Source organism: Mesorhizobium sp. EU05-FHT14A09 (assembly GCF_058790995.1).
The window spans coordinates 1-55,378 of record NZ_JBYTDF010000017.1; the positions used below are offsets into that span (position 1 = coordinate 1).

The window sequence follows — 55,378 nt, forward strand, 5'->3', positions numbered from 1 at the left end:
AGCGTCTCGGCGACGAAGCGGCCGCCAAAAATGCCGAACATGCCCTGCTCGTCGGGACCAGTGCGGAAGGAATTGGGCAACGCCGGCTTGTTCATGAGGGGTTCCAGCAGCAACGACCGGCAACAGGCCGGTTTCTCGATTATCGCTTAATCCTTTCCAGCCCGAAATGTAAACCACCGACGGCCTTTTGGGGTCGTGTCGGCACGGTTCGGCGCTACCCCAAGACGTTTCCCAAAAACGGAAATGCGGGGCGCGCTGACTTTTCCAGCCAGAATCCGCACCGTTTTGTCGGAAGCGCGCGACGTCAATCGTCCTACCGGCGTCAACGCAACGGAAAGGCACCAAAACATGCGCAAGATCATCGCCGCATTGCAGGTTTCCCTCGACGGTTTCATCGAAGGCCCGCAGGGCGAACTGGACTGGATCACGAGCTGGGAAGACGAATTCGAAGTGACGCCGCAGATCGATGCCTGCATTCTCGGCGGCGGCATGTATCCCGGCTATGAACACTACTGGACCTCGATCATCGCCGATCCGGATGGGGTGATCGAACTGGCGGGACGGCCGGCCACGCAAGGAGAACGGGACTATGCAAGGTTCGCGGCGGGTACTCCGCATTTCGTGGTCTCGCGCACCCTCAAGGCCATCCGATGGGATGTCGCGCACATCGTCGGAGACCTGGCCGAGATCGCGAAACTGAAAGACCGCCCTGGCAAGAACATGCACCTGGTCGGCGGTGCCGCCCTGGTGTCGAACATGATCGACGCCGGTCTGGTCGATGAGCTGCGGCTGGTGGTGATCCCCGTCATCCTGGGCGGCGGAAAAGCCCTGTTCAAGGATGTGCGGCACCGTCATGCGCTGGCGCTGGAGGCCGCCGACCGGCTGAAATCCGGCAATGTGCGGCTGACCTACAAGGTCCTGCGCAACTGAGGTTGCGTAAAAACAGGGAGTGAAAGCTTTTCCGGGTTCCCGTGAAAAACGGAAACGCTGCGGAGCGCCGTCTTGAGATCAGGCGGCGCTTCTCGTCTGCGCGGATCTTACCGCCTCGAAGAACGCGGCGATCAGCCCGACATCCTTGACCCCCGGTGCGCTTTCGACACCGGACGAAATGTCGAGGCCGGGCGGATTGGCGATCGCCAGTGCTTCGCCGACATTGCCGGTGTTGAGCCCGCCCGACAGCATGTAGTCGAGACCGGCGTCCAGACCGGTCAGGATACGCCAGTCAAAGGAAACGCCGTTGCCGCCGGGCAGCTCCGAGCCCTTGGGTGGCTTGGCATCGAACAGGAAACGGTCGGCGACACCGCGATAGGGCGCAATCGCGGCGAGATCGCCAGCTTCGCGCAGCGACAGCGCCTTCATGACCGGCAGGCCGTAGCGGGCTTTCACCGCGGCGACACGTTCGGAGCTTTCGGAGCCGTGCAGCTGCAGCATGTCCGGGGCCATGACCGCCACGATCTCGTCCAGGAAGGCATCATCGGCATCGACCGTGACGGCAACGGCCTTGGCCTTGCCCCGGGCCGCCTGGCGCAGGCGTCCGGCTTCGGCAGGCGTTGTGTTGCGCGGGCTCTTGGCGAAGAAGATGAAGCCGATGTGGCTGGCGCCGTTGTCGAGCGCCGCCGCCACGGCGTCGTCGGTCTTGAGACCGCAGATCTTGATATCGCGTGTGTTCATCTCGCGTGCCATAGGGCGGCCAAGTGCCACGAAAAGGCGGCAAAGTCGAGGAAAAGCGATGATTGCCGAAATGCTGAAAGCGGTTACCCTGTCGGCAAACGGGAGCAGCATCGCCATGGCCGAGAACACCGTCGCGGAACTGAAGGAAAAGCTGGCCCAGGCACGCGACGTGATCGCGCATCTGATCGACAAGGCCGCCTACAACGGTGCGGAGGCGCACCGCGCACTCGACTATTTCGGCGGCGATGCCTTCGACAGGACATTCCTGCCCTGGCCGCGCCAGGAGGACGAGGGACTCAGACCCGACGAACTCAACGCCGCCAATGATGACTGAGTCTCTCCGCGCCTAACGTTCGTTTTCGGTCGCGGTTGTCGCGGCGCCGATCTTCACGAAGATCCGCTCCAGCGTGGCGAGATCATCGGCGTCGAGCACGGTGATTTCGCGGGGTGGCCTGCGGAATTCAGCCAGCAGCTCGTCGCGCGTTTTACGGCCCTTGGCCGTGAGCATCACCAGCTTGACGCGGCGATCCTGAGGCGATGCCTTGCGCTCGACCAGCCCGGCCTTCTCCAGCCGGTCGACGACCCATGTCGTGTTGGAAGGATCGCTTTTCCATTGCCGTGCCAGTTCGCCGATCGGCCGGCCAGACGAAGCATCCAGGCTGGAAAGCGCCCTTGCGTCGTTGGGGGTCAGGCCGCGCCGGCGCAGGCTTTCCGTGCGTTCCGGCGCCGAACGCATGAAGAAGTCGAACATCAGCCGCCAGACCAGGGCGGCGCTTTCATCGGAGGCGGTCGTCATTGCGTCGCTGCTAAATATTTGACTCTTACCATATTGGTACTACTGTAAATAAATCGAGAGGTCAAATCCGAGGCAGAGATGAGTGAATTGAAAAGGCCCTTCGCGGGCAAGGTCGCGCTTGTGGCCGGTGCCAGCAAGGGCATCGGTGCGGCGACCGCGGAAGCTTTCGCCGCCGCAGGGGCGGCGGTCGTATTGATCGCCCGTTCCGGCGATCTGGTCGAGGCGCGGGCGCGGGAGATCCGGGCCAGTGGCGGCAAGGCCGTCGCCATCCGGGCCGATGTCGGCGACGATGAGCAGATGGCGCGTGCGGTCGAGCAGACCGTCGCCGAATTCGGCAGGCTTGACGTGGCCTTCAACAACGCCACCGACGGCCCACGGCCAGCGCCGCTCGCCGAACTCGACCTGGAAGGGTTCGGGCGCGGCATCCACACCAACATCGCCGGCACGTTCATCGGCATGCGGCACGAGATCGCCGCGATGCTGAAGGGCGGCGGCGGCGCCATCGTCAACATGGCGTCCGTCGCCGGTGTCAACGGTACCTCGGGCCTGGCGGGTTATGTCGCCGGCAAGGCCGGTATCATCGGCCTCACCAAGGCGGCAGCGCTCGACTATGCCGACCGTGGCATCCGCATCAATGTCGTCGCGCCAGGCCCGATCCTGACGCATCATCTCGAGGCGGCAGGGCCGGAGGCGCAGCGTCAGGCCGGGCTTGCCACGCCGATGCGCCGCATCGGGCGCGTCGAGGAAGTCGCCAGCGCTGTACTGTGGCTTTGCTCAGAGGAGGCCGGTTTCATCACCGGCGCGGTGCTGCCGATCGATGGCGGCCAGACCGCCGGCAACAAGATCGCGATGAACTATCGCCAGGGCGAACCGATGCGGGCTGCGCCGTAGCGAAACTGTTGCGCGGCCGGCGCGGGCAGGGTCGATCAGGCCCGGCCGGCGTCCGTCGTGTCGACCAGCCATTCGCGGAACGCGGACATGGCCGGGGTCTCTTCGCGCGATTTCAGCCGCGTCAGCCAATAGCTGCCGGTGTGCACGACAATGTCGAAAGGCTGCACGATCCGTCCAATCGCGATGTCATGGCTGAACATGGCCACCGGAACGAGCGCGACGCCAACGCCGCGTGCCGCCGCCTCGACCAGCGTCAGCGAGGAATCGAACATCCAGCCGCGCAGGCCGGGGGCGTCCAGCCCGGCAGCCTTGAACCACAGTTTCCATTCGTCCATCCGGTAGGAGCGCAGCAGTTCGGCATGGGCCAGATCGGCCGGCATGGCGAGACCGGGCTGCAGCGCCGGCGCGCAGACCGGCGAGAGCGGGGCTTCCATCAGGTGAAAGGCTTCGGTGCCGTGCCAGGCGCCGTCGCCGAAGCGGATGAAGAAGTCCAGCCCGTCGAGCAGGATGTCGGAGCGGTTGTTGTTCGTCTTCAGGCGCAGGTCGAGATGCGGATGCTGTGCCTTGAACGCATTGAGCCGCGGCAGCAGCCAGCCGATCGCGAAGGTTCCGACCACGCCGACCGTCAGGATCTCGCGGTAGTTGCCTTCCTCGAACTGGCTCAAGGTGGCGCTCATGCGCCTGAAGGCATCGGTAAGCACCGGCAGCAGCGCATGGCCCTCGTCGGTCATGGTCAGCCCACGCGGCAGCCGCTTGAACAGCGTCACTCCCAGCGCGTCCTCCAGCGCCTTGATCTGGTGGCTGATCGCCGTCTGTGTCACGCGCAGTTCGAGGCCGGCGCGGGTGAAGCTGCAATGGCGCGCCGACGCTTCGAAGGCGCGCAGGGCATTGAGCGGCAGTTGCGACACTTCCATGAGTTATGACCAAGTTTTGTTCATGCCTGAGCTTAGAATTGATCGTTTGCCTGGGGCAAGGGGCAACGCCATAGTCGTTCCCGAGAGTCGCGATTGGGAGTTGGCCGCAGATCACTGAGATCGTCGGCGTTCGTTTCTCTCCTTCAATCAACGCTGATATGGAACACGCGAATGACGATGTCTCTTTCGCGCCGGCAGGCTCTTGCCGGCAGTCTTCTGGCCATCCCGACCTTGGCGGCTTTCAGGTCGGTCGCTTATGCCGAACGCGGCGGCGAGGCTGAAAACAAACTCGCCGAACTGGAGCGCAAGCATCCCGGCCGTTTCTGCGTGACGATCCTCGACCTCGGCAGCGGTAAACGCATCCAGCACCGGGCTGACGAGCGCATCCTCATGTGCAGCACTTTCAAGGCGCTGCTGGCCGCGCTGGTTCTGGCACACGTCGACAAGGGGGAGGCCAAGCTGGACGAGCGCATCGCCTTCACCAGCAAAGACCTCGTTGCGGTTCACTCGCCGGTGACCAAGCCGCATGCCGACGGGCCGGGCATGACGATTGCCGAACTGTGCGACGCGACAGTCACGATCAGCGACAACACCGCCGCCAATCTACTGCTCGCCCGCTTCGGCGGTCCGGCAGCGCTAACGGCTTTCTGCCGCCGCATCGGCGACGACGTCACGCGGCTCGACAGGACCGAACCCGAGCTCAACCTCCACGACGGCCCCGATGACCAGCGCGATACCACCACGGCGGCGGCGATGACGGAAACCCTGCGCAAGCTGCTGTTCACCGATGTCCTGTCAGCCGCGTCGCGTCATCAGCTGGCGGCGTGGCTGATCACCAACAAGACAGGTGACAGGCGGGTGCGCGCCGGCCTCCCGGCGGACTGGCTTGTCGGCGACAAGACCGGCACCAATGGCGACGAACAGGGCAATGCCAATGACATCGCGGTGATCTGGCCTCCGGATCGCGCCCCGCTGATCGTGACGGTCTATTGCGAGATCCCGAAGATATCGTCGAAGGAACGCGATGCCGTCATCGCCGAGATCGGCCGCATCGCAGCGCAGGTTTGACATGACCGGCCTACCGAAAGGTTCAAAGACCATGACCAGACTTCTGAAAATCGGAACCGTTGCGGCCGCGCTCCTGCAGGCCGGCGCCCACGCCCAGGCCGCCGACGGCAAGGAACTTGAGCAACTGGTGAACAAGACCGTGCGCCCGCTGATGAAGGAAAACGACCTGCCCGGCGTGGCCGTGGCCATCACCGTCAACGGCAGGCAGTTCTTCTTCGGCTACGGCGTCGCCTCCAGGGAGAGCGGGCAGAAGGTCACCGAGAAGACCATCTTCGAAGTCGGTTCGGTGTCGAAGACCTTCGCCGCGACGCTGGCTGCCTACGCGGCCGAAAGCGGTACGTTTTCCTTGTCCGAAAAGGCGAGCGCCTATCTGCCGGTGCTTTCCGGCAGCGCCCTCGACAAGATCGATGTCCTCGACCTCGGCACCTACACCGCCGGCGGGCTGCCGCTGCAAGTTCCCGATTACGTGACCAACCAGGACGGCATGATCGCCTATTTCCGGGCCTGGAAACCGGAGTTCGCCGCGGGCACGCACCGGCGCTATTCCAACCCCAGCATCGGCCTGTTCGGCTATCTCGCGGGGGAAAGCATGGGTAAGTCCTTCGACGCGCTGATGGAAGGAACGATCCTGCCGGAGCTCGGCCTGTCCAGCACCTTCATCCACGTGCCCAAGGAGCGCATGGACGACTATGCCTATGGCTACAGCAAAGCCGGTAAGCCGATCCGCGTGTCGCCCGGCGTCCTGGATTCCGAAGCCTATGGCATCAAGACCACCGCGCCCGACCTGATCCGCTTCGTCCAGGCCAACATCGACGGCAAGGTGTCGGACGAGAAGCTGCGCCGCGCCATCGCCGCCACCCATGTCGGCTACTACAAGATAGGCGAAATGACCCAGGGGCTGGGCTGGGAGAGCTATTCCTACCCGACCAGCCTCGACACGCTGCTGGCCGGCAATTCGGCGGACATGGCGTTCAAGCCGCAGAAGGCGGAGAAACTCGAGCCGCCGGTTCCGGCGGGAGCCGAGGCCTGGCTCAACAAGACCGGTTCGACCAACGGCTTCGGCACCTACGCCGCGTTCATTCCGGCCAGGAAGCTTGGCATCGTCATTCTGGCCAACAGGAGCTATCCGATCCCGGCCCGAATCAAGGCGGCATATCGCATCCTGTCCGGCATCGAGAAATTGTCCGGACTTTAAAAAGTCCATCCGACGCCCGGAGAGGCATCCCCGCAGGAGCCCCAGCATGATCAAGATGAGTGTCTACTATCCGGCCAATGGTGGCTCGAAGTTCGATCACGACTATTACCGCACCACTCACATGCCACTGATCAAGCAACGGCTCGGCGATGTCTGCCTGCGCTACGAGATCGAGAAGGGCATTGTGGGTCGCGAACCCGGAAGTGCGCCGGAGTTCGTCGCGGCGTGCCACGTCTACTCGCCGAGCCTGGAGATTTTCCAGCAGACGTTCGGCCCCCACCGCGCGGAAGTCGCCGCGGATGTCGCCAACTATACGGACATCGCGCCGATCGTGCAGTTCAGCGAAATCGTTGCAGACTAAGCGGCAGGCAAGGCGCCACCCTCGATCGCGCGCCGTAACGACTTGCCATCGAACCGGCCGGGCCTTGCCTGGCCGGTTCTGTCTTCGCCGTCTGGACCATGCCATGGAGTTGCTTCCGACGAGGGCCGGGGCCATCTGTGCGGAACAATGGCAATGAAGACCGACGGCGAGGAAGACTTAAGGCGATGATCGGCGACCTCACCATCAGGGCGCTTGAGACCAGCGATCTGGACCGGATCGCCGCGACGGACGGCGGACCGGCCTGGAATGCCGATCCCGGGCTTTGGCAGGGCTATCTTGCCGATGCCGATCGAGACCGCCGCGTCGTGCTGCTCGCCTTCCAGGGCCGGCATGTTGTCGGTTACGGCACGCTGCTGTGGCGGTCGGACTATCCGCCTTTCAGTGAAGCCGGCATTCCGGAAATCAACAATCTGGTCGTTGCCCAGGCCGCGCGCGGTGGGGGTATCGCCACGGCGATGATCGGCCGCTTCGAGCAACTCGCCGCTGCAAAAGGCAAGCCGGTGATCGGCCTGGGTGTCGGTCTCTATGCCGATTATGGCGCTGCCCAGCGCCTCTATGTCAGGCTGGGTTATCTTCCCGACGGGCGCGGCATCACCTATGGCGAGAAGCCGGTGGTTCCCGACCAGTCGGTGCGCGTCGACGACGATCTGATCCTCTGGCTGATGAAATCGCTGTGAGCGGACCGCGCGACATCATGCCTGATCCGATCGCCGGCTCGCCAACGTCCGCCGAGATCGCGGCGGCGCTGAAGCTGCCGCCATCGCCGAAGGTCGTTTCGACGGGCCAGAACAATCTCGTACTCGATTTCGGCGAGACGATCGTGCGGCTGCCATATTATCCATCCGGCGTTCGCGAGCTGACGCGAGAGGCCGATGTGCTGGCTGCGTTGCGCCCGCATTTGCCGCGGCTTCTGCCCATCCTGGAACTGCGTGACGTCGGCGGTCACGTCGTCTCCATGCACCGCAAACTGCCGGGCGAGCCGATCACCGATCCCGGCGTGCTGCCGCGCGAGGGCCAGAATACCTTTGCGCTCGATCTCGCCGCCTTTCTGGCGGCATTGCATGCGCTGCCGGTCTCGCTCCTGCCCGGCGCCGAGGCCGTCGATCCGCTGGCCGAATGGCATGATCTGCTGCGGCAATGCGAACGGCACGCCTTCCCGCTTCTGCCTGCGGATGTCGCTGCCGACCTCAGGCAACGGTTCGGTGCCTTCCTGGCGGATCCCGGCATGTCGGCGCGAACGATCATCCACGGCGATTTCGGCGCCGGCAACATCCTCGCCCATAATGGCCGGCTCTCGGGCGTCATCGATTTCGCAGGCTGTGGCATCGGCGATCCGGCCTATGATTCCGCGAGCCTCGCCGCCGGCTTTGGCGACAGTTTCCTCGCTCTGGTCGAACGGCACACGCCGATATCCGCGCCGACGCGCGCGCGGATGGCCTTCTATCGCTGCACGTTCCCGCTGCTGGATCTGCTGTTCGGTGTCGAACAGGGCGATGACGAGGCACTGCAGGCCGGACTGCGCAGCTTGACCGGCCAGGCAGACCAGCGAATTTAGCGCATCGCCACGCATCGCCACGCATCGACCTGCTTCGATCGACGGATTGCCGACAGCAGTTGCTACTCGAACGCGATCGCCTGCAGCGCGCCGCCATTCTTTTTCAGCCAGGCTTTGCAGCGCTCGGTGTCGGGGCAGAGCTCCTCGCACAGCTTCCAGAATTTCGGGCCGTGGTTCATCTCCTTCAGATGCGCCACCTCATGCGCCACCAGGTAATTGATCACCGGTGGCGGCGCCATCATGATGCGCCAGGAGAAGGAGAGGTTGCCGTCGGCGGTGCAGGAGCCCCAGCGGCTCGACGTATCCTTGAAGCGGATGCTTTTCGCCTTGCGGCCGATCGCATTGGTGTGGCGCTGCACCAGCGCTTCGATGTCGCGCTTGGCTTCGCGTTTCAGGAAGTCGGCGACACGCCGCGGCAGGTGCAGCCGATCGCCATGGATGGTGAGCGTCGGCCCGCTCGCATCGGCGCCGACCACGACGGTGCCGCGCTTGCCGGGCTCGTGCAGGACGAGATGCGGCACGCCGCGCACCGGAACCTTGATGCCCGGTCGCACCTGTGGCCGGTCCGGAACCTTGGCCAGCCTCTGCTCGAGCCAGCCCTGATGACGGCTGAGGAATCTTTCGACTTCGCCCTGGCGCAGGCCCGGCGGCACGGTGATGCGCAGGCCTTGTCCGCCGGCATCGATCCGGAGGGTCAGGCGCCGCGCGCGCTCGTTCTCGACGATCCTGAGCGGCAGCGTGCGGCCAGCCACATGATGCTCGCGCTCCTCGACGGGAGCGGGTCTCGGCTTGGTCAGGTTGCGGAAGAAGGCGAAGGACATAAGAGGAACATAAGCGATTCGGGGAAATCTGTAGCGGTCTTCGCAGCGATGTGATCGCTGCAGGGGCAACAGAAACCCCACAAGACAACGGCGCCGCTTTTCAGACGGCGCCGCTGGAACTCATGCTGATCGCATCGATCAGTCGTCGAGCAGGGTCGTGCCCTTGCCCTTGGCTGGCTTGGCAGGGGCCGGCTTGATGGTGGCCGGCGCGGTCGGCCTGTTGCGCTCGGCCATGAAGCGATCGAACTCTTCCTGGTCCTTGGCGCGGCGCAGTTCGCGGGCATAGTCGTCGAATTCGGCCAGCGTCTCATCGAGCTTGCGGCGCTCTTCGGCGAGGCGCTCCAGTTCCTTGTCGCGCCAGTCGTCGAAGGCGACATTGCCGGTGCGGGCGGAGGCATGACCCCAGCGATGCGCCTTGTCGGCGCCACGGCGGCAGCCGGCAAAGATGCCATCGGTGGCCTTGTTGACGTCGCGCTTGAAGCCGTCGAGCCGGTCGCCCCAGATGATGTAGGCAAGCATGGCGAGGCCCAGTGGCCAGAACACCACGAAGCCAAGAACCATCAGCGCGATGGTTGCCGGCGTCCAGGCCGGGCGGATCAATGCAGTCGTGTTCATTTCTCCCGTTCCTTTGGTTAAGCATTTGCAGCCAAGTGACATCACTTGGCGTCGCACAATGCGGCGAAACCCAAAACCTGGAGCGTTTCCGCGTTTCCGTGAAGAACGGAAACGCTCCATAGGCAGCCAAGCACGGCTGCTGCCAATCGAGGTGGGAAGAATCGGCGCCTTCTTCAAGACGAAACGGTCGCCAACCGGGCAACCGCCTGTAAAGCCTAGCGATTTTTTGCGTGATCGAGCAGAACCACGATCATTCCCGCGACCAGGCCCCAGAAGGCGGCGCCGACGCCGAACAGGGTCAGGCCTGATGCCGTGACCGCAAAAGCCGTTGTCGCGGCCATGCGTTCATGCTCGTCCTTGAGCGAGATCGTCAATGCATTGGTGAAGGGCCCCAGCAAGGCGAGGCCGGCGACCAGCACGATCAGGCTTTGCGGCAGGACAGCAAAGATCGCCACCAGCGAGGCGCCGAAGATCGCGAAGACGACATAGGCGAGCGCATAGAACGGCCCGGTCTTCCAGCGCTCGGCCGGGTCCGGGTGAACGTCCGGCCCGGTGCAGATGGCGGCCGAGATCGCAGCCAGGTTGGAGGTCGAGGCGCCGAACGGCGCGAGCAGGAAGGACACCAGCCCGGTGAAACTGATCAATGGGCCGGGTTCTGGATTGTAGCCCGCCGCCCGCAGCACGGCGAGGCCGGACAGGTTCTGCGAGGCCATGGTGACGAGATAGAGCGGCAGCGCCAGCCCGATCGCCGCCTTGGCGGTGAAGACGGGTGCAATCAGCGTCAGCGTTGAAAGTTCCGGCGCCGGCAGGCTGCCGACCCGGCCGGTGAGGAAAGCGGCAAGTCCGCCGCCAACCAGCACCGCAAGCACCGACAGCGCCGGGTTCCACAACCGGATCAGGAAGAAGGCCGCGATCAGCGGCAGCACCAGCCATGGATCGACGGGAATGGTCCTGACCGCATTGAGCGCGAAGGTGACGAGGATGCCGGCCAGCATGCCCGACGCCACCGAGGCCGGGATTTTCGAGATCAGCTGGGTCAACGGCTTGATCAGGCCGGTCAGCACCAGCAGTGCGCCTGCGATCAGGAAGGCGCCGACGGCCTCGCCGATCGAAAAGCCGCTCGATGCCGCAATCAGCGCCGCCCCCGGTGTCGACCATGCGCTGATGATCGGCATCCTGGTGCGCCAGGACAGCCACGCCGTTTCCACGGCCATGGAGATGCACAGCGCGGTGACCCAGCTTGCCGTCTGCAATTGCGTGGCGCCGACGGCATTGGCGGCGGCGATGATAATGGCGAGCGTTCCGCCGAAGCCGACGATCGCTGCGACGAAGGCGGATATCGGGATGGAGAGGCGCATCAGCCGGCCCGCTCGACGAGAGCTTCGACCGCCCGTTGCAGCAATTCCAGATCCTGCGGGCGCGACAGCCGGTGATCGCCCTCCGGCACCAGCGACAGCGTGACGTCGTCGGAGGGCAGATGGCTGACCAGCTTCAGCGCGTGGCTATGCGGTACATCCGGATCGGCAAGGCCCTGGATGACGTGGACCGGGCAATGCGTGTCGATCGGGCCCGTCATGACGAGGTTGTCGCGGCCATCCTCGATCAGCGCGCGCGTATAGATATAGGGCTGGTCCGAATATTCGGACGGCTCGGCGAAGAAGCCGTTTTCGGTGAGGTCGCGACGTTGCGCGTCGGTCAGCGTCGGCTCGATCAGATCCGCGGTGAAATCCGGTGCCGGCGCCAGCAGCACCAGCCCGGCGACGCGGTCGTCGCCGGGCTTGCGCAGTTCCTGCACCATGCGCAGCGCGATCCAAGCCCCCATCGACGAGCCGACCAGGATCTGCTTGCCCCTGGCATGGTGGCGAAACACCGCGAGGCTTTGCGCGAGCCAGGTCGAGATCGTGCCGTCATTGAAGTCGCCGCCGGACTCGCCGTGGCCGGAATAATCATGCCGCAGGAAGGCATGGCCGTTCCTGCCGGCCCAATCGGCAAGTGTCTCGGCCTTGGTACCCAGCATGTCGGATTTGTAGCCGCCGAGCCAGACCACGCCCGGTGCCTTGCCGGACTGATGGCGGACGGCGATGGCGATCCCGTTGACGGCGAGAAAGTCTGGAGCGGTCGGCTGCATGGCGCGGTTCCTGGCGCATCGGGTCTCGAAACGCGATACGCGGCATCAAAGGGTAGAGCGTCGAATACTTGTGCGCGCCGCTCTGAGGTTGCGCTTCTTGGCATGGCTGGGACGCAGCGAAAAGGGCGCTGTTCAGTTCTTTGCTTGGTTCAGAAAGCAACAGTGGGACTAATTTGCCCGAACAGGTGATTTGTTGTCGCGCCTGTGCTATTGACTCGCGCCGCGCGGTCACCACATTGACGCGCCACAGCAAATTCGAACTGAAATCCAGAACGCCAACGGCTCGAGGAGACCACGACAATTCGCAGACCTTTCAAAGCAGCGGCGCCCACGAAGGATGGCCCGCGCGCAAACCGGGATATCCGCGTCCCCCGCGTCCAGCTTATCGACGCAGAAGGCAAGAACCGCGGTGACGTTTCCATCAACGAAGCATTGCAGCTGGCAGAGGAAGCCGGGCTGGATCTGGTCGAGATCTCGCCCAACGCCGTCCCGCCGGTTACGAAGATCCTCGACCTCGGCAAGCTGAAATACGCCAACCAGAAAAAGGCAGCCGAAGCTCGCAAGAACCAGCGCGTCATCGAGATCAAGGAGATCAAGATGCGCCCCAACATCGACAGCCACGACTACGACGTGAAGATGCGCGCCGTGCGCCGCTTCTTCGAGGAAGGCGACAAGGTCAAGCTGACGCTGCGTTTCCGTGGCCGCGAAATGGCGCATATGGAACTCGGCATGCAGCTCCTCAACAAGGTGCGCGAGGAAGTCGCCACCATCGCCAAGGTTGAGGCGGAGCCGAAGCTCGAAGGCCGCCAGATGATGATGGTGCTGGCGCCGCGTTGATCGTCGCCAAGCCAGGCCTGTTCCTGACAAAGGCGCTCCGTGACAAGCGGGGCGCCTTTTTCCTGCCTTAACCAGAGCATTTCCGGCGAAACAGAAACGCCTGCAATGCTCTACCTCTTAGTTTTGACGCAATTCCGGACGCAAAACTGCTACGCACTTTTTGCTGGAATTGCTCTCGGTGATTTGTCGCCTTTGTTGCGGCGTTCTGCGGACTTCTGAACATGAACGACAAAATTGCCGAGACCGATGCCCGGCGCGCGCTTGGCACGTATCAGTCTCTTCGGCGTCTGGTCCTGGCCATCCTCGTCGTGGCGATGTTTGCGGCCCTCTTGTTCGGGGAGGCGGTCTATCCGCCGGAAAGCTTCATCCACGAAACCGTCGAGATGGCCGGTGTGCTGATGATCTTCCTCGGCATCATCGGACGCCTGTGGTCGACGCTTTATATCGGCGGGCGCAAGTCGCATGAGGTCGTCACCGGCGGACCCTATTCGATCACCCGCAACCCGCTCTATGTCTTCTCGACGCTGGCCGCCGCCGGCGTCGGCGCGCAAATGGGCTCGCTTGTCGCCACGGCCGGTTTTGCCCTGCTCTGTGCCGGCGCGTTCCACATCGTCATCCTGCGCGAAGAGCGCTTCCTCAAGGACGAGCTCGGTGCTCCCTACAAGGCCTATCTCGCCCGCGTGCCGCGCTTCATTCCCCGGCTTTCGCTCTACCAGGAAGGCGACACCGGCTCCTTCCGTCCGCGCCTCCTGCTCAACACGTTGCTCGATGGGTTGGTCTTCCTGATCGCCATGCCGATCTTCGAGCTGATCGAAAACGCGCAGGCTTCAGGCGCACTGCCGGTGCTTTTCCGGCTGCCCTGACCGCCGCGATTTTTCCGCAAACCGGCCCGACAAAATCCGCAAACCGACCTGACAAATACGCCGCCGCAGTTCTGCGGTCGGGACCCTTGCCATGTCGACTCCGCAATCATCCGAGGCGCTCGAAGCATTGGGGCGCTATCAGCGGCGACGGCGCGGCAGTCTGGCCATCCTGGTCGCCGTCTTTTTCGGGCTCATCATCTTCAGCGGCTCGCTGCATGACGAGCTTACGCATGAACGCATCGAATCGACCGGCCTCGCTTTGATCCTGGTCGGCATCGGCGGGCGGCTCTGGTCGATCCTCTATATCGGTGGCCGCAAATCCGCCGAGCTGATCTCGACCGGTCCATATTCGGTGATGCGCAACCCGCTGTATTTCTTCTCCACGATCGCCGTCACCGGCATCGGCGCCCAGACCGGCAGCCTTGTCGTGACGGCTGCTTCCATGCTGCTCAGTGCGGCCGCGTTCCATATCGTTGCCTTGCGCGAGGAGCGCTACCTCAAGTCCGCTCTCGGCGCGCCTTATGAAGACTATTTGCAGCGCGTTCCGCGGTTTCTTCCCAAACCCTGTCTGTTCAGGGACCAGGCCGAGGTGACGTTCACGCCGCGCATCTTCAATCTCACCTTGCGCGACGGGCTGATGTTCCTGCTGGCCATTCCCTTTTTCGAACTCATCGAAGAGGGCCAGGAGAAGGGGCTGGTGCCGATCCTGTTCTCGTTATACTGACCGCGGACATGCAGGCAGGGATTGCGCGGCCGGCATCTTTGCAGTATAGGGCCGCGTTCCAGAAAAACCGCCCGGCAGGGCATGCCGTGGCGGTTTCATTTGCTTTCCAGGCTTTGGTCGGCCCGGAAACAACAACAAGAAGGCCTCAAGCCTTCGCATAGGAGTAGCAAAATGCCCAAGATGAAGACCAAGTCCGCCGCCAAAAAGCGGTTCAAGATCACTGCGACCGGTAAGGTCCTGTCGGCTGCGGCCGGCAAGCGTCACGGCATGATCAAGCGCAGCAACAAGTTCATTCGCGATGCCCGCGGCACGATGGTTCTTGCTGAACCGGATGGCAAGAAGGTCATCAAGAATTTCCTGCCGAACGGCCTCTGAGCCCGGCTGCGTCCCAATTTAAGGAGATCATGACATGGCACGTGTAAAGAGAGGCGTTACCTCCCACGCCAAGCACAAGAAGGTCCTGAAAGCCGCCAAGGGTTTCTACGGCCGTCGCAAGAACACCATCCGCATCGCCAAGCAGGCGGTCGAGAAGTCGCTGCAGTACGCCTATCGCGACCGCAAGGCGCGCAAGCGTAACTTCCGCGCGCTCTGGGTGCAGCGCATCAACGCCGCTGTCCGCGAGCACGGCCTGACCTACGGCCGCTTCATCGACGGCCTCAACAAGGCTGGCATCGAGATCGACCGCAAGGTCCTGTCCGACATGGCTATCCACGAGCCGCAGGCTTTCGCCGTGCTCGTCGGCAAGGCCAAGGTCGCGCTCGAATACCTGAAGAACACCACCCCGAATGCTTTTGAAAGCGCTGTCGCCTAAGCCAGCGTCTTCCCAAGCTTTTCGAAATCTGATTTGGGAAACCCGCGCTGGCTCGGCCGGCGCGGGTTTTTCTTATGCCGCGCTCCAAAGCAACCTAATGGCTATCAGGCAGACCGCTGCCCCGTAGTCCCGATCGAAAGAGTTTTATCGTGAACGCCAACGCTGGAAATCTCGAAGTCCTGGAGAGCGCGCTGCTTGCCGACATCGCAGCCTCTGCCGACGAGCAGGCAATCGAGGCCGTGCGCATCGCCGCTCTCGGCAAAAAGGGCTCCGTCTCGGAGTTGCTGAAGACGCTGGGCGCGATGACCGCCGAGGCGCGCCAGGTCCAGGGCCCGGCGATCAACGGGCTGAAGAACCGCGTCACCGAGGCGCTGGCTGCCCGCAAGGCCGAACTGAAGAACGCCGCCGTTGCCGCCCGCCTCGTCGCCGAGACGGTCGATGTCACGCTGCCGGTGCGCCAGTCGCCGGCGGAACGTGGCCGCATCCATCCGATCAGCCAGGTCATCGACGAAATCGCCGCCATCTTCGGCGACATGGGCTTCGCGATCGCCGAAGGCCCGGACATCGAGACCGACCATTACAACTTCACCGCGTTGAATTTCCCCGTCGGCCATCCGGCTCGCGAGATGCACGACACGTTTTTCCTGCAGGCGGGGGAGGGCAACGAGGCCAGGCTGCTGCGCACCCACACCTCCCCGGTTCAGATCCGCACTATGGAAGTGCAGAAGCCGCCGATCCGCATCGTCATCCCGGGCAAGACCTACCGCATGGATTCGGACGCGACCCATACGCCGATGTTCCACCAGCTCGAAGGGCTGGTCATCGACCGTACGGCCAACGTCGCCAACATGCGCTGGGTGCTGGAAGAGTTCTGCAAGGCCTTCTTCGAGGTGCCGAGCCTGAAGATGCGCTTCCGTCCGTCCTTCTTCCCGTTCACGGAACCGAGCCTGGAAGTCGACATCCAATGTGACCGTTCGCGGCCGGGCGAAGTGCGCTTCGGTGAAGGCAACGACTGGATGGAGATCCTCGGCTGCGGCATGGTGCATCCCAATGTGCTGCGCGCCGGCGGGCTGGATCCGGACGAATACCAGGGCTTCGCCTGGGGCATGGGCATCGACCGCATCGCCATGCTGAAATACGGCATGCCGGACCTGCGTGCCTTCTTCGACGCCGATGTGCGCTGGCTGTCGCATTACGGTTTCCGCCCGCTCGACATGCCGACGCTGTTCGGCGGCCTCAGCACCTGATGATACAGACGGTTGACGACACACCGCTCGGCCGCTTCCAGATCGACTGGGGCATTGCCGAGCCGACGATCGAACTGGGAAACATCGTTTCGCGGAACGAGGAGCCGCGTGCGTTGACCTTTGGCGATCCGCTCTATCCGACCCAGACCCAGACCCTTGGTGTCTACCGAAATGAAGCGAGTGGCGCGTTGCTGCTTGCCGCCGAGATCACCGCCGGTGTCTGGGCGCTTGGACGGCAGATCAAGGACCCCGCGGTGACCTTTGCCTTCGGCGACAGTCCGGAACTGCAGGACGAACTGCTGGCGCTGGTGCTTGCAGGCCGCAAGACCGCGACCTGCGGTGCGCTGCGTGACTTCGGCGATCACGAGCCGGTGCCGGTGGTCGGACGGCGCGATGTCGTGCTTGATGGTTTGGGTCGTCGCGCCGCGGTCATCGAGACGGTTTCGGTGGAGATGAAGCGCTTCGACGAGGTCGATGCCGCCTTTGCCCGCGACGAGGGCGAAGGCGACCTGTCCTACGACTACTGGCGAGAGGCGCACGAAGCCTATTTCGGCCGCAATGGCGGCTATTCGCCCGATATGATTTTGGCTTGCGAGCGGTTCCGGCTGGTGGAAGTGCTCGACCGCAACAATACGAAACGAGTGAACCCATGAAATTCACCCTCTCCTGGCTCAAGGATCATCTGGAAACCGATGCCACGTTGGACGAAATCGTCGAGCGGCTGACCTCGATCGGCCTCGAGGTCGAATCGGTCGACGACAAGGCGGCGCTGAAGCCTTTCGTCATCGCCAAGGTGCTGACGGCCGGCAAGCATCCGGACGCCGACAAACTGCAGGTGCTGAGCGTCGACATTGGCTCCGGCGCCCCGGTACAGGTCGTCTGCGGTGCGCCGAACGCACGCGCCGGCCTGGTCGGCGCTTTCGCCGCGCCCGGCACTTACGTTCCCGGCATCGACGTGACCCTGTCCGTCGGCAAGATCCGCGGTGTCGAAAGCCATGGCATGATGTGTTCCGAGCGCGAGCTCGAACTGTCGGACGAGCACAACGGCATCATCGATCTGCCGCAGGACGCCCCGGTGGGCACATCCTTCGCCGCCTATGCCCATCTCGACGATCCGGTGATCGAGATCAACCTGACGCCGAACCATCCGGAAGCCACCGGTGTCTACGGCATCGCGCGCGATCTCGCCGCGTCCGGCCTCGGCAAGCTGAAGACCGCGCCGGTCGAGCCGGTTGCCGGCAAGGGCGCCACCCCGGTCAAGGTCAGGATCGATGCGCCGGATCTGTGCCGCGTCTTCGCGCTCAGGCTGGTACGCAACGTCAAGAATGGCCCGTCGCCGAGATGGCTGCAACAGCGGCTGCTGGCGATCGGTCTGCGACCGATCAATGCCCTGGTCGACATGACCAACTACATCACCTTCGATCGCGGCCGCCCGCTGCACGTCTTCGACGCTGCCAAGGTCGCGGGCGACCTGGTCGTCCGTCGCGGCAAGGAAGGCGAAAGCGTGCTGGCGCTCGACGGCCGCACCTATGCGGTGACGCCGGACATGTGTGTCATCGCCGACGACAATGGCATTGAATCCATCGCCGGCGTCATGGGTGGCGAACATTCGGGCTGTGACGAGAACACCACCGACGTGTTGATCGAGGCGGCCGTCTGGGAGCCGCTGACCGTGGCGCGCACCGGCCGTACGCTCGGCATCATCACCGATGCCCGCTACCGCAACGAGCGCGGCATCGACCCGGCCTTCAACACGCCGGGCATCGAGCTTGCCACGCGCATGGTGCTGGATCTCTGCGGTGGCGAGTCGGCCGAGATCGAAGTGTCGGGCGAGACCGGTTTCACGCCGAAGGTCGTTTCGTTCCCTGTGTCGGAGGTCAAGCGCCTGACCGGCATCGACGTGCCTAAGGCCGAAAGCCTCGAGATCCTGACCCGGCTCGGTTTTGTCGTGAAGGGTGATGGCGATGTCGTCGAGGTCGCGGTGCCGTCCTGGCGCCCGGATGTCGATGGCAAGGCCGACCTCGTCGAGGAGGTGATGCGCATCCATGGCGTCGACGAGATCCGGCCGCAGCCGCTGTCCAGCCATGGCGTCGTCAACGGCAAGATCCTGACCACATTGCAGATCCGCACCCGTGCCGCCAAGCGTGCGCTGGCCGTGCGCGGCATGATGGAAGCGGTGACCTGGTCGTTCATCCCGGCCAAACATGCCGAGCTGTTCGGCGGTGGCCAGAAGCATCTGAAGCTGGCGAACCCGATCGCTGCCGACATGTCCGACATGCGGCCGTCGCTGCTGCCCGGCCTCGTTGCGGCGGCACAGCGCAACGCCGATCGCGGTTTCGGCGATGTCGCGCTGTTCGAGGTCTCCGGCACTTATGAGGGCGATACGCCTGAAACGCAGCGTCGTGTCGCTGCAGGCGTGCGCCGCGGCACCGCCAGGCTCGACGGTTCCGGCCGCCACTGGGCCGGCAATGCCCAGAGCGTTGGGGTGTTCGATGCCAAGGCCGACGCCATCGCGGTGCTGGAAGCCTGTGGCGCGCCGGTCGACCGGCTGCAGATCGAGACGGGTGCGCCGTCCTGGTACCATCCGGGTCGCTCCGGCGTCATCAAGCTTGGTCCCAAGGTGGTGCTCGGCCATTTCGGCGAATTCCACCCGACGGCATTGGAAGTGCTCGATGCTTCCGGTCCGCTCTGCGGTTTCGAAGTGTTCGTCGATGCCATTCCCGAGCCGAAGGCCAAGCCGACCCGCACCAAGCCGAAGCTGGAACTCTCGGCCTTCCAGGCCGTGAAGCGTGACTTCGCCTTCGTCGTCGACAAGGCGGTGGAAGCCGGCACACTGACGCGCGCTGCTCTGGCGGCCGACAAGAAGCTGATCACCGGCGTTTCCGTCTTCGACGTGTTCGAAGGCGCAGCGCTCGGTGCCGGCAAGAAGTCGATAGCCATCGAGATCGCGATCCAGCCGGTGGAAAAGACGCTGACCGACGAGGATTTCGAAGCGCTGGCCAAGCGTGTGGTCGAAAACGTCGCCAAGCAGACCGGCGGCGTGCTGCGAACATAATACCTGTGGCCTGGATGTTGACTCATCCAGGGCGCCTCAATCGCCGGGGCGGCCCTTCCGGGTCACATGACCGTCTGTATGGGAGATAACAACGATGCCGGCGATCCGTACCACACGACTTCCCGCCGGCGTCGATGTTCCGGTGCTCGGCCAAGGCACCTGGTACATGGGCGAGGACCGGCGTCGCACCGCTGACGAAGTGACGGCGCTGCGGCTTGGGCTCGATCTCGGCATGTCGCTGATCGACACCGCTGAGATGTACGCTTCAGGTGGCGCCGAGGAGGTGGTGCGCGACGCCATCGCCGGCCGCCGCGATGAGGTCTTCCTGGTCTCCAAGGTGTTGCCGTCGAATGCTTCGCGCCAGCGCACGATCGCGGCCTGCGAGGCCAGCCTGAAGCGGTTGGGTACCGACCATATCGATCTTTATCTGCTGCATTGGCGCGGTGGCGTATCGCTGGCCGAGACGGTTGAGGCCTTCGAGGCGCTGCAAGCTGCCGGCAAGATCGGCCATTGGGGCGTCAGCAATTTCGATCTCGACGACATGCAGGAACTGGCGCGCGTTTCCGGTGCCGTCCAGACCAACCAGGTGCTCTACAATCTGGACAGCCGCGGCGTAGAGTTCGATCTTTTGCCGGCTTCGCAGGGTGCGACCGTTCCTATCATGGCCTACTCGCCGATAGGGCAGGGCGGTTTCGCGGGCGACGACAGGCTTGCTGCGATCGCCGGCCGCCACGGTGTCAGCACCACGCAGGTGGCATTGGCCTGGGTGCTGCGCCACACGGATGTGATCGCCATTCCGAAGGCGGTGAAGCCGGAGCATGTCCGCGCCAATCGCGCGGCTGCCGATCTCGTGCTGACAGAAGCGGATCTCGCCGAACTCGATGCAGCCTTCCCGCCGCCACGCCGCAAGGTGCCGCTGGAGATGATCTGAGATTAGAAACCCGAGCCAGCTGCGGGGGTGGTGCTTGGGTGCGTCCTTCGAGGCTCGCCCGCCTGGGTTTTGCTATCTTCCAATGTCTTGCGGGCTCGCACCTCAGGATGAGGACCGTCAGACCGCTTCGGGAGAACTCCGGGCGTCTCGGAACCTGGGCCCAGTTGTACAGCGGTCCTCATCCTGAGGTGCGAGCCTGCACGCCAGTGGAAAACAGGCGCGATCATAGTCGGGCGAGCCTCGAAGGACGTACCGAAAACCTGAAAATGGCGCCCTCGCTTCTGCCTTTTCCATGTGCCGGCTCTTGCAAAGCAGCTGGCCATTTCCCACATTCCGTGCGCGGACCGGGCCCCTCTGACGTCTATGCAAGACGTGATGTCGGACCGCTGAATTGGGCCCGCTTGCATATTCACCGGAGCGGGTTGTGGAGAAGGACCCGATGATCTCTGGCAAGACACGTTCATTCGCATTGTTGGCAACGCTTCTGATGGCGTTCACGCTGGTGTCGACCGATTTCGCCGACGCACGGCGCGGCGGCAGCTTCGGCAGCCGCGGCACACGCACCTTCCAGTCGGCGCCGCCAACGCGCACCGCGCCGAACCCGACCGCCCCGGTCGAGCGTTCGATGACACCGAACACCGGACCGACAGCGACAACGCGGCAGCAGCAGCCTGGCATGGCGCAGCAGCAGCGCCCCGGTCTGTTCAGCGGTCTCGGTGGTGGCCTGATGCGCGGCATCCTGATCGGCGGCCTGCTCGGCGTGCTGTTCGGCTATGGCTTCGGTGGCATGGCGGGCGCGCTCGGTTTCATCGTGCAACTGCTGCTGGTCGGCCTTGTCGTGATGCTGGCGCTGCGCTTCTTCCGCTCGCGCCAGGCGCCGGCAACTGCGACCGCCGGCGGACCAGCCGCCAGCAACGGCCCCAGCGAGATGTTTGGACGCATGGCCAATCGTGACGCTGCCGAGGACGAGCGTCCTGCCGGCAATGGCCGCGCCGGTTCGTTCGGCATCCCTGGCTTCGGAACGCAGTCGGCGCCGGCCTCGCAGGATTTCGAACTGGAAAAAGGCGACCTCGACCGGTTCGAGCGCATGCTGGACGAAGTGCAGACCGCTTTCGCCAAGGAAGACCATGCCGGCCTGCGCCGCCTGTCGACGCCCGAAATGGTGTCCTACTTCTCGGAGGAACTGGCCGAGAATGCCCAGAACGGCCTTCGCAACGATGTTGCCGACGTGCATCTGGTGCAGGCCGACATCGCCGAAGCCTGGCGTGAGGACAATCAGGACTACGCCACGGCTGCCTTCCGCTACGAGTCGGTCGACGTGATGCGCGACCGCAAGACCGGCAAGGTCGTCGAGGGCGACGAAAAGCTCACCGAGACGACCGAGCTGTGGACCTTCACCCGTCCGCGCGGCGGCGACTGGAAGCTGTCGGCGATCCAGGAAGCGTCTGCCTGAGTTGACAAAAGGCCCGCGAAATTCGTGGGCCTTTTCATTTGCGGCCTTTTCATTTCTGGGGCGCGTTGCCCGAACTGGCGAATCGCCGTCATCTCGCTTCATGAACCATCTGCGCCATTCCGGCCTGCCCGTTGCCGAACAGGCGATTGCCTTGAAGACGATCCTGCGCGCCGACCCGATCGTCCGGGAAGCGCTCGCGCTGGCGCGTGATCTCGGCCTGCAGGACTGGATGGTCGTTTCGGGCGCCATCTACAACAGCGTCTGGAACAGCCTGACCGACAAGCCGGCCGGCCACGGTATCAAGGACATCGACCTTTTCTATTGTGACGGTTCCGACCTTTCCTACGCGGCCGAGGATGTCGTCATCCGGCGCGCGGCTTTGCATTTCGAACGGCTGCCGCTGCCGGTGGAAGTGCGCAACCAGGCGCGGGTGCATCTCTGGTATCCCGACCGTTTCGGCCGCACTTGCCCGGCCTATGGTTCCAGCGCCGAGGCGCTCGGCTATTTCGCCTCGCGCACGCATGCGGTCGGCGTGCGGCTGACATCGGTGGACGACCTCGAGATCGTCGCGCCCTTCGGGCTCGACGACATCTTTTCTTTTCGCATCACCCCGAACAGGGTGATGGACAATCGCGAGACCCATGAGGCCAAAGGTGCACGCGCCATGCGGCTGTGGCCGCAGATCACGCTCGAACCTTGGTGAACGGCTAAAAGGCACACGATGCGTATTCTTCTCATTTTTGGCGCCCTCGTCGTTGGAACGATCGCCGGCATTTACCTGTTCGGGATGATCTGGCGAACCACCGCTCCTGAGGGAGCAGTGGCGATGATCGTTGGAGGCGCTACGCCGGTTGGCCTCGGGGCTTGGGCATTTCTCGGCACAAAGGGAGCTGACGGACAGCGGCCAAGCCTCAGCAATGTGCGAACCTGGTTCACTCTTCTGGGGATCGTCGCGGCCGCAGCCGGGCTCTTTGTGCTGTTGATCGTAGCTCTTTTCCTGGTCGTTCAGCGCGGCTAGCGGGATATCAAATCGCGGTTAGGCCGCGACGCCGGTGCCCGTTCTGCAAGGTTGGCGTTTGGCGAAATCCTCGGCGGGAGCGCCCCTCTCCCCGTTTACGGGGAGAGGATGCCGGCAGGCAGGTGAGGGGCGGCACGAACAGTCGACATTCTCCAAGCAAGTGTTGCTTGGATCGGAAGGCATCTTCATTCGTCGGCGTTGCCCCTCATCGCCCTGCCGGGCACTTCTCCCCGTAAATGGGGAGAAGGAGGCTGCCCGCAACGATGGTGCTTGTCCTGCAAAGTTGGCGACACCGAAGCACTTGTGTGCGCACGCTGGCCCACAGAGGGAGAAGAGAGAACGCGCCGATCATTGCTGAAACAGCGCGAGGTTGAGCCAGCGCGACATGCGTCAGCCGTTGACCAGCGCCAGCGCTTCTTCCGTGTAACGCTTGCCGACGACCTTGTCGGGCGACAGCGCATTGCCGATTTCGACGACTTCCGCTGCGGTCAGTGCAATCGCCGCCGCGCCTGCATTCTGCTCCAGGTGATGGATCTTGCGGGCGCCTGGGATCGGCACGATGAAGTCGCCCTGATGCAGCACCCAGGCCAGCGCCAACTGGGCCGCAGTCACGCCTTTTTCCTTGGCGAAGCGTTCCAGAGTGGCCACGGCCCTGGCATTGGCGTCGAGTGCTTCCGGCTGGAAGCGCGGCAAGGTATGGCGCCAGTCATCCGCACCAAGCTGCTCCGGTTTGTTGATCGTTCCGGTCAGCAGGCCGCGTCCGAGCGGGCTGTAGGGCACGAAGCCGATACCGAGTTCGCGGCAGACGTCGAAGATCTCTTCTTCCGGATCGCGGCTCCACAGCGAGTATTCGCTCTGCACAGCGGCAATCGGATGCACGGCGTGGGCGCGTCGCAGCGTCGTGGCACTCACTTCCGAAAGGCCGAGCGCACGCACCTTGCCTTCCTTGACCAACTCCGCCATCGCGCCGACCGTGTCTTCGATCGCCACGCTGGGGTCGACGCGATGCTGGTAATAGAGATCGATGACGTCGATACCCAGCCGGCGCAGCGATGCTTCGGCGACGGCTTTGACGTGTTCGGGCCGGCTGTCGACGCCGATCATGCGTTCCGCGCCGCTGCCCTGTTCGGAAATCTTGAAGCCGAACTTGGTGGCGATCGTCACACGGTCGCGCACCGGCTTCAGCGCCTTGCCGACGAGGATCTCATTGTCGAAAGGCCCATAGACTTCCGCCGTATCGAAGAAGTCGACGCCGATATCGACGGCATGGTGGAGCGTGCGGATCGCCTCGGCTTCCTCCTGGCCGCCATAGGCAAAGCTCATGCCCATGCAGCCAAGGCCGACGGGAAAGACAGTGAGTTCGTTTCCGAGTTTGCGCTTTTGCATCGCGGTTCTCCTTGATTGCGATGCGAGAGAGATAGCGCCTTGCCTTATGTTCGATAATCGCCTCATAATTGCACGGGATATTCTAAAAGTTAGAACAATGGATCGAAGTCATCTTGCCCAGCTTGCGGTGCTGGCCGCCGTGGCGGACAGGGGCAGTTTCCGTGGCGCCGCGCGAGATCTGGCGATCGCGCCGTCAGCGGTCAGCCACGCCGTGTCCAGCCTGGAGGCCCGTCTCGGCGTGCGGCTGCTGGCGCGCAGCACGCGCTCGGTCGCGCCGACCGAGGAGGGAGCCCGGTTGCTCGAACGGCTGCGGCCGGCACTCTCGGAGATCGACCTGGCTCTGGAAGCGGCGATCGAGGCGAGGGATCGACCCGCCGGCAATCTGCGGCTCACCGTGCCGCGCACCGCGCTGAACCTGGTGCTGGCGCCGAAGCTCGGAGCCTTCGCAAAGGCCTATCCCGAGATCGTGCTCGACATCGTCATCGAGGACCGTTTCACCGATGTGGTCGAGGGCGGCTTCGATGCCGGCGTGCGGCTTGGTGAAAGCCTGCAGCAGGACATGGTTGCCGTACGCATCGGTCCGCGGATCCGCAGCGCCGTAGTCGGTGCGCCGTCCTATTTCGCCAGGATGCCGAAGCCGAAACATCCCCGCGACCTCGTCGGCCATCGCTGCATCCGCTTCCGCTTCTCGAGCGGCGTGCTCTATCGCTGGGAGTTCGAGAAGGACGGCGAGGAGATCGAACTGCCGGTGCAAGGGCCGCTGATCCTCGGTGTCGACAGCGCCATCATCCGCGCGGCCATCGATGGTGCGGGGCTGGCGTTCGTCTTCGAGGAATATGCCCAGCAGGCGCTGGCGACCGGCAGTCTCGTACGGGTGCTGGAAGACTGGTGTCCGCCCTTCGACGGGTTCTACATCTACTATCCGAGCCGGCGTCAGATGCGGCCGGCACTGCGCGCCTTCGTCGATTTCTTCCGCTGGCGTGACCGGGATGATTGACCGCGTTGCGGTCGTTCATCCGTCATGGTGCTTCTGATCAGGAATACACGGGCCCGCTACGGCTGGATCTCGATCCTGCTGCACTGGTCCGTTGCCCTGCTGTTCGCCGGCCAGATCGCGCTTGGCCTTGCCATGGTTCGCGTGACCAGCCAGCGCACGGCCTTTGAACTCATCCAACTGCACAAGTCATTCGGCTTCCTGCTGCTTGGTCTTGTCGTGCTGCGGCTCGGCTGGCGGCTCGCCAACGTCACGCCGCGACTTCCCGCCGGAACCGGACTGCTGGAAAGGCGGGCGGCGCCGGCCGCACATCTTGCGCTCTATGCGCTGCAACTCCTCCTGCCGCTCACCGGCTGGGCGCTGGTGTCGGCTTCCGTTCTCGAAATTCCCAGCATGCCGTTCGATCTGTTCGTAATGCCCAACCTGCCCGTTGCCGTCTCGGACACGGATGAGACCTGGTGGCGGGCGACACATGCCTATCTGGCCTACGCAGCCATCGTGCCGGTCGCGGTGCATGTGCTGGCCGCGTTGCGACATCACTTTAGCCTGGGAGACAACGTGCTTGCCCGCATGATCTCGCCTTCACACCAGTGTGATGACAAGGAATCGGAATAGGCGCTTTCCGCCGCGCGTTGATCACCCGAGAGCCGCAGTCAGCCAGGAAGCTCCGATGTCGTCACGCCTCGCCCTTTTCGCGCTCGCCGCGATGGCCATCGCGGGCCCCACGGCTCACGCAGCGACCTCGCTCTCGGCGGCGGGTGGCCGCTATACGATCGATCAGGTCGGTTCCAGCATCCGCTTTTCCATCGGCAAGGCCGGTGGCGGCAGTCTTGATGGCGCTTTCTCCCGATTCACCGGCAATATCCGTGTCGACAATGCCGATGCCGACCGCTCCGAAGTCAACATCACCATCATGCCGGCCAGTGTCGGAACCGGTCAGAGGCGGATCGACGCCTTCCTGCGTTCGGACGCCGTCTTCGATGCCGACAACGACCCGGAGATCCGCTTCCGCTCGACCAGCGTGCGGCGAACCGGCGAGACCACGGCAACGATCGCGGGCAATCTCACCGCGCGTGGCAAGACGTCGCCGGAGAAATTCCAGGCCGAGCTCAAATCCTTCGCCGGCGGCACGATCACCTTCAGGGTCACGGGCAAGGTGCTGCGTTCGCGCTACGGCATGGACGTCGGCACACCGATCTACTCCAACGTCGTTGAATTCGACATGACGCTCTCAGCACAGCGCAGCTAGAGCATGATCGCGAAAATTGAGCGGAACACCGATTCAAGCCAATCGCGTTCCGCTCCAGAAAGCTGCCGCAACGGCACTGGTTTTTCAGCGCGTTTCGCGCAAGTCTCGCCAGCACAGAATCTTGCGAGGAATGCTGGATGTTTCGTTGGGGTGTGTTGTCGACGGCCAAGATCGGGCGCGAGCAGGTTCTGCCGGCCATCGCCGATTCCAGCAATGGCGTGCTGACCGCCGTCGCCAGCCGTGATGTTGGCAAGGCCAGGGCCTTGGCCGACCGTTTCGGCGCGCCGCACGCGTTCGGTTCCTATGAGGAGTTGCTGGCATCGCCGCATGTCGACGGCGTCTACATCCCGGTGCCGACGTCGCAGCATGTCGAATGGGCAGCCAAGGCGATCGAGGCGAAAAAACACGTGCTGGTCGAGAAGCCGCTGGCACTCGACGCCAAGGACATCGCGCCGCTGATTGCGCTGCGCGACCGCCACAAGGTGCTGGTCTGCGAAGCTTTCATGGTCGTCTACCATCCGCAATGGATCAAGGTCCGCCAACTGATTGCCGACGGCGCCATCGGCCGGCTGCGCCATGTCGAAGGGTGCTTCACCTACTACAATGTCGATCCCGGCAACATGCGCAACCAGCTCGATCTCGGCGGTGGCGCCCTGCCGGACATCGGCGTCTATCCGGTCGTCTCCACGCGCTTCGCGGCTGACCGGGAGCCGGTGCGGGTGCAGGCGACGGTGGAGCGTGACAAGACTTTCGGCACCGATGTCTATTCATCGGTTCGCGCCGATTTCGGCGATTTCGAATTGTCCTTCTATGTCTCGACGCAGATGGCCGGGCGCCAGTCGATGGTGTTCCATGGCGACAAGGGATTCATCGAAGTAGCCTCCCCCTTCAATGCCGGCGTCTACGATCACAACCGCATCGAACTGCACAACCAGAACCATGCCGAGACGCAGATTTTCCGCTTCCCGGGCGCGCAGCAATACAAGCTGCAGGCCGAAGCCTTCGTGCGCGCCGCGCAAGGTGGCGACGATCGCGTCTTCACGCTGGAGGAATCGGTGCTGAATCAGAAGGTCATCGATACGATCTTCCGCGCCGGTGACAAGGACGGCTGGGAGACGGTCTGACAGCGTCGGCCCTGGCGGGAGGAACAAGCCGGGATCGACGACGCCAAAGGGAGGGAACATTGGCTTGCGATGCGGATGTCATCATCGTTGGTGCTGGTCTTGCGGGACTGGTCGCCGCGGCCGAACTGGCGGAAGCGGGCAGGAAAGTCCTCATTCTTGACCAGGAGCCGGAGCAGTCGCTCGGCGGCCAGGCGTTCTGGTCGTTCGGGGGCCTGTTCCTGGTCGACTCGCCCGAGCAGCGGCGCATGCGCATCCGCGACTCCCACGACCTTGCCCTGGAGGACTGGCTGGGCACCGCGGCTTTCGACCGTCCGGAGGACCACTGGCCACGCGAATGGGCGAAGGCCTATGTCGGTTTCGCGGCGGGTGAAAAGCGCGCCTGGCTTGCCGAGCGCGGTATCAAGTTCTTCCCGGTCGTCGGCTGGGCAGAGCGCGGCGGCGGCAATGCCGTCGGCCACGGCAATTCGGTGCCGCGTTTCCACGTCACCTGGGGCACAGGCCCAGGCGTGATCGAGCCCTTTGTGTTGCGGGTGCGCGAAGCGGCGAAGCGCGGGCTGGTCACCTTCAAGTTCCGGCACCGCGTCAGCGAACTGACGAGGAGCGGCTCGGCGGTCGACGGTGTGCGCGGCGAACTGCTGGAAGAAAGCAGCGTCGAGCGCGGCGCCAAGAGTTCGCGCATGGTAACGGGCGGCTTCACCTTCAAGGCGCAGGCGGTCATCGTCGCCTCCGGCGGCATCGGCGCCAATCACGAACTGGTGCGCCAGAACTGGCCGGCGCGCCTCGGCACGGCGCCGAAACGGATGATCACCGGCGTGCCGGACCATGTCGACGGCCGCATGCTGGCGATCACCGAAAACGCCGGCGGCTCGATCATCAACCGTGACCGCATGTGGCACTATGTCGAAGGCATCAGGAACTGGGCGCCGATCTGGACCGACCACGCCATCCGCATCCTGCCCGGCCCGTCGTCATTGTGGCTGGACGCGCGCGGCAAGCGTCTGCCGGTGCCGCTTTATCCCGGCTTCGATACGCTGGGCACGCTCGCCCACATCATGCAGACCGGCTTCGACTATTCCTGGTTCATCCTGACCGAGAAGATCATCCGCAAGGAGTTCGCCTTGTCAGGATCGGAGCAGAACCCGGACCTGACCAACAAGAGCTGGCGCCAGGTGCTGCAGCGCGCCACATCGGGCATCCCAGGTCCGGTCAAGGCCTTCCTCGACAAGGGCGAGGACTTCATCGTCGAGCGTGAACTTCCGGCGCTGGTCGCCCGCATGAACGCGCTGGTCGGCGGCGAGCCATTGCTCGATGTCGCTCAGGTCGAGCGCGAAATCCGTGCCCGCGACATGCAGCTCGACAATCCCTTCTCCAAGGACATGCAGGTGATCGCGCTGCGCGGCGCCCGCAGCTATCTCGGCGACAAGCTGATCCGCACCGCCAAGCCGCACAAGATGCTCGATCCCGCCAACGGGCCGCTGATTGCGGTGCGCCTCAACATCCTCACCCGCAAGACGCTGGGCGGCCTGCATACCGATCTCGACAGCCGTGTGCTGGGCGCCGATGGCCAGCCGGTCGAGGGGCTTTATGCCGTCGGCGAAGTGGCCGGCTTCGGCGGCGGTGGCGTGCACGGCTATGCGGCGCTCGAAGGCACTTTCCTCGGCGGCTGCATCTTCTCCGGCCGCAGCGCCGGCCGCGCGGCGGCCAAGGGCGTGCGTTAGGTCGCGCTTTTCCTTCTCCCACAGCGGGAGAAGGAGGAGTGTAGCCTCAGCCCTTCTTGCCGTTGCTCTTCCTGAGATCGCGCAAAAGGTTGGAACAGCTTGTCGGCGTTTCAAGGCCGATCGGGCCGTTCACCTTGGCCTTGGAATCGGCCATCAGCTTGTTCACCTTGGCCTGTGGGTCCTGCCATTTCACCTTGCGCGCGAACTTCAGCAGCGACGTGCGCATCTCGTCCAGTATGCCGGGCGTCTTGATGTAGGCGGCGCACTGCTGGGCGAGCGACAGCGACATCACCTGGCCCATGAACTGGCTTTCATATTGTTTCGGAACCTTGAATTCCTGGGCCGCAGCCGGTGAGGCGGCAATGACGAGGGCAAGAAGGGCGGTCGCTGGAATCTTCATCTGTAGTAACCCTGGCATTGTCGTCTATATCCGCTCGATATCGCGCCTCAGCACGATCAGCGAGGTCAGGTCCTCGACGCTGGCGTGCGAGGCGATCTGGTCGCGCAGCGTGTTGAGCCGGTCGATCGACGGCACTTCCACTTCGACCACCAGATCGACCTGTCCGGAAATGGACGATACCCGCCGCACCTCCGGATGGCGCGCGAGCTGGTCGAGCACGCCGATCGAAGGGGTACGCACCAGCGTCACCATCAGGAAGGCGGAGAGCTGGTTCTGCTCCAACTGGCCGATATCGGCGCGGTAGCCGCGGATGACGCCGCTTTTCTCCAGCAACGCCACGCGTTCGCTGGTGGCGCTGCGCGAAAGCCCGATGCGCGCCGCCAGCGTCTTCAGCGGAATCCGGGCCTCCTTGGACAGGATGGCGAGGATGTCGCGGTCCTTGGTGTCGAGTTCCTTCATGGCGATTTCCGCTCACCGTTAATATGCCGGTCGAAGCAGGCATAGTGCCGGTCTGACCGACGCTTTGCCGGATGCCCGATTTTTCCGCCCGTGCCAAGCTCCCTGAAGATTAAATCCGGACCTGCAATGACCAATATCACTCACCCGGCTCCCAATTTCTCGCTGATCGAAGCCCGAGCGCTTGCCGTCAGCCATTTCGGCGTCTCCGGCTCGGTCGGCTCGCTCGACAGCGAGCGCGACCAGAATTTCAGGCTGGCGTCGGAAGACGGCGACTGGATCCTGAAGGTGGTCAATGCCAGCGAGCCGCGCGGCGAGAGCGAATTCCAGACCGCGCTTCTGGATCATCTCGCCGGCAGTGGGATCGACCTTGCCGTGCCCTCGCTGAAAAAGACGCTGGACAACACCTCGCTCGCCTTCGTGGCGGCCAATGACGGCACACGCCATGCCTTGCGGCTCGTCTCCTGGCTGCCTGGCCAACCGCTGGCGGAAGCCGAGCGCTCGCCCGAAGCCCTCGAAAGCCTCGGCCGAGCACTGGGCAAGCTCGATCGTGCGCTGCAGGGTTTCATCCATCCGGGTGCGCTGCGTAGCTTCGACTGGGACATCCGCCGCGCCGGCGCCTCGCGCCGTCGCCTGACGCATGTGAGCGACGCCAGGGACCGGGCGCTGCTGGAGCGGTTCCTCGATCGCTTCGACGCCTATGTGGCACCGCGCCTGCCCGGGCTGCGCGCGCAGGTCATCCACAATGACGCCAATGACTGGAACGTGCTGGTCGACGCCGCCAATCCGAAACGTGTCGCCGGCCTGATCGACTTCGGCGACGCGCTCTATGCGCCGTTGATCGCCGAACTGGCCGTAGCCTGCGCCTACTCCATTCTCGATACCGAGGATCCGATCGGCGCGGCAGCGAAGCTTGCCGCCGGTTTCCACGCCGAATATCCGCTGCGCGAGGAAGAGATCGATCTGCTGTTCGATCTCATCGCCATGCGCCTCGTCACCAGCGTGACCCTGTCGGCGCTGCGCCGGCAGGAGGCCGGTGACAATCCCTATCTGGCTATCAGCGAAGCGCCGGCCTGGCGCATGCTGCGCCGGCTCGACGCCATGAACCGCAGCTTCGCCACCGCGATCCTGCGCCATGCCTGCGGTTTCGATGCGGTGCCGGGCGCCCGCGCCGTCACCGGCTGGATCGCCGCCCACGCCAGGAGCCTCGCACCGGTTCTCGACCGCCATCCGGCCACCCTGGTCAAGGAACTGGTACCTTATGGCGATCCACAGCATCCGATGACGGTCGCGTCGGCGGCGCAGGAACCGGCCAAGGCCAGCGCGTGGTGGGACGCTCACTGTGCCGAACACGGCATCGAACTCGGCATCGGCCCCTGGGGCGAGGTGCGCACCGTCTATGCCAGCGACATGTTCCAGTCTCGCTTCGTCGAACAGGAGCGCCGCATCCATCACCTCGGTCTCGACCTGTTCATGCCGGCCGGCACCAAGGTGCACACGCCGCTTGCGGCGACCGTGAAGAGCGTTGAGATCGAAGAGGATGCGCTGGGCTATGGCGGCCTCGTCGCCCTCGAACATGTGCCTGAAGGCTGCCCGCCATTCGTCACGCTGTGGGGCCACCTCGCCCATGAGGCGGCGTCCCGATTGAAGCCCGGCCAGCGCCTGGAAGCGGGCGATGTCGTCGGCGAGATGGGCGTGGCCGCGCAGAACGGCGGCTGGGCGCCGCACCTGCATTTCCAGATCTCCACCGACACCGGCCTGTCGGCGCGCGAGATCCTCGGCGTCGGCGAAGCGCGCTATCTCGACGTCTGGCGCGAGCTCTTCCCGGATGCCGCCGAACTCGCCGGCATCCCGCCGGAAACCTTCGTCCAGACCGGCCGCAGTCGGCCGCAGATCGTGGCGGCGCGCAAGACCTCTCTGCTGCCCAATCTGTCGATCTCCTATTCGGAGCCGATCAAGTTCGTCCGCGGCGAGGGCGCCTGGCTGATCGATGATCGTGGCCGCGCCTATCTCGACTGCTTCAACAATGTCTGCCATCTCGGCCATGCCCATCCCGACGTGGTCGCGGCGATTGCCCGGCAGGCGGCCAGGCTCAACACCAACACGCGCTACCTGCACGACGCCATCGTCAGCTACGCCGAGCGGCTGACGGCAACGTTGCCGGAAGGGCTTTCGGTGGCATCCTTCGCCTGCTCGGGCAGCGAGGCCAACAGCCTGATGCTGCGCATGGCGCGCAATCACACCGGGCAGAGCGACACCATCGTGCTCGACTGGGCCTATCACGGCACGACGCAGGAATTGATCGACCTCAGCCCTTACAAATACAAGCGCAAGGGCGGCAAGGGCCGGCCCGCGCATGTGTTCGAGGCAACGATCCCCGACAGCTACCGCGCTCCGACAGACTGGCCGGTCGCTGAGCATGCCAGCCGCTTTGCCGAAAGCATTGCCGAGCAGATCGCGGCCATCAAGGCGCAGGGCCGCGCTCCGGCACTGTTCATGGCCGAATCCATCCCGAGCGTCGCAGGACAGGTCTTCCTGCCGGAAGGCTATCTGAGCGAAGTCTACGCCATGGTACGCGCCGCCGGTGGCGTCTGCGTCGCCGATGAAGTGCAGGTCGGCTTCGGCCGGGTCGGCAGCCATTGGTGGGCGTTCGAGACACAGGGCGTGGTGCCGGACATCGTCACCATGGGCAAGCCCATCGGCAACGGCCATCCGATGGCGGCACTTGTGACGACGAAGGAGATCGCCGCCACCTTCAACAACGGCATGGAATATTTCAACACCTTCGGCGGCAACCCGGTGTCCTGCGCTGCCGGCCTTGCTGTGCTTGACGTCATCGAGCGTGACCGCCTGCGCGAGAATGCGGCGGGCATCGGCGCCTATCTGGTGGAGCGCTTCCGCGAATTGCAGACGCGCTATGACGTCATCGGCGACGTGCGCGGCATGGGGCTCTTCCTCGGCATCGAACTGGTCGAGGATCGCAAGACCAAGGAGCCGGCGACGGCGCTGGCGCGACGCATCAATGATGGTGTCCGCGCGCGCGGCGTGCTGATTGGCACGGAAGGCCCGCATGACAATGTGCTGAAGATGCGGCCGCCGATGATCTTCAGCCGCGCCAATGCCGATCATCTGGTCAGCGCATTGGACGACACGTTCGGCGAGGTGCTGGCGACGCGCTAGCTGCCTCACGGAGGATCTTACCCGGCGGATCGGTCGCCGGGCAGTTCACGGCAGGAAACTGAATCAACGCCGGCGTGTTCGCGCCGGCGTCAGGAGAGGCTTTGCATTGGAGCGTTTCCGTTTTTCACGGAAACGCGGAAACGCACCAATTTTTTATTTCACGCAATTCCGGACGGAAAACCGTTTCACACTTTTCCTGGAATTGCTCAGAATAACAGGGAGGAGACTATGAAGACACGTCTTTTAGCAGCAGCGTTTCTGGCAACAACGGCAGTTTCCCTGCCGGCAAAGGCCGATACGCTCGACACCATCAAGCAGCGCGGCACCGTTACCTGCGGCGTCAGCCAGGGCGTTGCCGGTTTTTCCGCCCCGGATGACGCCGGCAAATGGCACGGCTTCGACATCGACTTCTGTCGCGCCGTTGCGGCCGCCGCGCTCGGCGACGCCGACAAGGTCAGCTACGTGCCGCTTTCGACCAAGGAGCGTTTCACCGCGCTGCAGTCCGGTACGGTCGACCTGTTGTCGCGGCAGACCACCTGGACGCTGTCGCGCGATGCCGGCATCGGCATCCATTTCGTTGGCACCGCCTACTATGACGGCCAGGGCTTCATGGTGCGCAAGGACCTCAATGTCGACAGCGCGCTGAAGCTGTCCGGCGCGACCGTCTGTGCCGAGCAAGGCACGACGACGGAGCAGAACACCGCCGACTACTTCAGCGCCAACAAGCTGCAATACGAGCCGGTGGTGGTCGACTCCGCCGAGGGCATCATCAAGGCCTTCGACAGCGGACGCTGCGATGTCTACACCACCGACGCCTCCGCGCTCTATGCGCAGCGTCTCAAGCTGGCCAATCCGGACGGCTATACCGTGTTGCCGGAGATCATCTCGAAGGAGCCGCTGGGGCCAGCTGTACGCCAGGCCGACGACAAATGGTTCAACGTCGTGCGCTGGACGCTGTTTGCGCTGCTCGAAGCGGAAGAACTGGGCATCACGCAGGCAACGGCGGATGCTGGCCTGACCTCCACGAACCCGGCGGTGAAGCGTTTCCTCGGCGTCGACGGCGACAATGGCAAGCAGCTCGGGCTCGATCCGCGTTTCGCCTACAACATCGTTTCCAAGGTTGGCAATTACGGCGAGATCTTCGAACGCAATCTCGGCCAGTCGAGCGCGCTCAAGATCGACCGCGGCATCAACAAGCTCTGGAACGCCGGCGGCCTGATGTACGCCCCGCCGCTGCGCTGAGCGGCAGTAAGCGCATCGACACCCAAGTAATAGGCTTCCAGCCCGGGTACGGCGCTGCCCCTCATCGCCCTGCCGGGCACTTCTCCCCGTAAATTGACGGGGAGAAGGAGGCTGGCCGCAACGTCGGCGCCTTGCTCTGCAACGCTGGCGATTGGCGAAATCGCCGACGCACGCGTCCCTCTCCCCGTTCACGGGGAGAGGATGCCGGCAGGCAGGTGAGGGGCAGCGCCAACTGCAAACCTACGCTTCGGACAGCTGCCTTGCCCGTCCGGAGCGCATTGCGACGATGATGCCGAGGACAGCCGCGATCGGCAGCAGCCAGGGTGCATAGTCGAGCAGGCCGAGGCTGCCGGTCAGTGTCGCGTAGTTCTTCATGACGAGGAGAGCCGCAGTACCAAGGCCGATGGTCGCGACAAGGGCGACCAGCAACTGAACCAGCGAACCGGCCTCCCTGTCGCGGTTCTTCCACGTGAAAACCGCCACCGAAAGCGAGGTCACCGCCTGCAGGATGATGATGCCGAGCGCTGCCAGTCCGAATGTGCTGGAGAGCAAGGTCATCAGCGGGTCGGCATCGGCGATCGCAAACAGTGCCACCGCGATCGATGAAACCACCGTGACGGTGATGCTGGCGACATGCGGCGACTGCAGGTGCGCATGCAGGCTGCCGAGCATGTTTGGCAGCATGCCTTCGCGGCCGAGCGCGAACAGGTAGCGCGCGGCAGCATTGTGCAGGGCAAGCGTGGCAGCAAGCGCGCTCGTCACCATCAGGAACTGCACCGCCACCAGGAATGCCGGGTGGGTGTATTGGGCGAAGGCGCGGAAAACCAGCGTGCCGGGGTTCTCGCTGGCCGCAGCCACCACCTTGTCTTCGCCGAAGGCCAGCACGACGGCCCACATGGTGATCGCATAGAAGAGGGCGATGAAGACCACGGCGGTGATGAGCGCGCGGCTCACCGTGCGGTGTCCGTCGCGTGCTTCCTCGCTGTAGATGGCGGCGGATTCGAAACCGAGGAAGGAGACGAAGGCGAACATGAGGCCGACGCCGAACGAGCCACTGACGATGTTGGGCAGGCTGAACGAACCGAAAGTCACCTGGGCCGGGCTGCTTGGCGCAAGCACCGCCACCGTCAGCACAAGCAGGATCAGGACCTCCAGGGTCAGCAGCACAGCGAGCAGGCGTGCGCCGAGCGTGATCTCGCGGTAGCCGACGATCGCCGTGATCACCAGGCAGATCGCGCCCCAGACCTTCCACGACAGGTCGATGCCAAAATTCTCGCTGAAGAACACGCTGGCGAAGAATCCGAAGCCGCCGACGCTGCCGACGACCATCATGCCGTAGACGACGATGGCGACGAAGGCCGCAGCTCCGCCGGCAAGCGGTCCCAGCCCGTGGCGGACATAGGCATAGAAGGCGCCGGAATGCTGCACATGCGGACTCATGCGGATGAAGCCGATGGCAAACAGGATCAGCACCAGCCCGGCGAGCAGGTAGGAGCCCGGCATGCCGACGCCGTTGCCCATCAGGACGCCGAGCGCGCCGTTGCTGGCGACGGCCGCCAGCGGCGCCGCGGCAGCGACGACAAGAAAGAAGATGTCGAAGGAATGCAGGCTGCGCCTTGGCGCGGTGTTGGTGGAAGACATGGTGTTTGGATCCGGCGATGGCGTGAAACGAAAAGAGGAAGGCAAGCGGCGCCCGCTCTTACGGCAGGGTCACGCGCTTGCCTTCCAGGGGTGTCGGCAGCGGCCCGCGCAGCAGCTTGTCGTCGGCATCGTAGAAGTTTGCTGCGGCTGTACCGGTGAAAGCGTCGCCGGCGAGGTTGATCTCGTAGGAGATCTCGCCGCGGCTGACGAATTTGTGGGTCTTGCGGTCCGCGGTCACCTCGACGAATTTGCCGATGACCCTGCCGTCCTTCTCGGCCCAGATGCCCTTGCCGTCGCTATCGCTGTTGTCGGGATTGCCGGAGTCAGGGTTCGCCTGCTGCATGGTGCCGTCGGCATTGAAGACGAACATGTGATGGGTGAACGGCGCGTCGACCGCCTTGACCACCCATGTGCCGACGATGCCGGCGGGCTTGGCTGTGTCTCCCGCTTTTGCCGATGTGCCTGCCGCGAAAAGCACCACCGCAGCCGGTACTATGATGGATCTGGCGAGCCGTGAAATCGGGCCGGATTTGGAAAAATGCATCGATAGCCTCCCTTGTGTTGGCAGGACCGCGCCGCCTGTTCCCTGATTGATTATGCTTTCGGGCGGCGGGTCCGGTATTCCTGATCAGTCCTCGTTCCAGGGCGCCCACATCGCCTGCGCGGCGGCCCAGTCGTCATTGCCTTCCGAGGGTGCCGGCGTGTAACGCGCGCCCGGCACCTCATGCGCCGGCAGGGTCCAGGTGCCGCGCTCGACCAGCCTTGCGATGTTGTCGCGATAGACCTCGTCCACGGTCGCATGGCGCTCCGGATCGCGGTTCAGCCACAGATTGCGCGGGTGGATCGGCTTCTCGTACATTTTGGAGAACAGCTCGGTGCGCAGGTCCTTCAGCCAGTTCGAATTGAGGTTCATGGCGCGGAACTGCCGCAGCGCCTCGATGTCTATCAGGCTGGCCACCATGGTGTTGGCGCCGCTGGCCGAATAGGAACTGATGTTGCCGCGGAAGTCGACGATGTGGCTGTTGCCGCCGGCGATGTCGATCGGATGGCGCGAGCTCGGCGAGAGATAGACCGGCCCGATGTTGGGGCACAGCATGTAGACGCTGTTGAAATCGGCATGCGCCCGGTTCTGGATCATCCAGCTGCCGCCGCCGGGATAGGATGAACCGGTCATCGGCATAGCCTCCGAAGGACGATAGACCACTTCGGCGCCGCCGAAGGCGAGTGCGCGCACCGCTTCCGGATATTCGCCGTCGGAGCAGCAGATGGTGCCGATGTTGCCGATGTCGTCGGTGCGCAGCACCGGGTAGAAAGCTTCGATGCCGTCGCCGAACAGCTCGACCCAGCGGTCGTAGATGTCATGCGGCGTGCAACTGCGCTCGCGACACCAGATGTGGTTCTTGGCGGCGCGGTGGACGAGCTTGCCCTTGCGGTCGATGACGAACAGCGTGTTGAAGAAGCGGTCTTCCATCACATCGGGCCAGCGCGCCTTGCACTGGCCGATGATGTAGGTGTCGTAGTGACGGGCCAGCTTGCCGAGCGCCTCTGTCTCTTCACCGGGCAGGTCGATGAAGATGTCGCGCGCCGCGGTGACATGCGGTACGTCGAAGATCTCGTCGGTAAACCCGGTCAGCGCGCCCTCGGCCAGGGCCACGACACGGATCGGCGCGTTGATCGCGCAGATCGAGACGGCGGCATGGATGGCTTCCTCGATCGTCTCCAGATTGTGGCGGATATGCTTGCGCTGTGCGACGCCGGTGACGATGGTCGAAAGGCCGATCGCCATATAGGGCGCGACATAGGCGGGACGTGAAGCCATTCCGGTCGATACTCCAACTGTCGGTTGGAGGAACGATGTCCATGGGAAGAGGCGTTGGCGCGGGCCAAGCCATATCCCTCGAACGCCGCGTTCCTCCCAGGCGTATTCAGGAACCGTCAGGATAGGGAGTCATCTTGGCCCTGGGCTATCATACCGAAGTACGACGCCAGGCTGCGATCAGCCGCGGCCGTGCAGCTTCTTCATCAGCTCGGCGCGGTTGCGTACGCCGGCCTTGACCAGGATGCGGCTGATGTGGGTCTTCACCGTCGGCAGTTCGATGTCGAGCCGCCGGCAGATGTCCTTGTTGCACATGGCGGCGCCGACAAGGTTGGCGATCTCGCGCTCGCGTGGCGTGAGCCCGGGAATGTCGAGCGCCGACGCTTCGTCCTCATCGGACAGCACACTGTCCTCGACAAAACCGACCAGCCTGTCGAGGAAGGTGAGATTGTCGGACGTGAAAGGTCCGTTGCGTTCGCTGCGCAGCAATGAGGCGCCGGCCACGATCCGCGCTCCGGCGCGGAAATAGAGCTCGGTCTGGTGCACGGTGTTCTGCGGCACCAGGAATTGCTCGAAATATTCGGGCGCGCCGGCATCGCGGCGCGCGGTCTCGCGGGTCACCGAGCGCAGCCTGATGCCGGCCTGGCCGACACGTTCAGGGTGCAGCGGGTCGAAACGCCAGAAGCGGTGGTAATAGCGGTTCAGCCAATAGGGCGAGAGGCCCGACAGACGATGGTCGACGACATGCTTGCCGTCCTCGACGCGATAGAAACAGCATCCAACCAGCGGCATTGCCGCCGCGACGACGGTCAGGAACTGGTCTCCGAAGGCTGTCCTGTCGAAATGCATAAGCGTTGGCCCGATCCACGGAAGGGCCATTTCGGCCTCTCCGGCTCCCCTGTCGCGGCGATACTTTAACATCATAATATCGTTATGCGGCTGCCAAAATAAATCGAATTCCAACAATCGGGCCGCTCCTGGATCAATTTTTCAGGGTCTTGGGCCCTTGCAAACGCCAATTTGTTCAATGACAACCGGATTCGAGCCGGAAGCCATTCCGTTTCCGGCCAGATGCGGATTCCGGCTGATGCCGATGCGCCGCAACGGGAAGTATAAGACAATGTCCGCGATCGAAGCCGGTGTGAGAGCTCCGGAAAGCCTCTGGCGCTCCGAAATCAAGTCAACGCTGTCGCTTGCATGGCCAATGGTGCTGACCAATCTCGGCCAGACGGCGATGACCGCCACCGACGTCATGATGATGGGGCGGTTGGGATCCGAAACGTTGGCCGCCGGCGCGCTCGGTTCCAACCTCTATTTCATGCCGATGATCTTCGGCCTCGGCCTGATGCTGGCCACGTCGCCGATGATGGCAACGGAGCTCGGCCGTTTCCGCCATTCGGTGCGCGACGTGCGCCGCACCGTGCGGCAGGGGCTCTGGTCCGCCATCTTCATCGCCATCCCGATCTGGATATTCCTCTGGAACGGCGAGCGGATCCTGCTGGCCATGGGCCAGGACCCCGTGCTCGCGCATCAGGCCGGCATTTACATCCACTGGCTGCAATGGGCGCTTTTGCCCTTCTACGGCTATATCGTGCTGAGGTCCTTCATCTCGGCGCTCGAGCGTCCGGGCTGGGCCCTGATCATCGTCTTCATTGCGGTGAGCGCCAACGTGCTGCTCAACTGGATGTTCATGTTCGGCAACCTCGGCGCGCCGAAAATGGGCATTGCGGGCTCCGGCCTCGCCACCACCATTTCCTCGGTGCTGATGTTCATCGGCATGGTCCTGGTGGTGACACAACAGAAGAAGTTTCGCCGCTATCATCTGTTCGGCCGCTTCTGGCGCTCCGACTGGCCGCGTTTCCGGGCGCTGATGAAGCTCGGCCTGCCGATCGCCGGCATCCTGGCCTTCGAAGTGACGATCTTCAATGCCGCTGCCTTCCTGATGGGGCTGATCAACGCGCCGTCGCTGGCCGCGCATGCCATCGCCCTGCAGATCGCTTCGATCAGCTTCATGGTGCCGCTGGGTCTCAACCAGGCCGTCACAGTGCGCGTCGGTCTCGCCTATGGCGCCGGCGACAAGGACGGCATCAGTCGCGCCGGCTGGACCTCCTACGCCATGGGTGTCGGTTTCATGTCGTTGACCGCGCTCACCATGATTTTATGGCCGCGCGTGCTGATCTCCGGCTTCATAGACGTGCATGACCCGGTCAACAGCCAGGTCGTCGGCCTCGCCGTCTCGTTCCTGGCCTTCGCGGCGCTTTTCCAGATCGTCGACGGCGCCCAGGCTGTCGGCGCCGGCATGCTGCGCGGCCTGCACGATACCACGGTACCGATGATCTACGCTGCGATCGGCTACTGGGGCGTCGGTCTGCCGCTCGGCGCGCTGCTCGCCTTTCATTTCGGCTTGGCCGGCATCGGCATCTGGATCGGCCTTTCGACCGGACTGGCGGTCGTCGCCATCCTGTTGCTCAGCCGTTGGCTGCGCCGCGACCGACTGCCGGCGAAATCAGGCCCGATCACCATGCATTGATCGGGCCTGACCGGCCGCATCGCTGCCGAACGCGCGGTGATGGCGTCAGTATAGCACTGCTATAGACTCATCTCTATAGCAGTGCTATAGAGCGTGTATGGAGACACGCGACACCCTGCTGACTGCGGCCCTGAAGATCCTCGAGGAAGAGGGCGAAGAGCAGTTCTCGACTCGCAACGTCTGCGCGATCGCCAACGTCACCGCGCCCACGCTCTATCATCACTATGGCAGCGCGGACGGCCTGCTGAGCGCAGCCATCGCTGAGGCGTTCGCGCAATTTCTCGAAAGCAAGAAAGCGGCGGTCCAGTCGCCCGACCCGGTGACGGCACTGCGCGAAGGCTGGGACGACTATGTGCGTTTCGCGGCGGCCCGCCCAAGGCTCTACGCGGTGATGATGGGCCGTGTCCTCAAGGGCGGTCAGATGCCTGCGGCCGAGGAGGCGCATGCGCTGCTGATCGAACGCATAGCGGCGATCGCCGCCAGTGGTCGCTTGGCGCTGGCGATCGAGGTGGCGGCCGACCTGGTATGGGCCTCGGCGAATGCCGCATCCCTGCTTCACGTGACGGCCCGGCTGCGCAAGACGCCGCCGCCCACGCCTGCTGTCCTCGAGAACATCCGCGAGAACGCCATGCAGGCAATCCTGAATTCTCCCTCAAAGGATCCATCGCAATGAAAATCCTCGTCACGGGTGGGACTGGTCTTGTCGGCGGGCGCCTGATCCCGCGACTGGTGGAGGCCGGCCATGAGGTGTTTGCCCTCACACGTTCCGCATCATCCCACGGCCGGCTCAAGGCATTGGGCGCATCGCCGGTCGATGCCGACCTGGAGAGCAGTGCGCCCTTGACCCTGCCGGCGATCGACAGCGTCGTGCATGCGGCCGCGCTGTTCCGCTTCTCGGGCCCGCGCGAACCCTATTTCCGGACCAATGTCGACGGCACCGCTGCACTGCTGAAGGCCGCCGAGAAAGCCGGCGCAGGGACCTTCGTCTACATCAGCGCGGCGGGCATCATCATGGACGATGCCGGCTCGGCGATCCGTCACGCCGATGAAAGCGCGCCTACATTCCCGAAGCATTCTTCCGCCTATCTGGCGAGCAAGGCGCAGGCCGAGGCGATCGTGCTGGCCGCCAACAAGAGCGGCTTCCGCACCATCGCGCTTCGCCCGCCGGCGATCTGGGGGCCGGGCGATCCGTTCAGCCGCGCGCTGCCGACGGCGATCAGGTCCGGGCGGTTCGCGTTCATCGATCGCGGCGACTATGCCTTTTCAACCTGTCATGTCGACAATGTCGTCGAGGCGGTGCAATGCGCGTTGCAGCGCGGCGAGGGCGGGCATGCCTTCTTCATCAGCGATCGGGAAAGCACGACCTTCCGCGAGTTCGTTGCGGGGCTCGCCAAGTTGCAGGGCCTGTCCATCGATGGGCTGCGCTCGATCCCCTATCGGCTGGCATCCACGCTCGGCCGCTCGCTGGATGCCATCTGGGCCATCACGCGCCGGAAAAGCGACCCGCCGCTTTCGCGCTCGATGGTGCGCATGATCGGGCGCGAGTTCGGTATCGATGATGCCGCCGCGCGCCGCGAGCTGGGCTATGTCGGACGAACTTCGCACGCCGATGGCTTGCGAAGCTATGGGGCGACGGCATGAGCGCGGCTCAGCTGTCCGACGACATTGCGCCGAGCAGCCTGCGGATGTCGCCGAAATAGGCGATCGACCCGAACACCAGCGCAGCCACCGTGACGAAGAAGATCGACACCGCCGCCATGGTCGGCGTGTAGCCGTAGCGCAGCGCGTTGAAGATCTTGATCGGCAGCGTCTCGGTGGTGAAGCCGATGGTCATGTAGGCGACGATGTATTCGTTGAGCGACAGCACGAAGGCAAAGGCGAAGCCGGAAACCAGATAGGGCAGGATCAGCGGCAGCACCACGGTCTTCAGCACCGTGCGGTCGTCGGCGCCCATCGTCGACGCCGCCTCGACCAGCGAGCGGTCGATGGACGCGAAGCCGAGTGACAGCGTCACCAGCGGCAGCGTCACGAAGAAGATCGCGTGACTGATGATCGCCGTGTAGAACTGCCCGAACAGGCCGACCGTCGCCCAGAAGCTCAGGAAGCCGAGCGCGGTGATGACCGGCGGCAGGATGAAGGGCGCGAGACCCAGCACCTGGAAGATGTTCGCCCAGGGTGCGATGCGCCGCCACAGGAACCAGGCCAGCGGCAGCGCGATCGCAACCGCGATCGCCGCCGAGCAGATGGCCAGCGTCACCGAATGGATCAATGCCAGCCGCCATTCGGGATCGTTGAAGATCTGTCCATACCAGGCCAGCGAGAAGCCTTTGGGCGGGAAGGTCAGCTCCTGCTTCTGGTTGACCGAGACACCCGCCACCACGATCAGCGGTGCCGCCAGGAACAGCGCCACGAGGACGAAATAAAGCCGGCGAAGCACGGTCATAGCGCGTTCTCCTTGCGGCCGACCAGCAAAGTGAGCCCGACCAGCGCCAGCGAGATCAGCACCAGGAACACCGCCATGGCGGCCGCGAACGGCATGTTGGACTGGTAGATCGCCTGATCGGTGATCAGCACCGACAGCGTCCAGTTCGATGGCCGGCCGAGGATCTGCGGCAGCAGGTAGCAGCCGAGCGCGAAGACGAACACCATGATCAGGGTTGCCACGATGGTGTTGCGCAGTGCAGGAGCGACCACGTTGAAGAAAGCGCGCACCGGCGAGGCGCCCAGCGTGCGTGCGGCTTCCAGCAATGTCGGGTCGAGCCGCACCAAGGCGGGGTAGAGCACCAGGATCGTATAGGGCAGCGCCTGATAGACCATGCCGGTCAGCACCGCCCAGAAGCTCGGCAGAAGAGCCACCGGCTCCTTCATCAGCCCGATCGCGACGAACAGGTTGGTGATGCCGGCGGTGCGCGAGAACAGCGTCGACCAGGCAAAGCCGATGATGACTTCCGACAGCGACAGCACCGACAGCAGCCCGACCAGCCACAGCGTCTGCACGGCGCGCGGGCGCTTGGTCAGCAGATAGGTGAAGGGAAAGGCGATGACCACGCAGCACACCGCGACGAGGACAGCCAGAAGCAGTGAGAAGCCGAGCACCGAACCGAAGAAGGTGGTGAGGAAGCGCGCATAGTTGTCGAACACGAAATCCGGCGTGTAGAAGCCGGCCGGGTTGCGCTTGAAGAAACTCACCGCGATCATGATCGAGAACGGCACGACGAAGAAGACGATGAGCATCAGCGCCGGAAAGAACAGCGGCGTGTAGTCGACGAGGGTCCTTGCCGGTTCGCGTCTCATGGCTGCAGCACCACGCAGCTTTCCGGCGGCAGCACCACGCCGATGGCCTGGCCGACGCTGACATTGGGCCGCTCGCGCGGGGTGGCGACCGCCACGATGGTGGTGCCGCCGGCCTCGACGAAGGTTTCGACCGTGCCGCCGAGATCTCGCACGAAGCTGACGGTGCCCGGGATCGCGCCGGCGCCGGGCGTCGAAAAATGGATATCCTCGGGTCGGATCGAGATGGTGGCCTTGGCCGCGCCCAATGGCAGGGCGACGCCGGGAACCGCGGCGCCCAGCACGGTGGTGCGTCCGGCGCTGTCGGCCTCTGCCGGCAACAGATTGGTGATGCCGATGAAGTCGGCGACGAAGGCATCCGCCGGCTTGCGGTAGATCTCGATCGGCGAAGCGGCCTGCAGGATCTTGCCCTTGCCCATGACGACGACCAGGTCGGCCATGGTCATCGCCTCACGCTGATCATGGGTGACGACGACGGTGGTGATGCCCAGGCGCTGCTGCAACTGGCGCAGTTCCACCTGCATGGCTTCGCGCAGCTTGGCGTCGAGCGCCGACAGCGGCTCGTCGAGCAGGAAGAGTTTCGGCGACAAGGCCAGAGCGCGGGCGATCGCCACACGCTGGCGCTGGCCGCCGGAGAGTTTCGCCACCGGCCGGTCGGCGAAGCCGGGCAGATGGATCATCGCCAGCAGTTCCTCGACGCGCTTGCGCTGGTCATCCTTCGAGGCGCCGCGGATGCGCAGCGCATAGGCGATGTTCTCGCCCACCGTCAGGTGAGGGAACAGCGCCAGCGACTGGAACACCATGCCGAGATTGCGCTTGTGCGTCGGCACGCGGGTGATGTCGTCGCCGTCGAGCACGATGGCGCCGCTGGTCGGTTCCTCCAGCCCGGCGATCATGCGCAGCAGGGTGGTCTTGCCGCAGCCAGAAGGGCCGAGCAGGCAGATGAATTTTCCGTCCGGGACGGAGAGGCTGACATCGTCGACAGCGGCGAAATCGGCAAAGCGTTTGGTGATCGAGTTTATGGACAATCCGGGCATGGCGTTATCCTGCTTGGCTGGTCGTGCATGCGGATGGTTTGGTCGCTTCCGCCTTGGAAACTAGCGGAAGGCGGTCGAGCGGTCGATGCGAAGATGCGGAGCCCGCAAGCGGGCTCCAGATGTCGTCGCGAAAGTGGGAGCGTGATCAGCCGACGATCAGCTCGGTCCATTTCTGGTTGATCGCGTCGGCCTTCGACACATAGAGGTCGTAGCGCGGGATGATCGGCGCGATGTCGGAAGACACAGCGGCGAATTCTTCCGGCTTCAGGTCGAGAACCTCGCGCTTCAGCGTCGGTGCGGTGCCGACATTGCGCGACATCAGGCCCTGGATCGCCGGCTGGCTCATATAGTCGATGAAGGCGTGCGCCTCGTCGACCTTCTTCGAGGCGCGCGACAGCACCCAATTGCCGGAATCCTGGATGCCGCCTTCCTTCGGGAACGTCGACCGCACAGGCTGGCCATCCTTGGCGGCAAGGCCGGTGACGTCGTGGTAATACTGGCCCATCGGGATCTCGCCCGACTTCAGCGCCTGCTCGAACTGTGCCTCGTCGCGGTACCACAGGCGCACATTCGGCTTCACTTCGGCGAGCTTGGCAAACGCCTTGTCGATGCCTTCGTCGGTGTCGAGCGCGTTGGTGCCGCCCATGAAGGTCTTCGCCGTCACCTCGACGAGGAAGGAGTTGGAGGCGAGCGCCAGCAGGCCGAGCTTGTCGGCATTGGCCTTGTCCCACAGCGCATCCCAAGAGGTTGGCGCGTCCTTGTAGACATTGGTGTTGGTGACCAGCGTGATGTACCAGGCTACCGCGCCGATGCCGGCGACGCGGCCGTCCGGATATTTGTTGATGAACTGCGGCAGCAGGTCGCCATAGTGCTTGAACTTGGCGGTATCGAGCGGCTGCCACAGCTCGGTCGACTGGCCTTTCAGCGTCGAGGTCTGCGACATCATCGAAAGGTCGGCCGGTGCCTGTCCGGCCTTGGAGGCCTGCTCCAGCTGCACCAGCCAGGCTTCGCCGGTCGGCTCGGCCACCGATTCAACGGTGATGCCGGTCGCCTTGGTGAATTCCGGGAAGATGTGCTGGTCGAACGACTTCTTGAAATAGCCGCCATAGACGCCGACCTTCAGCGACTTTTCCTGGGCGCGCAGGATGGCGGGCATTGCCAGCACGCCCGCGGCGGCAACACCGGCGCCAAGCACGCTGCGCCGGCTGAGCATGGTCTTCATGATCTCGGTCATCACTGTTCTCCGTTGTTCCGGCTTTGCCGGGTTCCCTTATGGTTTTCTTATAAAACGGCGTCACTGGATAGAGCATGATCTGTTCCGAAAACCAGTTCGGGGATGATGCTCCCATCCAGCGGTGTCATCCCTTCAACGCCGGGCTGAACACCATCAGCGACAGGATCTCGAACAGCACCTGCGCGCCGGCATGGGCGGTGTTGGTGGTGGTGTCGTATTGCGGCGCCACTTCGACGACGTCGCCGCCGACGATGTTGAGGCCTTTCAGCCCGCGCAGCAGTTCAAGGACTTCGCGCGTCGTCAGGCCGCCGACTTCCGGGGTGCCGGTGCCGGGCGCAAACGCCGGGTCGAGGCTGTCGACATCGAAGGAGATGTAGGTCGGGCCATCGCCGACGATCTTGCGGGCCTTCTCGATGATGGCGGCAATGCCGAGGCCCGGAACCTCTTCGGCGTGAACGACCGTCATGCCGGACTCGTAGGTGAACTCCCACAGATATTCGGCGGCACCGCGGATGCCGATCTGGATGGTGCGCGACGGGTCGAGCACGCCGTCGAGCACCGCGTTGCGGAAGGGGCCGCCATGGTGGAACTTGGTCTGGTCGAACGCGCCGCCGGTGTCGCAATGCGCATCGATGTGGATCATGCCGACCGGCCGGTTCTTGCCGACGGCTTTCAGGATCGGATGGGTGATCGAATGGTCACCGCCGACCGACAGCGGGATGACGCCGGCGTCGACGATCTGGTTGAGCCGCTTTTCAATGTCGTCGTGGCTCATCTCCAGACGGTAGCGGCTGCGGAACGGCACATCGCCGATATCGGCCACGCGCAGTTCATGGGTCGGGGCGCAATCCAGCACGTGATTGTAAGGTCCGATGCGTTCGATGGTGCGCAGCGCGCGCGGGCCGAAACGCGAGCCCGGGCGATTGGTGACGCCGAGATCCATCGGCACGCCGATCATCGCCACCTGCAGGTCGCCGAAATCGGGATTGTCGGCGGCGACTTCGCGATACGGTGCGGTCAGGAAGGTCGGGATGCCGGAGTAGGGCGCCAGGCGGGTGCCGCCCTTGGAGAAGATCTTGTCCGCGACCCGGCGGAACTTCGGATCGAACAGCTCGCCGCCATGGCTCTCGCCATATTTTTGGCGCAACGCGTCGAGCTTGCCTCTGTCGAAACCCATCCTGCAACTCCTCCTGTTGCACATGACCCCGAAAATCGGGATCGATTTTCGGAAAGGATCATGTGCCAGATCAAACTGGCGAGCCGCTGTGCCTCCGATGCGGGGCATGAACCAGTTTCGGCTGCCTGCGATACCGTGTTTTTATGATTGATTGCCGCGGATTGTCGGGGTGCGCGGATGGAAAATCAATTGATATTGTTATAGCGCTGGCTGTTAGAAAACCTCACACTGTACCTTGACACTCCCCCATGACCCGCCGTCTTCCACCCCTCAACCCCTTGCGAGCTTTCGAAGCGACGGCCCGGCACGGTTCGCTTTCCAAGGCGGCGGCCGAACTTCATGTCACCCATGGCGCGGTCAGCCATCAGATCAAGGCGCTGGAACAGTCGCTCGGCGTCAAGCTGTTCGAACGCGCCGGCTCGCGCCTGAAACTCACGCCACACGGTGCCGAGCTTCTGCCGGCAGTATCCGGCGCCTTCGAGGGCATCGCTGCCGCTGCCGCGCGGCTGACCCGCCCGGCCAGCAGCGGCGCTCTGGTCGTCTCCTGCGTGCCGGCACTGTTGTCGCTGTGGCTGATCCCACGCCTCGGATCGTTCACCGCACGCTATCCGGACATCCGGCTGAAGCTCCTCGCCTCCAATGATGACCGGGACATCCGCCAGTCCGACATCGATGTCTGTGTGCATTACGGCGACGGCAGCTGGAGCGACTGCTGGATCCGTAAATGGTCGGGGCTGGAACTGTTTCCCGTCATCAGTCCGACGCTCGCCAACAACCGGCCGATCCGCTCGATACGCGACCTTGCCGACCACGTCCTGCTGCACGGCGACGACGGCCGCGAGTGGCACACCTGGCTTGCCGCCGCCGACGCGCTCGATCTCGAGCGGGTCTGCCGGCGCCATCAGTTCAACGACGCCCGCCTGTCGATCGAGGCGGCGCTGCATGGCCACGGCGTGGCGCTCGGCGACACGATGACGGCGAGCCGCCTGCTGGCGATGGGCCAGCTGATCGTGCCGTTCGGTCTCTCGGTGCCGGCGGTGGACGATTTCTACGTCATCTGCCGCAACGAGATGCGCTCTACGCCGATCGTGCAACTGTTCGTGGACTGGTTGTTCGCCGAAAAGGCCGAGGACGAAAGCCGGGCCGAAACGGTGGGCACGCGGCTCAACGCGCGCCGCAAACGGCCCATGCTGCAACTGGTGGCGAAGACCGAAGAATGATCCAACAGTCATCTTGAATGACCGTTGGCGTGCGCGACCGCGCGCCGCGCCCGTTGGCGCGCAAGCCAAGTGGCCCGGATGGGCCGCGCCGGCGATTGAGGCGTCCTGGATGTGTCAGCATCCAGGACCTCTCGTATAAGGACGCTCGACAAGCGCCGGCGATGCCCCCATGTTCATGGCTTCCTGCCGTGCTGCTGAAGGGCGGGAAGCGCGTTAATCATTTCAATGCTAAGAGGCCTATCCGGTAACGGATGGGGTGGAAGCAGGTTTCGGACATGGCCAAGACTGACATTGCGCGGCGCGTCTACAACCACACCTGGAAGCTCGACCCCATCGTGCGGTCGCTGCTCGATACCGATTTCTACAAGCTACTGATGCTGCAGATGATCTGGGGCATGTATCCCAAGGTCGATGCCACCTTCTCGCTCATCAACCGCAAGACCAAGGTGCGGCTGGCCGACGAGATCGATATCGGCGAACTGCGCGACCAGCTCGACCATGCCAGAACGCTGCGTTTCACCAAGAAGGAAATGATCTGGCTGGGCGGTAACAACTTCTATGGCCGCAAGCAGATCTTCGAGCCGGAATTCCTTGCCTGGCTGGAGAACTTCCAGCTGCCCGAATATGAGCTGACCAAACGCGACGGCCAGTTCGAGCTCTCTTTCTCCGGCCCGTGGATGTACACCACGCTGTGGGAAATCCCGGCGCTCGCCATCATCAACGAATTGCGGTCGCGTTCGGCGCTCAAGGCCTTCGGCCCATTTTCGCTCGACGTGCTCTATGCGCGCGCCAAGGCCAAGATGTGGGCCAAGACCGAACGTCTCAAGCAGCTTCCCGGCATCCGCATCTCCGACTTCGGCACGCGCCGCCGCCACTCCTTCCTGTGGCAGCGCTGGTGCGTGGAAGCACTGAAGGAAGGCATCGGCGATGCCTTCACCGGCACCTCGAACGTGCTGCTGGCGATGGACAACGATCTCGAAGCGCTCGGCACCAACGCGCACGAACTGCCGATGGTGCTCGCAGCACTGGCCAACTCCGAGGCCGAGCTGCGCCAGGCGCCCTACAAGGTCCTGCAGGACTGGCAGCGCTACTATGGCGGCAACCTGCTGATCGTGCTTCCCGACGCTTTCGGCACCGCTGCCTTCCTGCGCGATGCGCCGGACTGGGTCGCCGACTGGACCGGCTTCCGCCCGGACAGCGCACCACCGATCGAGGGTGGCGAACGCATCATTTCATGGTGGCGCGAACGCGGCCGGGATCCGCGCCAGAAACTGCTGATCTTCTCCGATGGCCTCGACGTCGACACCATCATCGAGACCTATCGTCATTTCGAAGGCAAGGTGCGCATGTCCTTTGGCTGGGGCACCAATCTCACCAATGATTTCGAGGATTGTGCGCCGGTGCCGACCGACCGGCTGAATGCCATCTCGCTGGTGTGCAAGGTCATCGAGACCAACGGCCGCCCGGCCGTGAAGCTCTCCGACAATCCGGCCAAAGCGACAGGCGATCAAAAGGAGATCGAGCGCTACATCCGCGTCTTCGGCGAGGAAGCGCGGGTGCGTCAGCTGGTCAAAGTCTGACGATGCATGAATTCGAAAAGTAGCAGACTTTTCGTAGCATGATCATGCGGCGATACCGGAGGCCGGCGGGCATCGTTGCCGCGCGCCGGATGAGCAGACAGCCCCTTCATCGCCGGGGCATGACGTTGATTGGCGCCGGGGTCGCAATCGCGGCAGCGTTTCTTCCCGTACAGGCCTTGGCGCATGCTTCCGATCGCGGCCACGTCCTGCTTTTGCCGACCAATTATTATCTGGCCGGTGGTGCCTTCGCGGTGGCGGCGTCGTTCCTGGTGCTCATTCTGGTGTCGCCGCAAGCGCTGGGCCGCTTGTGGCGCAGGCGTCGTCCCCTTTTCAGGTTCGCGGATGCCGCACGCGTAGCGGTCAGCCTGCTTTCCTTCGCTGTTTTTGCCGCGCTGGTCGCAGCCGGGTTCTGGGGCAGTCGCGACCCTCTCTCCAATCCCTTGCCGTTGACGATCTGGACGTTGTTGTGGACCGGCATGACCTTGGCGCAAGGGGTGTTCGGCGATCTCTGGTCCTGGCTGAACCCATGGTATGGGCCCTGGCGGCTCGTCACCTGGCTGATCGGCGCCCGGCACGGACGAAAGCCTGTGCCGTCGTGGATCGGCTATTGGCTGGCTTTCGTGTTTTTCCTTGGCTTTGCCTGGTTCGAGCTGATTTATCCCGCACCCGACGATCCCGCGAGACTGGCGATCGTGGCCAGCGGTTACTGGCTGCTCAGCTTCGCCCTGATGCTGGTGTTCGGTTATGACGGCTGGAGCAGCCGAGGCGAGTTCCTCAGCGTCTTCTTTTCGATGTTGGCAGGGTTCTCGCTGCTGGAGCGCAATGAGGCCGGCCGGTTGTCGCTGTGCTGGCCCGGCGCCAAACTGCTCGATGCCTTGCCGCTGCCGCCGAGCGGTGCTGCTTTCCTGCTGCTTGCCCTGTCGTCGGTCTCTTTCGATGGGTTGATGCGAACCTTCTTCTGGCTTGGCTTCAACGGCATCAATCCGCTCGAATTGCCCGGCCGCACCGCGATGACTGGCATAAGCAGCATGGGTCTCGTCGCGACGTTCCTGTTGCTGGCGTTTCTGTTCGCTGGCGCGATCCTGATCGGCCGCTGGCTGACGGGGAGCCGTCCGTCTCTGCTCGAGCTTGCCGGGCTGCTGGTCTGGTCGATCGTTCCGATCGCGCTCGCCTATCACATCGCGCACTACCTCACCGACGTGCTCGTCAACGGTCAGTATGCACTGGTAGCCCTGTCGGATCCCTTCGCACTGGGCTGGGATCTGTTCGGGACAGCGCATATGCCGGTCACTGCCGGCGTGACCGCTGGCGCGGACGCTGCCTGGTGGCTGTGGAATATGCAGGCGGCCCTGATCGTAGGCGGGCATATTCTGGCCGTGCTCGTCGCCCACGCTTTGGCGTCACGGCTGGTGCCTGCAACGTCGCAGGTGGCCTTGTTGCAGGTTCCACTCACCGTGCTGATGGTTGGCTATACGCTTTTCGGTCTCTGGCTGCTCGCCACGCCCACAGCAGGCTGATGCCAACAGTCATTTTGGGTGACCGTTGGAGCGCGTGACCGCGCCGGCGCTTGAGGCTTATGATGCCTCTTACGGGCAATGTTGGCTTGCCTTGGCAGGGGTTTAATGCTTGGTTTGCCTCGCGATTTCGTGCGGCCGCTGAAGGCCGCGGGTCCATGCCATGAGGGGGAATTCGATGACTGGCCGCTTCTTCGATCTGAGCAAGGGCAAGACCTCCCGCCGCACCGTCCTGAAAGGACTGGCAGCCGGCGCCGGCCTGGCGGCAGCACCTGGTCTCGTGCGTTATGCGCAGGCGCAGAGCTCGGCCCCGATCAAGATCGGCTTCCAGGCGCATCGCACCGGCATCGGCGCTGCATACGGGCGCTGGTATGAAAGAACGACCGCCGCCGCCGTGAAAGCGATCAATGCTGCCGGCGGCATCAATGGCCGCCCGATCGAAGTGGTCATCGAAGACGACGGCACCGACGCCGCGCGGGGTGCCGAAGTGGTGGCCAAGCTTGCCACCCAGCACAAGGTCGACATCGTCTACGGAACCCTGTTCTCCAATGTCGTGGTCGGCTCCGCGCCGACGGCAGGTGAACTGAAGATTCCCTATTATGTCGTGTCGGAAGGCTATCACGTCGCGTCCGGCAAGTTGAACCGCTATGTGTTCCAGCCGGGCATCACCGACGTGCGCGCGCAGGTGACTTCCGTTGCGCCATGGATCGCCGCCAATGCCGGCAAGAAGATCACCATGATCTTCCCTGACTACGCTTTCGGCTACGACCATCGCGACTACCTGCCGCCGGCCCTGCAGAAGGCAGGCGCGGAGGTCGTGGCAAAGATCGCGATCCCGCCGACGGAATCCTCCTTCACCAAGTATTTCCCGCAGATCCCGTCCGATACCGACGCGATCTACCACGTCATGGTCGGGCCGGCGGTGCTCACTTTCGTCAAGGAACTGGGCGACTTCTACGGGTCGACCGGGCCGAAGCTGTTCGGTTTCATCGACTCGCTGGAAGCAGTCGACATCAACAGCCCCGGCCTCGAATATCTCGACGGCAGCCATTTCTGGGAAGGTTCGCCGCGCTACGCGCAGGCTGATGACACCGATGCGCAGAAGGCCTATCGCGCCGCCGTCGGCATCGACGACAATGGCGCGGCCGTCGCCGACGCCAAGGACGTTTCCACCGCCGCCCATATGTTCGGCTGCTGGGAAACACTCTACGTCATCAAGAAGGCGATGGAGGATGCCGGCTACAAGGGGCCGGAAGATCGCGCCAAACTGGTCGAGGCGACCGAGGCGCTGACCGAATTTGCCGAGGGTCCGGAGCATCCGCAGGGCAAGAAGCTCTTCAACGGCAAGATCCACCAGTGCTTCGGCCACCAGAACATCTCCAAGCTGGAAGGCGGCAAGCTCAAGGTCGTGCACAAGACGGCGATCGAGGACGGCATGTACGAGCCGGAGGCCGACTACACCAAGCAGTCTCTGTGATGATCCTGCCGTCGAAGGCCGGGACCTGAATGGCTTTCGGACCGCATCTTCTGCTGGCTACCCTGGAAGGGCTGGTTACCGCGGCAGTGCTGGCGCTGACCGCGCTCGGCCTGTCGCTCGTGTTCGGCGTGATGCGCATCGTCAACGTCGCCCATGGCGAATTCTTCATGCTGGGCGCGGTGCTGGCCTGGGCGGTGGCGACGGCACTTGGCGCCCACCCGGCCATCGGCTTCGTGGCGGCGCTGATCGTGGCGCCGCTGGTGGTCGGTGCGATCGCGCTGCTTTCCGAACGGTTGGTGTTGCGCCGGCTCAATTACGATCCGGAAGCCACCATCGTCGCCACAATAGGCCTGCTCTACATCATCCAGCAGCTGGCGCTGAGCTTCTATGGCCCGGAAGCGCGGCCGGTGACGCCACCTTTCAGCTATCGCGTTCTGCTGCCCTGGTTCGGCTATTCCGGCTACAAGCTTTCGATCATCGCCGCATCCGGCCTGCTGCTCATCGCGACATGGCTGGTGCTGACGCGCACGAAGATCGGTCTCGTCATGCGCGCGACGCAATATGATCGCGAGATGGCACAGGCCTTCGCCATTCCGGTGGAGCGCGTCTATGCCGGCGTCTTTGCGCTGGGAGCCATGCTGGCGGCATTCGCCGCGGTGCTGATCGTGCCGATCAGTCAGGCGCACTATCTGATGGGGCAGGATCCGCTGCTGTTGTCCTTCATCGTCGTCATCATCGGCGGCCTCGGTTCACTGCGCGGCACCGTGGTGGCGGCACTCCTGATCGGTTTGTCTGACGGCATCGTCTCGATGTTCTTCTCGCCGACGCTGGCCAAGCTCATCGCGACGCTGGTGGTTGCGATGGTGCTGGTGTTTCGTCCGCAGGGCCTGTTCGGAACGGCGGCCCGATGACGGCGACGGCAAGGATCTATGGGCTGCATGTGGCCGTGGTGGCCGTGCTGTTCGCGCTGAATTTCCTGCTGCCTGACTACCATCATGGCCTGTTCGCACGCATCCTGGTGCTGGCCACCTTCGCCATGGGCTACAATCTCCTGTTCGGCTATGCCGGTCTGCTGAGCTTAGGCCACGCCATGTTCTTTGCCGCTGGTCTCTACGGCAGCGGACTGGCGATCACCTATCTCGGTTTTGGTGTTCTCTCGGCCTTCGTCGCTGGCCTCGCCTGTGGAACCATTCTGGCGCTGGTGGTGGGGGTCCTGGCGCTCCGCACCTCCGGTGTCGCCTTCATGATCGTCACCATGATGTTCGCGCAGGCCTTTGTGCTGACCATCGTCTATTTCAACCAATGGACGGGCGGCGACCAAGGACTGGTGCTGCAGCAGGCGAGCCGCGTCCTGACGATCGGCAGCGCCAGCCTCGATTTCACGGCGCCAACCGTGCGTTACCTCACTGCACTCCTGCTGTTTGCCATCGTGCTGTTCGTCACGCTCGCCATCGTCCGCTCGCGCTTCGGCCGCGTCCTGGTGGCGATCCGCGAGAATGAAGAGCGCACGCGCATGCTTGGCTACGACACCTTCGCCAACAAGCTGGCGGCGGTCGTCCTGTCGGGCATTTTCTGCGCCGCTGCCGGCGCCGCCTATGCCTTGCTGTTCGGCTATGTCGGCTCCAATTTCGCCTCGGTGCAGTATTCCATCCTGCCGCTGCTGTGGGTGCTGGCCGGAGGAGCTGCCACCACGCTCGGCCCACTGGTCGGCACGTTGTTCATCTACTATGTGACCGACATAGCCAGCAGCTACACCTCGGCCTGGCTGTTGATCGTCGGCGCTGCACTCGTGCTCCTGGTCCTGTTCGCGCCGAAGGGTATCCTTGGTGCCGTCCGCCGTCGCTGGATCGGGTGGCTGCCATGACCCGGTCGTTGCTGACGACCCGAGGCCTGTCGCGCGATTTCGGCGGACTGCGCGCCGTGGACAAGGCCGATTTCAGCCTGATGCCGGGAGAGATCCGCGCCATCATCGGCCCGAACGGCGCCGGCAAGACGACCTTCGTCAGCCTGATCTGCGGCCGCATCCTGCCGTCATCGGGCACGATCGATTTCGCCGGTGCCGATATCTCCGCCTTGCCGGCGTTTCGTCGCGTGCGCCTGGGCATCGCCTACACGTTCCAGGTCACCAGCGTCTTCG

General features: G+C 63.9%; 56 protein-coding genes (1 of these 56 cut by a window edge). 37 read left to right on the forward strand and 19 right to left on the reverse strand.

The genetic code is table 11. The features are described from left to right. Window positions 1-348: 348 nt before the first annotated feature. Window positions 349-930, forward strand: a complete 582-nt coding sequence (locus AC3WTO_RS30730; RefSeq protein WP_492464989.1) for a dihydrofolate reductase family protein — start codon at window positions 349-351, stop codon at window positions 928-930. Window positions 931-1,008: 78 nt separating this feature from the next. Here AC3WTO_RS30730 and AC3WTO_RS30735 read toward each other — a convergent pair whose 3' ends face one another. Next, entirely contained in the window at window positions 1,009-1,671 is a 663-nt protein-coding gene (locus AC3WTO_RS30735) for a phosphoribosylanthranilate isomerase (RefSeq protein WP_492464990.1), read from the reverse strand. A gap of 58 nt (window positions 1,672-1,729) precedes the next feature. On the opposite strand from AC3WTO_RS30735, the gene AC3WTO_RS30740 reads away from it, so the two are divergent. Beyond that, window positions 1,730-2,005, forward strand: coding sequence for a hypothetical protein (locus tag AC3WTO_RS30740; protein WP_492464991.1), 276 nt, complete (start codon window positions 1,730-1,732; stop codon window positions 2,003-2,005). Window positions 2,006-2,017: 12 nt separating this feature from the next. Here AC3WTO_RS30740 and AC3WTO_RS30745 read toward each other — a convergent pair whose 3' ends face one another. Beyond that, window positions 2,018-2,467, reverse strand: a complete 450-nt coding sequence (locus AC3WTO_RS30745; protein WP_492464992.1) for a MarR family winged helix-turn-helix transcriptional regulator — start codon at window positions 2,465-2,467, stop codon at window positions 2,018-2,020. 78 nt (window positions 2,468-2,545) lie between these two features. Here AC3WTO_RS30745 and AC3WTO_RS30750 point away from each other — a divergent pair, with 78 nt between their 5' ends. After that, window positions 2,546-3,358, forward strand: coding sequence for an SDR family NAD(P)-dependent oxidoreductase (locus AC3WTO_RS30750; protein WP_492464994.1), 813 nt, complete (start codon window positions 2,546-2,548; stop codon window positions 3,356-3,358). A gap of 35 nt (window positions 3,359-3,393) precedes the next feature. Here AC3WTO_RS30750 and AC3WTO_RS30755 read toward each other — a convergent pair whose 3' ends face one another. Continuing rightward, the gene (locus AC3WTO_RS30755) at window positions 3,394-4,272 is read right to left on the reverse strand and encodes a LysR family transcriptional regulator (RefSeq protein ID WP_492464995.1); all 879 of its coding nucleotides are present in this window, start codon (window positions 4,270-4,272) and stop codon (window positions 3,394-3,396) included. A 171-nt stretch (window positions 4,273-4,443) separates the two neighbouring features. On the opposite strand from AC3WTO_RS30755, the gene bla reads away from it, so the two are divergent. The 5 genes from bla to AC3WTO_RS30780 all read left to right on the forward strand — a co-directional run bounded on the left by bla (window position 4,444) and on the right by AC3WTO_RS30780 (window position 8,472). Continuing rightward, window positions 4,444-5,340, forward strand: coding sequence for a class A beta-lactamase (bla, locus tag AC3WTO_RS30760; protein WP_492464996.1), 897 nt, complete (start codon window positions 4,444-4,446; stop codon window positions 5,338-5,340). Between the two features lie 31 nt (window positions 5,341-5,371). Further along, a complete protein-coding gene (ampC, locus tag AC3WTO_RS30765) occupies window positions 5,372-6,535 on the forward strand; it encodes a class C beta-lactamase (protein ID WP_492464997.1) in 1,164 nt (387 codons plus the stop codon). A gap of 46 nt (window positions 6,536-6,581) precedes the next feature. After that, on the forward strand, window positions 6,582-6,896 hold the full coding sequence (locus tag AC3WTO_RS30770) for an EthD family reductase (protein ID WP_492464998.1): 315 nt from the start codon (window positions 6,582-6,584) through the stop codon (window positions 6,894-6,896). 185 nt (window positions 6,897-7,081) lie between these two features. After that, entirely contained in the window at window positions 7,082-7,594 is a 513-nt protein-coding gene (locus tag AC3WTO_RS30775; protein ID WP_492464999.1) for a GNAT family N-acetyltransferase, read from the forward strand. Then, window positions 7,591-8,472: a phosphotransferase family protein gene (locus AC3WTO_RS30780; protein WP_492465000.1), complete on the forward strand. Its 882-nt coding sequence runs from the start codon at window positions 7,591-7,593 to the stop codon at window positions 8,470-8,472. The genes AC3WTO_RS30775 and AC3WTO_RS30780 overlap by 4 nt, the downstream gene beginning before the upstream one ends. Window positions 8,473-8,534: 62 nt before the next feature. On the opposite strand, the gene AC3WTO_RS30785 is transcribed toward AC3WTO_RS30780, so the two are convergent. The 4 genes from AC3WTO_RS30785 to AC3WTO_RS30800 form a co-directional block, all read right to left on the reverse strand. Next, the gene (locus tag AC3WTO_RS30785) at window positions 8,535-9,293 is read right to left on the reverse strand and encodes a M48 family metallopeptidase (RefSeq protein ID WP_492465001.1); all 759 of its coding nucleotides are present in this window, start codon (window positions 9,291-9,293) and stop codon (window positions 8,535-8,537) included. Between the two features lie 138 nt (window positions 9,294-9,431). Beyond that, on the reverse strand, window positions 9,432-9,908 hold the full coding sequence (locus AC3WTO_RS30790; protein WP_492465002.1) for a DUF2852 domain-containing protein: 477 nt from the start codon (window positions 9,906-9,908) through the stop codon (window positions 9,432-9,434). A 215-nt stretch (window positions 9,909-10,123) separates the two neighbouring features. Further along, window positions 10,124-11,266, reverse strand: a complete 1,143-nt coding sequence (locus AC3WTO_RS30795; protein WP_492465003.1) for a benzoate/H(+) symporter BenE family transporter — start codon at window positions 11,264-11,266, stop codon at window positions 10,124-10,126. Further along, window positions 11,266-12,036, reverse strand: coding sequence for an alpha/beta hydrolase (locus tag AC3WTO_RS30800; protein WP_492465004.1), 771 nt, complete (start codon window positions 12,034-12,036; stop codon window positions 11,266-11,268). The genes AC3WTO_RS30795 and AC3WTO_RS30800 overlap by 1 nt, the downstream gene beginning before the upstream one ends. A gap of 300 nt (window positions 12,037-12,336) precedes the next feature. On the opposite strand from AC3WTO_RS30800, the gene infC reads away from it, so the two are divergent. The 12 genes from infC to AC3WTO_RS30860 all read left to right on the forward strand — a co-directional run bounded on the left by infC (window position 12,337) and on the right by AC3WTO_RS30860 (window position 22,975). Beyond that, window positions 12,337-12,873, forward strand: coding sequence for a translation initiation factor IF-3 (infC, locus tag AC3WTO_RS30805; RefSeq protein WP_082407524.1), 537 nt, complete (start codon window positions 12,337-12,339; stop codon window positions 12,871-12,873). Window positions 12,874-13,094: 221 nt separating this feature from the next. Then, complete coding sequence (locus AC3WTO_RS30810; RefSeq protein ID WP_492465005.1) at window positions 13,095-13,736, forward strand: methyltransferase family protein; 642 nt, start codon at window positions 13,095-13,097, stop codon at window positions 13,734-13,736. Window positions 13,737-13,827: 91 nt separating this feature from the next. Next, window positions 13,828-14,460 carry a methyltransferase family protein gene (locus AC3WTO_RS30815; RefSeq protein ID WP_492465006.1) on the forward strand — a complete coding sequence of 211 codons (633 nt, stop codon included), beginning with the start codon at window positions 13,828-13,830 and terminating at the stop codon, window positions 14,458-14,460. A gap of 171 nt (window positions 14,461-14,631) precedes the next feature. After that, a complete protein-coding gene (gene rpmI, locus AC3WTO_RS30820; protein WP_027166935.1) occupies window positions 14,632-14,835 on the forward strand; it encodes a 50S ribosomal protein L35 in 204 nt (67 codons plus the stop codon). A 34-nt stretch (window positions 14,836-14,869) separates the two neighbouring features. Beyond that, window positions 14,870-15,271 carry a 50S ribosomal protein L20 gene (gene rplT, locus AC3WTO_RS30825; protein WP_101937454.1) on the forward strand — a complete coding sequence of 134 codons (402 nt, stop codon included), beginning with the start codon at window positions 14,870-14,872 and terminating at the stop codon, window positions 15,269-15,271. A gap of 149 nt (window positions 15,272-15,420) precedes the next feature. After that, window positions 15,421-16,518, forward strand: a complete 1,098-nt coding sequence (gene pheS / locus AC3WTO_RS30830; protein WP_492465008.1) for a phenylalanine--tRNA ligase subunit alpha — start codon at window positions 15,421-15,423, stop codon at window positions 16,516-16,518. Window positions 16,519-16,757: 239 nt separating this feature from the next. Further along, entirely contained in the window at window positions 16,758-17,171 is a 414-nt protein-coding gene (locus tag AC3WTO_RS30835; RefSeq protein WP_492465043.1) for an ASCH domain-containing protein, read from the forward strand. Beyond that, complete coding sequence (pheT, locus tag AC3WTO_RS30840) at window positions 17,168-19,573, forward strand: phenylalanine--tRNA ligase subunit beta (RefSeq protein ID WP_492465009.1); 2,406 nt, start codon at window positions 17,168-17,170, stop codon at window positions 19,571-19,573. The genes AC3WTO_RS30835 and pheT overlap by 4 nt, the downstream gene beginning before the upstream one ends. 94 nt (window positions 19,574-19,667) lie before the next feature. Next, the gene (locus tag AC3WTO_RS30845) at window positions 19,668-20,504 is read left to right on the forward strand and encodes an aldo/keto reductase (RefSeq protein ID WP_492465010.1); all 837 of its coding nucleotides are present in this window, start codon (window positions 19,668-19,670) and stop codon (window positions 20,502-20,504) included. Window positions 20,505-20,943: 439 nt separating this feature from the next. Further along, window positions 20,944-21,957 carry a Tim44 domain-containing protein gene (locus tag AC3WTO_RS30850; RefSeq protein WP_492465011.1) on the forward strand — a complete coding sequence of 338 codons (1,014 nt, stop codon included), beginning with the start codon at window positions 20,944-20,946 and terminating at the stop codon, window positions 21,955-21,957. Between the two features lie 100 nt (window positions 21,958-22,057). Next, complete coding sequence (locus AC3WTO_RS30855; RefSeq protein ID WP_492465012.1) at window positions 22,058-22,660, forward strand: nucleotidyltransferase family protein; 603 nt, start codon at window positions 22,058-22,060, stop codon at window positions 22,658-22,660. An 18-nt stretch (window positions 22,661-22,678) separates the two neighbouring features. Then, a complete protein-coding gene (locus AC3WTO_RS30860) occupies window positions 22,679-22,975 on the forward strand; it encodes a hypothetical protein (protein ID WP_492465013.1) in 297 nt (98 codons plus the stop codon). A 390-nt stretch (window positions 22,976-23,365) separates the two neighbouring features. Here the strand turns inward: AC3WTO_RS30860 and AC3WTO_RS30865 are convergent, their stop codons facing one another. Continuing rightward, window positions 23,366-24,361, reverse strand: coding sequence for an aldo/keto reductase (locus tag AC3WTO_RS30865; RefSeq protein ID WP_492465014.1), 996 nt, complete (start codon window positions 24,359-24,361; stop codon window positions 23,366-23,368). A gap of 97 nt (window positions 24,362-24,458) precedes the next feature. Between AC3WTO_RS30865 and AC3WTO_RS30870 the strand changes: the two genes are divergently transcribed. The 5 genes from AC3WTO_RS30870 to AC3WTO_RS30890 all read left to right on the forward strand — a co-directional run bounded on the left by AC3WTO_RS30870 (window position 24,459) and on the right by AC3WTO_RS30890 (window position 29,446). Continuing rightward, complete coding sequence (locus AC3WTO_RS30870) at window positions 24,459-25,358, forward strand: LysR family transcriptional regulator (protein ID WP_492465015.1); 900 nt, start codon at window positions 24,459-24,461, stop codon at window positions 25,356-25,358. Window positions 25,359-25,382: 24 nt separating this feature from the next. Beyond that, the gene (locus AC3WTO_RS30875; RefSeq protein WP_492465016.1) at window positions 25,383-25,970 is read left to right on the forward strand and encodes a cytochrome b; all 588 of its coding nucleotides are present in this window, start codon (window positions 25,383-25,385) and stop codon (window positions 25,968-25,970) included. A 55-nt stretch (window positions 25,971-26,025) separates the two neighbouring features. Then, entirely contained in the window at window positions 26,026-26,604 is a 579-nt protein-coding gene (locus tag AC3WTO_RS30880; protein ID WP_492465017.1) for a YceI family protein, read from the forward strand. A 137-nt stretch (window positions 26,605-26,741) separates the two neighbouring features. After that, the gene (locus AC3WTO_RS30885) at window positions 26,742-27,728 is read left to right on the forward strand and encodes a Gfo/Idh/MocA family protein (protein ID WP_492465018.1); all 987 of its coding nucleotides are present in this window, start codon (window positions 26,742-26,744) and stop codon (window positions 27,726-27,728) included. Between the two features lie 59 nt (window positions 27,729-27,787). Continuing rightward, window positions 27,788-29,446: an FAD-binding dehydrogenase gene (locus tag AC3WTO_RS30890; RefSeq protein WP_492465019.1), complete on the forward strand. Its 1,659-nt coding sequence runs from the start codon at window positions 27,788-27,790 to the stop codon at window positions 29,444-29,446. 46 nt (window positions 29,447-29,492) lie between these two features. Here the strand turns inward: AC3WTO_RS30890 and AC3WTO_RS30895 are convergent, their stop codons facing one another. Together AC3WTO_RS30895 and AC3WTO_RS30900 are read right to left on the reverse strand one after the other, a co-directional pair. Beyond that, window positions 29,493-29,846, reverse strand: coding sequence for a hypothetical protein (locus AC3WTO_RS30895; protein ID WP_492465020.1), 354 nt, complete (start codon window positions 29,844-29,846; stop codon window positions 29,493-29,495). A 24-nt stretch (window positions 29,847-29,870) separates the two neighbouring features. Continuing rightward, window positions 29,871-30,305, reverse strand: coding sequence for an Lrp/AsnC family transcriptional regulator (locus AC3WTO_RS30900; protein WP_492465022.1), 435 nt, complete (start codon window positions 30,303-30,305; stop codon window positions 29,871-29,873). Window positions 30,306-30,431: 126 nt separating this feature from the next. Here AC3WTO_RS30900 and AC3WTO_RS30905 point away from each other — a divergent pair, with 126 nt between their 5' ends. Both AC3WTO_RS30905 and AC3WTO_RS30910 read left to right on the forward strand, forming a co-directional pair. Continuing rightward, window positions 30,432-33,482 (forward strand): aminotransferase class III-fold pyridoxal phosphate-dependent enzyme, encoded by a 3,051-nt coding sequence (locus tag AC3WTO_RS30905; protein WP_492465023.1) that lies wholly within the window; start codon window positions 30,432-30,434, stop codon window positions 33,480-33,482. A 228-nt stretch (window positions 33,483-33,710) separates the two neighbouring features. After that, window positions 33,711-34,724, forward strand: coding sequence for an amino acid ABC transporter substrate-binding protein (locus AC3WTO_RS30910; protein WP_492465024.1), 1,014 nt, complete (start codon window positions 33,711-33,713; stop codon window positions 34,722-34,724). A gap of 240 nt (window positions 34,725-34,964) precedes the next feature. Here AC3WTO_RS30910 and AC3WTO_RS30915 read toward each other — a convergent pair whose 3' ends face one another. The 4 genes from AC3WTO_RS30915 to AC3WTO_RS30930 all read right to left on the reverse strand — a co-directional run bounded on the left by AC3WTO_RS30915 (window position 34,965) and on the right by AC3WTO_RS30930 (window position 39,060). After that, the gene (locus AC3WTO_RS30915; RefSeq protein ID WP_492465025.1) at window positions 34,965-36,365 is read right to left on the reverse strand and encodes an APC family permease; all 1,401 of its coding nucleotides are present in this window, start codon (window positions 36,363-36,365) and stop codon (window positions 34,965-34,967) included. Window positions 36,366-36,423: 58 nt separating this feature from the next. After that, entirely contained in the window at window positions 36,424-36,909 is a 486-nt protein-coding gene (locus tag AC3WTO_RS30920; protein WP_492465026.1) for a hypothetical protein, read from the reverse strand. Window positions 36,910-36,993: 84 nt separating this feature from the next. Next, complete coding sequence (locus AC3WTO_RS30925; RefSeq protein WP_448115977.1) at window positions 36,994-38,184, reverse strand: nitrilase-related carbon-nitrogen hydrolase; 1,191 nt, start codon at window positions 38,182-38,184, stop codon at window positions 36,994-36,996. A gap of 177 nt (window positions 38,185-38,361) precedes the next feature. Next, window positions 38,362-39,060 (reverse strand): helix-turn-helix transcriptional regulator, encoded by a 699-nt coding sequence (locus AC3WTO_RS30930; RefSeq protein ID WP_492465027.1) that lies wholly within the window; start codon window positions 39,058-39,060, stop codon window positions 38,362-38,364. Window positions 39,061-39,301: 241 nt separating this feature from the next. On the opposite strand from AC3WTO_RS30930, the gene AC3WTO_RS30935 reads away from it, so the two are divergent. The 3 genes from AC3WTO_RS30935 to AC3WTO_RS30945 all read left to right on the forward strand — a co-directional run bounded on the left by AC3WTO_RS30935 (window position 39,302) and on the right by AC3WTO_RS30945 (window position 42,352). Continuing rightward, window positions 39,302-40,711 carry an MATE family efflux transporter gene (locus tag AC3WTO_RS30935; RefSeq protein ID WP_492465028.1) on the forward strand — a complete coding sequence of 470 codons (1,410 nt, stop codon included), beginning with the start codon at window positions 39,302-39,304 and terminating at the stop codon, window positions 40,709-40,711. A 97-nt stretch (window positions 40,712-40,808) separates the two neighbouring features. After that, complete coding sequence (locus tag AC3WTO_RS30940) at window positions 40,809-41,384, forward strand: TetR/AcrR family transcriptional regulator (protein ID WP_492465029.1); 576 nt, start codon at window positions 40,809-40,811, stop codon at window positions 41,382-41,384. Continuing rightward, window positions 41,381-42,352: an NAD-dependent epimerase/dehydratase family protein gene (locus tag AC3WTO_RS30945; protein WP_492465030.1), complete on the forward strand. Its 972-nt coding sequence runs from the start codon at window positions 41,381-41,383 to the stop codon at window positions 42,350-42,352. The genes AC3WTO_RS30940 and AC3WTO_RS30945 overlap by 4 nt, the downstream gene beginning before the upstream one ends. Before the next feature lie 7 nt (window positions 42,353-42,359). Here AC3WTO_RS30945 and AC3WTO_RS30950 read toward each other — a convergent pair whose 3' ends face one another. The 5 genes from AC3WTO_RS30950 to speB form a co-directional block, all read right to left on the reverse strand. Then, window positions 42,360-43,154 carry an ABC transporter permease gene (locus AC3WTO_RS30950; protein WP_492465031.1) on the reverse strand — a complete coding sequence of 265 codons (795 nt, stop codon included), beginning with the start codon at window positions 43,152-43,154 and terminating at the stop codon, window positions 42,360-42,362. Beyond that, a complete protein-coding gene (locus AC3WTO_RS30955; RefSeq protein WP_492465032.1) occupies window positions 43,151-44,005 on the reverse strand; it encodes an ABC transporter permease in 855 nt (284 codons plus the stop codon). Before AC3WTO_RS30955 ends, AC3WTO_RS30950 begins: the two co-directional genes overlap by 4 nt. Beyond that, window positions 44,002-45,039: an ABC transporter ATP-binding protein gene (locus AC3WTO_RS30960; protein WP_492465033.1), complete on the reverse strand. Its 1,038-nt coding sequence runs from the start codon at window positions 45,037-45,039 to the stop codon at window positions 44,002-44,004. Before AC3WTO_RS30960 ends, AC3WTO_RS30955 begins: the two co-directional genes overlap by 4 nt. A 145-nt stretch (window positions 45,040-45,184) precedes the next feature. Further along, a complete protein-coding gene (locus tag AC3WTO_RS30965) occupies window positions 45,185-46,273 on the reverse strand; it encodes an ABC transporter substrate-binding protein (protein ID WP_492465034.1) in 1,089 nt (362 codons plus the stop codon). A 124-nt stretch (window positions 46,274-46,397) separates the two neighbouring features. Then, entirely contained in the window at window positions 46,398-47,450 is a 1,053-nt protein-coding gene (gene speB, locus AC3WTO_RS30970; RefSeq protein ID WP_492465035.1) for an agmatinase, read from the reverse strand. 248 nt (window positions 47,451-47,698) lie between these two features. Between speB and gcvA the strand changes: the two genes are divergently transcribed. The 7 genes from gcvA to AC3WTO_RS31005 all read left to right on the forward strand — a co-directional run. Beyond that, on the forward strand, window positions 47,699-48,670 hold the full coding sequence (gene gcvA / locus AC3WTO_RS30975; RefSeq protein WP_492465036.1) for a transcriptional regulator GcvA: 972 nt from the start codon (window positions 47,699-47,701) through the stop codon (window positions 48,668-48,670). Between the two features lie 275 nt (window positions 48,671-48,945). Beyond that, complete coding sequence (pncB, locus tag AC3WTO_RS30980) at window positions 48,946-50,250, forward strand: nicotinate phosphoribosyltransferase (RefSeq protein ID WP_492465037.1); 1,305 nt, start codon at window positions 48,946-48,948, stop codon at window positions 50,248-50,250. Between the two features lie 119 nt (window positions 50,251-50,369). After that, window positions 50,370-51,767 carry a hypothetical protein gene (locus AC3WTO_RS30985; protein ID WP_492465044.1) on the forward strand — a complete coding sequence of 466 codons (1,398 nt, stop codon included), beginning with the start codon at window positions 50,370-50,372 and terminating at the stop codon, window positions 51,765-51,767. A gap of 175 nt (window positions 51,768-51,942) precedes the next feature. Then, entirely contained in the window at window positions 51,943-53,241 is a 1,299-nt protein-coding gene (locus AC3WTO_RS30990; protein WP_492465038.1) for an ABC transporter substrate-binding protein, read from the forward strand. Between the two features lie 29 nt (window positions 53,242-53,270). Next, window positions 53,271-54,152 (forward strand): branched-chain amino acid ABC transporter permease, encoded by an 882-nt coding sequence (locus AC3WTO_RS30995; protein ID WP_492465039.1) that lies wholly within the window; start codon window positions 53,271-53,273, stop codon window positions 54,150-54,152. Beyond that, complete coding sequence (locus AC3WTO_RS31000; protein ID WP_492465040.1) at window positions 54,149-55,105, forward strand: branched-chain amino acid ABC transporter permease; 957 nt, start codon at window positions 54,149-54,151, stop codon at window positions 55,103-55,105. The genes AC3WTO_RS30995 and AC3WTO_RS31000 overlap by 4 nt, the downstream gene beginning before the upstream one ends. Beyond that, window positions 55,102-55,378 carry the 5' portion of an ABC transporter ATP-binding protein gene (locus AC3WTO_RS31005; protein ID WP_492465042.1) on the forward strand. 455 nt of this gene lie beyond the right edge of the window, so 277 of the gene's 732 nt are visible here — the first part of the coding sequence; its start codon is at window positions 55,102-55,104; its stop codon lies off the right edge, out of view. The genes AC3WTO_RS31000 and AC3WTO_RS31005 overlap by 4 nt, the downstream gene beginning before the upstream one ends.

Excerpts from the sequence above, each read along its gene's own strand:
- AC3WTO_RS30730 (WP_492464989.1), top strand. The coding sequence starts at position 349 with ATGCGCAAGATCATCGCCGCATTGCAGGTTTCCCTCGACGGTTTCATC.
- AC3WTO_RS30735 (WP_492464990.1), bottom strand. The coding sequence starts at position 1,671 with ATGAACACACGCGATATCAAGATCTGCGGTCTCAAGACCGACGACGCC.
- AC3WTO_RS30740 (WP_492464991.1), top strand. The coding sequence starts at position 1,730 with ATGATTGCCGAAATGCTGAAAGCGGTTACCCTGTCGGCAAACGGGAGC.
- AC3WTO_RS30745 (WP_492464992.1), bottom strand. The coding sequence starts at position 2,467 with ATGACGACCGCCTCCGATGAAAGCGCCGCCCTGGTCTGGCGGCTGATG.
- AC3WTO_RS30750 (WP_492464994.1), top strand. The coding sequence starts at position 2,546 with ATGAGTGAATTGAAAAGGCCCTTCGCGGGCAAGGTCGCGCTTGTGGCC.
- AC3WTO_RS30755 (WP_492464995.1), bottom strand. The coding sequence starts at position 4,272 with ATGGAAGTGTCGCAACTGCCGCTCAATGCCCTGCGCGCCTTCGAAGCG.
- bla (WP_492464996.1), top strand. The coding sequence starts at position 4,444 with ATGACGATGTCTCTTTCGCGCCGGCAGGCTCTTGCCGGCAGTCTTCTG.
- ampC (WP_492464997.1), top strand. The coding sequence starts at position 5,372 with ATGACCAGACTTCTGAAAATCGGAACCGTTGCGGCCGCGCTCCTGCAG.
- AC3WTO_RS30770 (WP_492464998.1), top strand. The coding sequence starts at position 6,582 with ATGATCAAGATGAGTGTCTACTATCCGGCCAATGGTGGCTCGAAGTTC.
- AC3WTO_RS30775 (WP_492464999.1), top strand. The coding sequence starts at position 7,082 with ATGATCGGCGACCTCACCATCAGGGCGCTTGAGACCAGCGATCTGGAC.
- AC3WTO_RS30785 (WP_492465001.1), bottom strand. The coding sequence starts at position 9,293 with ATGTCCTTCGCCTTCTTCCGCAACCTGACCAAGCCGAGACCCGCTCCC.
- AC3WTO_RS30790 (WP_492465002.1), bottom strand. The coding sequence starts at position 9,908 with ATGAACACGACTGCATTGATCCGCCCGGCCTGGACGCCGGCAACCATC.
- AC3WTO_RS30795 (WP_492465003.1), bottom strand. The coding sequence starts at position 11,266 with ATGCGCCTCTCCATCCCGATATCCGCCTTCGTCGCAGCGATCGTCGGC.
- AC3WTO_RS30800 (WP_492465004.1), bottom strand. The coding sequence starts at position 12,036 with ATGCAGCCGACCGCTCCAGACTTTCTCGCCGTCAACGGGATCGCCATC.
- AC3WTO_RS30810 (WP_492465005.1), top strand. The coding sequence starts at position 13,095 with ATGAACGACAAAATTGCCGAGACCGATGCCCGGCGCGCGCTTGGCACG.
- AC3WTO_RS30815 (WP_492465006.1), top strand. The coding sequence starts at position 13,828 with ATGTCGACTCCGCAATCATCCGAGGCGCTCGAAGCATTGGGGCGCTAT.
- rpmI (WP_027166935.1), top strand. The coding sequence starts at position 14,632 with ATGCCCAAGATGAAGACCAAGTCCGCCGCCAAAAAGCGGTTCAAGATC.
- rplT (WP_101937454.1), top strand. The coding sequence starts at position 14,870 with ATGGCACGTGTAAAGAGAGGCGTTACCTCCCACGCCAAGCACAAGAAG.
- pheT (WP_492465009.1), top strand. The coding sequence starts at position 17,168 with ATGAAATTCACCCTCTCCTGGCTCAAGGATCATCTGGAAACCGATGCC.
- AC3WTO_RS30845 (WP_492465010.1), top strand. The coding sequence starts at position 19,668 with ATGCCGGCGATCCGTACCACACGACTTCCCGCCGGCGTCGATGTTCCG.
- AC3WTO_RS30850 (WP_492465011.1), top strand. The coding sequence starts at position 20,944 with ATGATCTCTGGCAAGACACGTTCATTCGCATTGTTGGCAACGCTTCTG.
- AC3WTO_RS30855 (WP_492465012.1), top strand. The coding sequence starts at position 22,058 with ATGAACCATCTGCGCCATTCCGGCCTGCCCGTTGCCGAACAGGCGATT.
- AC3WTO_RS30860 (WP_492465013.1), top strand. The coding sequence starts at position 22,679 with ATGCGTATTCTTCTCATTTTTGGCGCCCTCGTCGTTGGAACGATCGCC.
- AC3WTO_RS30865 (WP_492465014.1), bottom strand. The coding sequence starts at position 24,361 with ATGCAAAAGCGCAAACTCGGAAACGAACTCACTGTCTTTCCCGTCGGC.
- AC3WTO_RS30870 (WP_492465015.1), top strand. The coding sequence starts at position 24,459 with ATGGATCGAAGTCATCTTGCCCAGCTTGCGGTGCTGGCCGCCGTGGCG.
- AC3WTO_RS30875 (WP_492465016.1), top strand. The coding sequence starts at position 25,383 with ATGGTGCTTCTGATCAGGAATACACGGGCCCGCTACGGCTGGATCTCG.
- AC3WTO_RS30880 (WP_492465017.1), top strand. The coding sequence starts at position 26,026 with ATGTCGTCACGCCTCGCCCTTTTCGCGCTCGCCGCGATGGCCATCGCG.
- AC3WTO_RS30885 (WP_492465018.1), top strand. The coding sequence starts at position 26,742 with ATGTTTCGTTGGGGTGTGTTGTCGACGGCCAAGATCGGGCGCGAGCAG.
- AC3WTO_RS30895 (WP_492465020.1), bottom strand. The coding sequence starts at position 29,846 with ATGAAGATTCCAGCGACCGCCCTTCTTGCCCTCGTCATTGCCGCCTCA.
- AC3WTO_RS30900 (WP_492465022.1), bottom strand. The coding sequence starts at position 30,305 with ATGAAGGAACTCGACACCAAGGACCGCGACATCCTCGCCATCCTGTCC.
- AC3WTO_RS30905 (WP_492465023.1), top strand. The coding sequence starts at position 30,432 with ATGACCAATATCACTCACCCGGCTCCCAATTTCTCGCTGATCGAAGCC.
- AC3WTO_RS30910 (WP_492465024.1), top strand. The coding sequence starts at position 33,711 with ATGAAGACACGTCTTTTAGCAGCAGCGTTTCTGGCAACAACGGCAGTT.
- AC3WTO_RS30915 (WP_492465025.1), bottom strand. The coding sequence starts at position 36,365 with ATGTCTTCCACCAACACCGCGCCAAGGCGCAGCCTGCATTCCTTCGAC.
- AC3WTO_RS30920 (WP_492465026.1), bottom strand. The coding sequence starts at position 36,909 with ATGCATTTTTCCAAATCCGGCCCGATTTCACGGCTCGCCAGATCCATC.
- AC3WTO_RS30925 (WP_448115977.1), bottom strand. The coding sequence starts at position 38,184 with ATGGCTTCACGTCCCGCCTATGTCGCGCCCTATATGGCGATCGGCCTT.
- AC3WTO_RS30930 (WP_492465027.1), bottom strand. The coding sequence starts at position 39,060 with ATGGCCCTTCCGTGGATCGGGCCAACGCTTATGCATTTCGACAGGACA.
- AC3WTO_RS30935 (WP_492465028.1), top strand. The coding sequence starts at position 39,302 with ATGTCCGCGATCGAAGCCGGTGTGAGAGCTCCGGAAAGCCTCTGGCGC.
- AC3WTO_RS30940 (WP_492465029.1), top strand. The coding sequence starts at position 40,809 with ATGGAGACACGCGACACCCTGCTGACTGCGGCCCTGAAGATCCTCGAG.
- AC3WTO_RS30945 (WP_492465030.1), top strand. The coding sequence starts at position 41,381 with ATGAAAATCCTCGTCACGGGTGGGACTGGTCTTGTCGGCGGGCGCCTG.
- AC3WTO_RS30950 (WP_492465031.1), bottom strand. The coding sequence starts at position 43,154 with ATGACCGTGCTTCGCCGGCTTTATTTCGTCCTCGTGGCGCTGTTCCTG.
- AC3WTO_RS30955 (WP_492465032.1), bottom strand. The coding sequence starts at position 44,005 with ATGAGACGCGAACCGGCAAGGACCCTCGTCGACTACACGCCGCTGTTC.
- AC3WTO_RS30960 (WP_492465033.1), bottom strand. The coding sequence starts at position 45,039 with ATGCCCGGATTGTCCATAAACTCGATCACCAAACGCTTTGCCGATTTC.
- AC3WTO_RS30965 (WP_492465034.1), bottom strand. The coding sequence starts at position 46,273 with ATGACCGAGATCATGAAGACCATGCTCAGCCGGCGCAGCGTGCTTGGC.
- speB (WP_492465035.1), bottom strand. The coding sequence starts at position 47,450 with ATGGGTTTCGACAGAGGCAAGCTCGACGCGTTGCGCCAAAAATATGGC.
- gcvA (WP_492465036.1), top strand. The coding sequence starts at position 47,699 with ATGACCCGCCGTCTTCCACCCCTCAACCCCTTGCGAGCTTTCGAAGCG.
- pncB (WP_492465037.1), top strand. The coding sequence starts at position 48,946 with ATGGCCAAGACTGACATTGCGCGGCGCGTCTACAACCACACCTGGAAG.
- AC3WTO_RS30985 (WP_492465044.1), top strand. The coding sequence starts at position 50,370 with ATGACGTTGATTGGCGCCGGGGTCGCAATCGCGGCAGCGTTTCTTCCC.
- AC3WTO_RS30990 (WP_492465038.1), top strand. The coding sequence starts at position 51,943 with ATGACTGGCCGCTTCTTCGATCTGAGCAAGGGCAAGACCTCCCGCCGC.
- AC3WTO_RS30995 (WP_492465039.1), top strand. The coding sequence starts at position 53,271 with ATGGCTTTCGGACCGCATCTTCTGCTGGCTACCCTGGAAGGGCTGGTT.
- AC3WTO_RS31000 (WP_492465040.1), top strand. The coding sequence starts at position 54,149 with ATGACGGCGACGGCAAGGATCTATGGGCTGCATGTGGCCGTGGTGGCC.